The following is a 47,196-nucleotide window of genomic DNA, read 5'->3' on the forward strand; positions in this document are numbered from 1 at the left end:
GGGTTACGGTGTTCTGGAACGTGCCGGTCGGGGTCCACTGGATGGTGCAGGCCGCGCCTACGACACAGGTCACCCCGCCATCCGGCGCATTCAGCACCAGCTTGCCGGTGATCTCAAAGGGATTCGCGGAGTTATCACCCACCGCCGGGTTATTGGCATCCTCCACCCGCACCTTGATGATGTTGCCCAAGATCTTGTTAGGAACCGTCCATGGGTAACTCCCATTGGGATTGCCAGCACTCACCGTGCCGGAATCATCGATGATGTTCGGGTAGCTGGTGCCGCTATCCGTGGAGTAGTAGAGCTTGACGTTCGTGATGTTGCCGGTCTTGGTCCAGGTGATGGAGTACGGATCGCCCACGAACAGCTCGATGCCGCTGGCATCCGGCGCACTGAGGATCAACTGGCCCTTGACCGTGAAGACGGCGTTGGACTTATCGTTGACCACCGTGTAGCTGACCCCCTCGACCTTGATCTTCATGTTGGGGCTGGTCGGCACGGTGTTGTCGATGAACCAGGCGTAGGGGCTCGCGGTGGCCGCAATCCCGGACGTGGTAATCTCGTTCCAGGTCGGGGTCGTGCTGTTGCCATCGGCGGCATAGTAGAGTTTGACCGTCTTGCCGGCGGTGGCCCAATCCCCCCTCTTGGTCCAGGTGATGTTGTAGGTCGAGCCCACATCCCAGGACTGGCCGCCGTCCGGGGCGGTCAAGTCGAGGAAGCCGCGGATCTCGGCATTGTTCAAGCCCACGTTGATGGTGTCGGCATTGTTCGGATCGCTGACGCGGACCTTCAGGCTGGTGGTGAGGGTTGCGGGGACGTTCCAATCGCACGTCCCGGCCCCGGAGGGGGCCAACCCATCATTGGTCCCGCCGCAATACGGCGTCGTCTCATCAATCACCGTCCAGTCGCTCCCGCCGTTGAGCGAGTACTCAATCTTCACGTTCGGGAAGTTCGTCGGGTTCCCCCCGACGGTCCAGGTGACCGCCGTGGGGGTCTCCGCCGTCACCGGCACCCCGTTCTCCGGCGCGGTCAACTCCAGCACCGCCTTGATCGCGAAGGTGTTGGATTCATGCTGAACCACGTAGGGATAGGCCTCGCTGTTGCTGTCGGTGGCCTTGATCTTGTACTGCAGGCCGAGGGCATCCGGAATGTCCGCTTCCAGCCAGGTGTAGGTCTCCAGCGCCCCCACGGCATTGACCGGCGTGTGGGTCGTAATGAGGGTGTAGGTGGAGCCGTTGTTGCTGGAGTAGTAGAGCTTCACACTCGCCACCGAGCCGGTGCGCGTATAGCTAATCGCCTGCGAGGCGGCGTTGACCGCGACGTTGGCCGGCATCGGCTCTAAGACGAGCTTGCCCGCGATATGGAAGACCGGCGAGTCGTCGATCACATTGGCATTGCCATTGTCCGTCACCCGGATCACCACGTTCTCGGAGATCGCATCCGGGATATTGTCCCAGGTGTAGCTGCCGGCCCCGGCGGTGAGGGTCACGGCACTCGCCCCGGCCCCCAAGGTGGTCCACGTCCCCCCGCTCTTGGAGTATTCGAGCTTGACCGAGCTGACCGTATTCGCCACGGTGCTGGTGCTGGTGATATTGACCACATGGCCGTTCGTGCCAACCACCAAGTCAGTCAATCCCTGACTGTCGATGTCCCCGGTGGGAACCGCCACGGTCAAGACCGGCCGAATCGAGAAGGTGTTCGTGGAAGTATCCGTGACGCTGGTGTAGCTGGGGTTATCATGCGTGATGCGCACCTTGGCCGCCTCGGTCTTGACATCCGGGATCGGGTTCCAGACGTAGGTTTGGTTGCCATTGCCGTTGGTCGCCAACTGCCCGGCGGTCAGCGTGGCAATCGGCTGCCAGGCCAGACCGTCATAGTATTCGAGCTTGATCGGGTTGACCTGGCCGGTACCAGTCCACTTGATCTCTTGGCTCGTCCCTTTATTCCAGACAAGGCCAGCGTCCTCAGGCTGGGTCAAGGTCAGCACCCCATAGATGTTGTTGACGGAGGCGGAGGTCTTGACCACGCCGGTAAAGTTCGGATCGCGCACGCGCACCTTCAAGGCAGTGGTAATTTCGCTGGCGGTGGGGGTCCAACTGCCATAGGATGTCGGCGACCCATCGGTGCCTGGGGCGGCCGCGCTGGTAATCAACTGCCAAGTCGGCGAGGTCGAGTCCCCATCCAGCGCATACTCCAACGTCAAGTTATTCGGGAAGCTGCCGGTGGGCGTCCATTGGATATTGCACGCCGTGCCCACCGAACAGGTCACCCCGCCGTTGGGCGCGTTCAAGGTCAGGGTGCCGCCGATCTTGAAGGCATTGGTGGAGATGTCAAAGACATCGGTGTTGCCGGCATCGACGATCTTGACCTTCCGATTGGCCCCGATGCTATTGGGCACCGTCCAGGAGTAGCTGCCGTTGGGGTTGCCAGCGCTCACCGTGCCGGAATCATCGATGACATTCGGGAACGTCGAACCGTTGTCCGTGGAGTAGTAGAGCTTGACGTTGGTGATGTTGCCGGTCTTGGTCCAGGTGATGGAGTAGGGATCGCCCCCGCGGTACATTTCAATCCCGGCCGCATCCGGCGCACTGAGGATCAACTGGCCCTTGACGGTGAAGACGGCGTTGGACTTATCGTTGACCACCGTGTAGCTGACCCCCTCGATCTTGATCTTCATGTTCGGGCTGGTGGGCACGGTGTTGTCGATGTACCACAGATACGGGCTGCTAGCCGCCGCCACGCCCGTGGCAATCTGCGCCCAGGTCGGGCTCGTGCTATTGCCATCCGGGGCGTACCAGAGCGAAACCGTCTTGCCGGCCGTGGCCCAATCGCCCTTCTTGGTCCAGATGATGTTGAAGGTGGAGCCCACATCCCAGGACTGGCCGCCATCCGGGGCGGTCAAGTCGAGGAAGCCGCGGATCTCCACGTTGGTGCCATCACCCACGTTGATCGTATCGGTGTTGTTGGGATCGCTGACGCGCAGCTTCACGGTCGTGGTCAACGTATTCGGCACGTTCCAGCTGCAGGAGCCCGCTCCGGCCGGAGCAAGACCATCATCGACCGTGCCGCAGGCTTCCTGGATCGGATTCCAGGGGCCGGCGATGCCGTTAACCGAGTATTCGAGCTTGACGTCCGTCAAGCCGGTCGGGCTGCCGCCGATGCTCCAGGTGACACTCGCTGGGGTCTCCGCCGTGACCACCGCGCCATTCTCCGGGGCGGTCAGGTCCAGCACGGCCTTGATGGCGAACTGGTTGGAGACATCTTGGACGATGTAGGGATTCGCCTCGCTGTTGCCATCGGTGGCCTTGACTTTGTACTGTAAGCCCAACGCATCCGGCATCGTGGTCCAAGCCGGAGCGTACGTGCCCGGAGAAGAGTGGGGATTCGTGCTGATCAACGTGTAGTTGCTGCCGTTATCCGAGGAGTAGTACAACTTTACTGAGGTAATCGTGCCGGTCGTGGTATACGTAATCGCCTGGGTCTTGGGCGTTACCGGGACATTTGCTGGCATCGCCCCTAACTGGATCTTTCCGGCAATATGGAACACGGGCGAGTCATCCAGCACATTCGCATTACCGTTGTCGGTCACGCGGATGACCACGTTCTCGCTGATCGCATCCGGGATGTTATCCCACGTGTAGCTGCCCACACCATTCGTGAGGGTCACGGCATTTGCCCCAGCGCCCAGCGTGGTCCACGTCCCGCCGTCCTTGGAGTATTCCAGCTTGACGGAGCTGACCGTGTTCGCCACAGTGCTGGTGCTGGTCACATTGACGACATGGCCGTCCGTGCCAACGACCAAGTCGGTATCCCCTTGGCTGTCGATATCGCCGGTCGGCACCGCCACCGTCAGCACCGGGCGGATGGAGAAGGTGTTGTCGGACTCATCCGTGACCACCGAGGAGAAGTTCGTGTCATCATGCGTCACGCGGACCTTGGCCAGCTCGGTCTTGATGTCCGGGATCGGGTTCCAGGTGTAGGTCTGCACGCCATCGCCGTTGGTCGTCAACTGCCCCGCGGTTAAGGTGGCCATCGGCTGCCAGGCGGTGCCGTCGTAGTACTCCAGCTTGATCGGATTCACATTACCGGTGCCGGTCCACTTGACCTCCTGGCTGGTCCCCTTGTTCCAGACGATGCCGGTCAGATTCGGCTGGGTCACCACCACATTGCCGCGGATCTTGTTGTTCGAAGACGATTGCACCGTCACATCGCCGGCATTGGCAGGGTCCAGCGCCCGGACCTTCATCTGTGCGCTGATTTTATCCGCCGCCGGGCTCCAGCTTGAGTACGTCTGTAGCTGCGTTGTGGTGCCGGCCGCCACGGTGGCGATGGTGGTCCAGGTAGGGGTCGTCGTGTCCGCGTCAAGCGTGTAGTCCAGCCGGACATTGGTCCACGTGCCGGTCGGCGTCCACTGAATCGTGCAGGTTGAGCCCACCACACAGGTGACACCGCCTGTCGGCGCTCCTAACGTAAGCTTGCCCACGATCGTAAACGGATTAGTCGAGGTGTCAACCACATCCGAGTTGCCGGCATCAACGATCCTGACCTTCATGACGTTGCCGAGGATCTTATCCGGCACCGTCCACGGGTAGGTTTGATCGGAGGCGTTCACGGTTGCGCTATTATCAATGACGTTCGGGTAGTCCGTGCCGCCATTCTGCGAATAAAAGAGATTGACCTTGAACGTGCCGGTGGCGGTCCAGGTGATCGACTTTGGATCGCCGACTTTCAAGGGCTGGGCTTCGTTATCCGGCGCGGTCAAGTTCAGCACGCCCTTGACCGTGAAGTCCGCCTGCGAGGCGTCGTTGACGTAGGCGGCATCGGCAATGCTCTCAATCTTGATGCGGTACAGCTTGGAGGTCTGGCTCGGGATCGTCCAGTCGTACTTCGGCCCGCCTGAGCCTTCGAGGTTGTTGTAGGCGATCGGGTTTTGCACCGTCACCGGCCAGGTCGAGCCGCTGTTCAGGCTGGCTAAGATTTGCAGGTTGCCGAGGTTCCCTCGATAGGTCCAGGTGATGGGGATGTTGCCTGCCCCCACCGTGTAGGTCTGACTCTCCGCCAAGGTCAAATCCACAACGCCCTTCACATGGAACGCCGCGGTCTCATACGCCACCGTGTTGTCAGTCGCATCCTCGATGCGCAGCTTGACGTTCGTGCTGATCAGATCCGGCACTTCCCAGGAGCAGTTGAGGTTCGAGGCGGTGACCTGGTTGCAGGGCGCTGCCAACTGGACGAATGCCGCGCCATCCTTGGAGTAGAACAGCTTCACGTTGGCGATGTTGCCGCTCTTGGTCCATTGGATCGTGTGGTTGGTGGTCGCGTCACCGGCCTTGCTGACCTTCACCGCGCTGGCGTTGATGTTGGAGCCGCTGGGATTGCTGATTTGCAGCTTGCCCTTGATGGTCAGATTGCCGCCAGTCACCAGCACGTCGTTCGGGAACGCGTTGCTGCGCACACGAAACTGCACCTGATTGCCGATCGCATCAGGAATATGTCCAAACAGCGACCAATCCAGCCCGTTGCCATTGCTGATATTGCTGGCAATCGTGCCACCCCCTGATGGGGGCCAGGTCGTGCCGCCATCCGTGCTATACAGCACATCCACGGTGTTGACGGTGCCGTCAGTCGCCCACGTCATCGCCGGCGTGTCCTCGCCGACGTAGAGCGTTTGGCCTCCGCTCAAGTTCAACGTGCGCAATTTGGCTTTGATGACAAAGGCCGGAGAAATCGAGTTGATCGACCCATCGCTGCGGGCTTGGATCTTGACCATAAACTGCGCATTCTTCGCGTCGGCGATCGCGTTGGTCGGAATCGGATCCCAGTTGTACGCCTGGGCCGACGCATCCAGCACGGTGGGTGTTCCCACAATCGTGCCGGTGAAGCTTTGGCCGTTATCAATGGAGTACAACAGATCCACGTTCCCCAGCGCCCCGCCCAGCGGAGTCCACGTAATCGCCCCGATGCCGCCAAGCTCCCAGACGCTGGAGCCATTCGGCGTGTTCAGCGTCAGATTGCCCTTGATCTGAAAGAGCGCAGAATCCGCCTTGGTGTTGGTCTCATCACCCACCAGCTCGACGCGAATCCGCATGGTGTTGTAGATCACATCGGCGTCAGGAACCACCCAGGTGCAGGATTGCGTGCTCGCCGGCAGCACCGCGGAATCAGGGTTAGGGTTGGTGCACATGGCGTCATTCCAGGCCGTGCCATCCTTCGAATACCGAACGCGCACATCGCTGGCCCAGCTTGATGGCGAGGACGCCCAGGTGATCGTCGCCGTGTTGCCGATCAGGTACAGCGACTGGTTAGTCTGAACGTTCGTGATATTACCCTTCAAGGCAAACGCCTGGGTGACCCCTGCGGTTCCGGTCACCGGGTCAGGCTCGGTGGTTTTGTAGACTTTGATTTTGCATGTGCTGCATTGCTGATCCGGAATATTGGTCCAGTTGTAGGCTCCTGCTGACGCATTGAGCGTAAAGCCCGGGGTCGGATAGTCCAGGGCCACGATGTTCACGGTGCAGTCCACATCGTTGCCGGTGGGTGTGAGGCAGATGTACACATTACCGATGCTGCCTGAGGGGGTCCAGGTGATGGAGAAGTTGCTTCCGACGCGCAGCGTATCGCTGGAGGTCGGAGCGGTCATCAAAATCTTGCCCTTGACCGTGTACGGCCCGAATTGGTCATACACCAGATCAACATTCGCCTCTTCTGCCACGCGAATGCCGACGTTGGTCCCAATGATGTCCGGCGGATTCCAGGTATAGAGGGTGGTGGGATCGGCCACAGGACTTAAGCCCGTCGCGGTCGTTGGTGTGGTCATGGTGACCCAGCAGGCATTCGCCCACGCATTGTCCTTGCACGTGCTGTAGCTCGTGGTGTATTTGATGGCCACGTTGGTCAAGCCGCTGCCACCGCCGATGTCGATCGTGATAGGTTGCGCCTGGCCCACGCGTAACGTGGTCGTGGTCACAGGACTATGCATGGCGACCGAGGCGATGATGCTCAAGAAGCCATCGCCGGCATCAGGACCCGTGTCAAATATAGTCGAGCTGCCGCTCTGCATGACTTTGATCTTGACGGCCGCGCTCTGGGGAGTATTGGAAGGAATCGGATTCCAGTCGTAGCAGAGCTTGCCGCTCGCGCACCGATTGCTGGTTTCACAGCCATTGGCGCCTGTGCCCGCATAAAAATGCGTGGCATCATTGGCCCCAAGGGTCAGATTGGTCGCAATGGCCGTATAGGCCCCACCGCTGACGTTGTACAGCACATCGACGTTGTTCACATCGCCGGTCGTGGTCCATTGAATCGTCCGGCATCGTCCCACCGGCCATTGGTCGGTGTCAATCGGCTTCTCGACCGTAATCTGCGGCCGGATTTCAAAATTCGGGCTTGAGACGCCAAAGATGCCATTGTTCGCATCGGTCGCCGCCGTCGCCAGCTCTGTCCGAATCGTGAATGTCGTCGCGGGATTATTCGGAATAGACGGCCACGCATATCCCGTACCCCCAGCGCTGGGCGTAAACCCGCGCTGCATGGTGCCGCCGGTTCCGGCTCCAGGATTGGTGGACCCATTCAAGGTATAGTGGGTGGCATCTACATTGGTAATCGTCCAAAAGCTATTGTTGGCCGAAACGCTGTTTCCCGTGATCCAGACTTTATCGTTCGTTGCCAATCCATGGGCCGAAGCTGTCGTCACCTGGACAGGCGTTGCCGCTGAGGTTGAGCTAATCGTCACCGCGGCAGGCAGGTTGCTGTCAAATGCGGCATTTTTGTAGAGTTTCAGCAACACAACCCCATTGTCATCTAAGTTGCCGACCTTGCTCCACGTGATCGTGCGCGTGGTCTCGCCGACATAACACAAGTTGCTGGGACAATCTGGATTGGTCGCACTCACACTCCCTCGAATCGTAAAGTCCGCATTAGACGCATCGCAGTTTCGCTTAGTGCAGTCGCTCGCAGACAACGTCGTGTCCATGAGGCGTATGCGCGCGGTGGTCACATCGGTATCCGCAGCATCAATGGCGGCTTGAATGGTGCTCCAGGTGGCGTCGTTCCAGGCATACGCATCAGCCCCAGCCGACACGCCGGTCGCAATCTTCGTCGTCTTGTAGGCCCCGCCGCTATTGAGTGACAACTCAATCGTGAGCGCGTGGGCCGCGGCATCCGCGCTATGCTTCCAGGTAATCGGCGCGGTTTGGCCGACCTGCCAGACCTCTCCACCGTTGGGTTGGAGCAGAGTGATCGGCGGGAACTGCGCCACGAAGTACTGCAAGTCGGCGACGAGGGGGGCGGCGATGACCGCCTGCACTGAAGCCGACCGGAACGAGTAGAATGTGGACGTGTCGGAGACATCCGCCACAACAGCCATGTCATCCGCAAGGGCTCTGGCGGCGTTTGCAGCACCAATGTTGGTTGGCGCCGTCGACGCAACCAACACGATCATTCGATCGAGGTGCTCCAGTGGTGCCGTGCTGAGCGTTGTTGTCTTCGCTTTAATGTAGGTGCCGTTCGTCGTGCAGTCATCGGCCCCGCCGTTGCCGGTTGATCCGTTCAGCGTGAAGGTATTCGCGCCCGTGTTCGTGATCACCCAGAGTCCATTGGCGGTTGGATTACCTGCCGTACCCACGGTCGAACCGCTGATATGCACCATGTCCCCGGTGCTTAGTCCATGAGACGTTGAGGTAATGATGATCGGTCCGGCGTTGCTGTTGTCACAATTGGTCCATGAAGTGGTTCCGCCGCCGGACGTCCATTGCTGCGTGCCGCCTTGGACCAAAGTGGTTGTGGTTGAGGTGTCACCGCCAGTCAGATCAACCACGTAATACCTCGTCACGGCTTCGGTGCCGGCAGTGCTTTCCGTCCCGCCTCGCGTGAAGGTCAGTGTTGTGGCATTGGTGATCGCCCCACGGGCAATGTACAGTTGGTCATGCCCTGCGGCCGCCGTGCTAAACGCCGTGGAATACGGAAAGAGCAGCGCACTGGCGCCGCTGTTGGTCAGGGCTGGACTCAGCGCGCCGGAGTTGGTTGGCAATGGCCCGCCGCTATCAGGATCAGCGCCGCTGTTCGTCATGGTTTGATTCGCTGAGTCAGTCGCTACTGGGAAACCTATCTGTCCGGTTTGCACCGTAGCATCGTAATTGAACTCAATCACCTGCCACACAATCTGGATCGCTTTTGTTCCCGAAGCGCGATAGCGCGTCAGCAGCATATTGCTGGAATCAGTGAAGGTGGGCAGCAACATGAGCTGGTTCGTCTGCGTCGAGGTGGTAAACGATGCGCGCGTATTGATGATTGGCACGGCCCGGCAGGGATAGGTCGATGGGCTGCAGTTGCTGCCATCCGGCTTGGTCACGCTGAGGCTCGTCGGCATCGTAATCGTTTTTGTCAGTTGATTCGACTGCATACTGGAAATGCCTCGCTGCACGCTCACCCCATCCTCAAACTCCACCACCTGCCAGCCGACTGAGGAAAACACCGTGCCTCCGGCGCGGTCAATAGCAATCGTGTCATTATCCTCAAACTGCCCGGTGAAAAACTGATTCTGATCCGCAGCGACTGATTCAACGAGGGAGGACAGCAAGATGATCGATTTGGCCTGATTGATTGTTCCGCCAATGCTGGTCGTCTGCACGGTATCGTCCGCGTCAAACACCACTTTGCCGCGGTAGACTTTCTTGATCTGCGAGGCTTCAAGGTCCGTCAGACCAAGAGCCTCCTTAATGGTCTGGAATGGTTGCGGGGCCCATGTCGGAATCGGCAGCGGCACGCCGTTGAAGGTGAGCGCAAATGCCAGCGCGCCGCGAACCACTTTCATCCACGGCCTGTGGAAGAACGACCACGATGCGGGATAGGCTCCGCCGTCGTTCATTGCGCCTCACCTCCTTCTGAAAGGTTGGGAGCGTCTGGCACAACCAGTGCGGCTTTCATCAGCGTGATTTTGGTGGCCACCCGTTTCGACTTGGTCTGGTCGTAATCCGTCTTGTCCTTAAAAATCGTCTCGCGATACTCCACGTCTACATAATCCCCAAGATGAAGATCTTTGAGCGATTTGATCGCGACAAGCTGCGCTTTATCATCCAGCGGAAAGGCCATCTCGATGCCATCTGTGGATTTCGCGCTCTGCGGGCTTTCCACGGCGATGAATTTCGCGCCGACACCGCTGACCAATCCGGTCACATGCTTATACGCCACCTGCTCTTCTTTGACGGCAGCCTCAGGCGCGGCTGACGCGGCCGCCATGCCCACTCCGAAGGCCACCACGAGTGCGGCCACCATGCGGTATCTGTTCACCTTAAATCTCCTTGCGGTGCGTCTGGTCCTTGAGGACCCCGACGAAGGTGTATTCTTCAGGCGATTTGCCGGTGTCTTGATGCGTCAGCACGCCTCGCATGACTTGGTCGCGCCATTCGCCCCGCCAGCGCACCACGGCCCCGGAGGGTTTGCTCTGCATCGTCTCCCAGACCATCTCTCCGTTGGCATTGCGGGTCGCGGTATAGTTGGACGAGGGGAAGCCTTGCGCGCTAAACAGGCTGGACGCAATCTCATGATCGGTGAACGCCAGATGATCGTGTTTCGCCGCTGTTCCGCTTGCCGGCGAAAGAGAGCTCAGCGTTAAATCCCAGGCCGTACCCTCAAGGCTGGCCCGCTGGTTGAACATGGCCAGTTGCGCCGAGGTGGCCTCAGCCCGCCGCAGGCTGCCGATCGATTTCAAGAAAACCGCCGCCGCGTGCTCTTCTTGCCCGATGACGTTGACATTCGCGCGGAACGTTGAGACGGTCTTTACTGAAAGGATGACCGACACAACGGCTACTGCGGTAACCGCCAGAGCGGCTGTCACCATTGGAGACTTGGTGGCAAAGCGACCCAGTGACCCAGTGGTCGTGTCATGGCCACCTGGCCACCTGGCCACCTGGCCACCACCTGTCGTTTCTTGTCTCTGGCGTCGTTGCTCTTCAACCCGCCGCAGAAATTCCTCGGACCCGACCACCGGCCGCTCCATCGCCTGCTGCCACTGCCGCAACTCTTGCGCCGTCAATGACGCCATCGCCTGCTCGTATGTCTGCCCTGGATGCGTTCGGCTCAGCATATCTTGGACCTCCCGTACCTCGCCGCTCGTGATCGGCCCGATTGACGATCCGTTTACGGCGAGGTAGCTGGGATAGCTGCTCCACGCATAGGCGCCGAAATCCTGTGCAACACCCGCCGCGTTCGGCAGTTGGTGCAGCACAGCCGTTGCATACAGCACTGAGGGCGCTTTTTCCATCAAGGTCATGGCAAACCGCGAGCGAAAGATGTGTCCCGTGTGGTCATGCCGCTTCCCCACATATTTGGTGTAGCGCGAATTGAGCGCATGCATGATGGCCGACACCGTGGCCCCGTTGGTCGGCTCCAGCAGCAGGCGAACCTCACTGGGCAGCAGGACAAAGGCATAGAGCCGGAAGCTAAACCGCTGCTTGGCTTCTTGGAGGAATTGGAGGTAGGTCTCGTAATCTTGTGTCTCGCGGAACAGAGGGACCCCCTCCATCGCTTGGGATGTCACCGCATAGAGGGCTCCTTCGATATGGACTCTCACCGGCCTCGGCATCTCAGAGTGCTCCCAACTCCCAGCTCTTAGCTCCTAGCTTGCGAAGTGCCAGGCACCGCATCTGGTCCCAGCCTAGAACCGCCCCATAAAGAAGAAGGAAGATGCCGACAGTGCCAGGCACCGCCATGACGCGCGCCTGACACTGAAGCTGTTGTGCCTGGCACCCGGAGCCGGGCACAAAAAAACTACGGCTGGGAAAGCCGTAGCTCCGCTTCCGCCACACTACGTGGCGGACCCGCCAAAGTTCTGTGGCGGGGGGACTCATTTGATTCGCGTACCACTTCCAAGAACTCATTCAGCACCCCATCAACAAAAAACGTCCTCCGCAAAGCGAAGGACGTTTCTCAACGTCTGGCAACCCGGCTATCCCACCCCCTGCTGGTGCGCCGAAGGCGCACGCTGCAATGCAGCGGTCGCTTTTAGCGACGCCAGCAGGGGGTGGGACCCGTGGCTTTGCGTCCCCCGCTTACGCGGGGTTTGCCCTGAACAGTGGTTTCGCTTGTCAAATAGACTCTGGCTCTAACTCTGCCTAGACCATACCTGAACCGGTGTTTGGCTGTCAAGGCTCGGCCAGACTTTTTTCCCAGATTTTTGAAAGTGGAATCGCTCCGAAGCAAAGCTCTACTCGTCTTGCCTGGACACAGCTTACGGTTGCCGCCTGCCTGTCAGCGACGGCGCGTGTCAGCGACGGCGCGTTGACAATTGCTCTGCCTCATGCTAAGCTCCCTAATGAGGAGATAAATGTCATGTCAAAACTCGCGAACGGAAAACATCGCCTCCCTCGATCATCTCGAGCTGACCAGACCTGGATTCGCCAGCATTTGGAGGAGTTGGTCGACAAATACGCCGGCCAATACGCCGTGGTGGCACAGGGTGATCTCTTCGTGGGATATGACCCTGTCGATCTTGAAGCGAAAGCGCGTCGAAAACATCCCAGGACGATCCCATCGGTCCTCCGCGTTCCTCGACCCGAAGACTTCACGTGCGCGCTATAACCTTCCCGTATGGCCTCTATCGCGGGCTTCCAAGTCCGCTTATCCCTGTGCAATTCCGCGGTCCTCGCGACTGGAAAGAAGTCTGGGTCTATGTCGATTCCGGCGCGTTTCTGTCGATCCTGGCTGAGGCAGAAGCCAGACTGCTTGGGCTGACGCTGGAAGAAGGGAAACTGACGTACTCGATTGTCGGCGATGGCAGTTTGATCCCCGTGTACATCCATGAATTGTCCATCCGAATCGGCCCGTCTGAAGTGAGAGCACGTATTGGCTTTTCGCCACGCCTGGGAGTGGGATTCAACCTCCTGGGACGACAGGATATCTTCACCGCGTTTGACGTCACTTTCAGCGATTTCCGACGGCAGGTGATCTTTGCGCCCGTTGGGAAGAAGTCCCATTCGTCCGGCGCCTAGCGCCGTTCCAACGATCTCCGCCGAAAGCCTCCCGTATCGTCCAGCAGGAACGGCACTCGCTGCGGAGGATGGGTATAATGAGGTCATGTACTCCCTCCTGCTCATCGGTGCTATCCTTTGCGCCTACGCCAACAGCCTGACTGGCCCCTTCCTGTTTGATACCCTGCTCGGGACGACGCAAAATCCCCTCATCCTCTTCCCTCATTGGCCAAGCTGGTCTGAACTGATCACGCCACCCGTCACCGCCGGGCGCCCTATCATTGTGTTGAGTCTGCTCGCGAATGCCGCCATCGGTGGGCTCTCACCCATCGGCTATCATGTCGTCAACCTCGCCATCCACATCACGGCTGCGTTGGTGCTCTACGGACTGGTACGTCACACCCTTGCTCTCCAAAAAGTGACAGGCACTTTTTCAAAAAAAGCGCCTGTCACTTTTGCGGACGCTAATCGCATCGCGTTCGTCGCTGCCTTGCTCTGGGGTCTCCACCCACTGCAGACCCAAAGTGTCACCTATATTATTCAACGCGCCGAGTCGCTCATGGGGCTGTGCTATCTGTTCACTCTCTACTGTGTCTGTCGCAGCGCGACCGCAGCAACGCCACACCGCTGGTGGTGGATGGCTTTTATCAGTTGTGTCCTAGGCATGAGCACGAAAGCCGTGATGGTCACCGCGCCTCTTCTCACCTTGCTCTATGATCGCGTGTTCTTGGCCGGCTCCTGGGGGGAGGCCGTGCGGCGACGAGGCCTGTTGTATCTGGGACTGGCAGCCACGTGGGGGTGGTTGGCGTATTTAGCCATAGCGAGCGGGTCCGCCACGCAAGGCAACGCGGGTCCAGCGATTTCGATCACGCCACTGGAGTACCTCCGAAGCCAGCCAGGCGTGATCCTGCACTACCTGAAGCTGATCGTCTGGCCCGATCCGCTCGTGTTCGACTATGTCTGGCCGGTCGCGACCACGGCACGCGCCATCTGGCCACCAACGATCGTGCTCGGTCTCTTGATAGCTCTCATCATCGTGGCGTGGCGATTCGCACCCGCAATCAGTTTTTTTGGCATTGCGTTCTTTCTGCTGCTGGCTCCGACGTCGACCATCTTCCCCATCGCTGATCTGGCCGCCGAACACCGTCTGTACCTGCCGCTAGCTCCCGCCGTGCTGCTTGGCATCCTCGCGGCAGATCGCGTGCTTCCTCGACGAATCGGCATGTGGCTCGCCGTCTTCTTCGTCGTAACCTGGGGAGGACTCACCCTGCGGAGGAATATGGACTATCGCAGCGAAGAGGGCATGTGGCGCGACGTCGTGGCCAAGCGTCCCCTTAATGCCAGAGCGCAGATCAATCTTGGGATGGTGCTGATCAAGCAAAAGCGCATCGACGAGGGGAATCGGTATCTGCAGAAAGGGCTGCAGCTCAGGCAGGAATGAAAATCCCTAAGATGCTGTTGCTCTGTCTTGCAATCCTCGTGGTCTACGCTAACAGTTTGACCGGCCCCTTCCTCTTTGACAGCGTCCTTGGCATCACAGAGAGCGCTGTCTTGCGAGCATCATGGCCAGGGTGGCACCAACTGCTCACCGCCCCGGCGGCTGGAGGACGGCCGCTCCTCACCTTGAGCTTGTGGCTGAATTATGCTTTGCACGGGCTCTCGCCATTCGGGTATCACCTGGTCAACCTGCTGACCCATCTCAGCGCCACGCTGCTGCTCTATGGCGTGGTCCGCCGCACCCTTCAACTTCAAAAAGTGTCAGGCACTTCTGGAAGGCCAAAAGTATCTGACACTTCTACTTCTACGGATGCTGAGCGCATCGCCTTCGCTACCGCCCTGCTCTGGAGCCTGCATCCGCTACAGACCCAGAGTGTCACGTACGTGATTCAGCGCGCAGAATCGTTGATGGGGTTGTGTTACCTGGCCACGTTGTACTGCGTCTGTCGAAGCGCATCATCGATGAAGCCACGGCCGTGGTGGGTCCTGGCGATGATCAGCTGCGCAGCCGGCATGAGCAGCAAGGCTGTCATGATCACCGCTCCGCTGCTCACCCTCATGTACGATCGCGTCTTCCTGGCTGGCTCATGGAGATCTGCGCTTCGACAACGAGCGCCGCTGTACGTTGGCTTGGCAGCCACCTGGGGATGGCTGGCATATCTCATTCAGGCCAGCGGCGCAGCGTCCGAAGGCAGCGTCGGAGCGTCGGTCATGGCCCCCCTCGCGTACTTGCGTAGCCAGCCTGGCGTGATGCTGTATTATCTGAAGCTGATCGTCTGGCCTCATCCGCTGATCTTTGATTATGCCTGGCCTGCCGCGTCAACCATCCCCGCCGTCCTGTGGCCTGCGCTGGCTGTAGCACTCCTGCTGCTGCTCATCGCACGAGCGTGGAAGCGATCCCCTGCTTTGGGTTTTCTGGGTATTTCGTTCTTCCTCTTATTGGCACCCACCTCAACGCTGTTTCCGATCGCTGACGTGGCCGCGGAGCATCGGCTGTACTTGCCGCTCGCACCGGCGATTACGCTCCTCGTGCTCATTGGCCGACGGCTCCTGCCACAGCGAGTCGCACCCTGGGTCGCTATCATGCTCGCCGTATCCTGGAGCGGGCTCACCATCCTCCGGAATCTTGACTATCGCGATGAAACACGGATCTGGCAGGAGACCATCGCAAAACGCCCCCTGAACGCCCGCGCCTACAATAACCTGGGATTAGCGCTTCTGAAACAGGCCAGGACCGATGAAGCGATGGTGGCGCTGCGCGAATCGATACGCCTGAATCCGAATCGGCCTGAGGCGTATCAAAACCTTGGCAACGCATTCGTGGGAAGCGGCAACCTCGATGAGGCGATGCGCGCCTACGATGACGCGCTGCGGATCAAGCCGGATTTTGCCGAAGCGCACATGAGTGCTGCGAACATCTTGGTCCTGCAGGGCAAGTTGGATGAGGCGATCCGTCGCTACAAAGAAGCGGTCCAGATGAAGCCTGGGGACGCCGCCATCCACATCAATCTCGGCACCGCGCTCGCACTCCAAGGCCAAGTCGATCAGGCCATCACGCAATTCCGAGAGGTCCTCCGTATTGATCCCTCCGCGGCGCTGGCGCATTACAAGCTCGCCAATCTCCTGGCCAAACAGGGGCAACGAGCAGAGGCGATCATGCATTACCAGCGCGTGCTGCGACTCAGCCCTCGCCATGCCGACGCCCACAATAATCTGGCCGCGCTCTTGGCCGAGGATGGCAAGTTCAACGAGGCTGAGGATCACTACCGGCAAGCCCTGGCCATCAAGCCAGAATACGCAGAAGCGCACAACAACTTCGGCGTGCTCTTAGCGCAGATCGGGCGAGCAGAAGACGCGAAGGCGCACTTCGAGGACGCGTTACGATTGAAGCCGAACTATCCTTCCGCCCACAACAATCTGGGCCTCCTCCTCCAGAGCCAAGGCAAGATGGAAGAAGCTCAGCAACATTTTGAGCTCGCTCCCCTTGCCCAGTAACCTGGCGGTCGACGTTAGCTATAGGCTTTCGTGTTATTCGACCTATCGCTTGCGGTAGGCATCGCGCCGATGCCGCACATGCGCGATGGTAATCAGCTTGGCGTTGTCGTCAATCACGTACAGGACCCGGTAGTCTCCAACTCGCACGCGGTACTCGTGCGCTGAGCCTTCGAGCTTGGTGCATCCATGTGGACGCGGCGTCCCCTCCAACTCCAAAATCGCTGCGTCCACCTTCCTGACAACCTCAGGAGGCAGGCGCTTGACATCCCGCTGGGCGGCGGAAGCGATCTCAACTTGGTAGGACACGGCTTATAGTCCAAGCGTCTTGCGAAACGCCCGATAGGAAAGCCGCTTGCCAGGCTCAGCCAGCGCCCTCTGGATGGTTTCGTGGTCGAGTTTGTCCTCAAGTCGCTGCAGCGTTTCCAGGTCTTCCATCGGCACAACCGCGGCCATGTCCTTGCCGCCACGCCGGAAGACCACAATCCGTTCCCCTCGATAGGACACGCGGTTGAGCGTATCGGCGAAATGCTCACGCGCCTCAGTTGCCGTCAAGCGCACCATCTTCCCCCTCCCTCTCTATGCCTCTAAACGTACAAAATAGCTTGATGTACATCCAGTACTAATATACCCGCTTCGCCTGGTTACGTCAAGGGTCACTTGCGCAGCATGGCATGGGGGTCGTCGAGCAACCGCAGATTTTCACGCGTGGAAGTCGCTGAAGGATCCAGAGCGAGGACGCGCTCCCAGCAGCGGCGGGCCTCCTCGACGCGGCCCACCGAGTAGTAGGCCACCCCTAGATTATTGAGCGCGACGTTAGTTATAGACTTTCGTGTTATTCGACCTATCGCTTGCGGTAGGCATCGCGCCGATGCCGCACATGCGCGATGGTGATCAGCTTACGAAACGCGCGGTAGGAAAGCCGCTTGCCAGGCTCAGCCAGCGCCTTGAAGCATCTCCGGTTCTTCTATTGTCATCGCTCATTTCAGAAAGTGTCCGAGACCCACCAGAAGGCTTAAGAATTTTGTCAGTTCCTCAGGGCTGAGGTGGGTTTGTCGCAAGATCGCCCGTAAGGTCCCAATCGCCAATTCCTTATGTTGTGGGACGACAGTGGTGAGAACTCGATCGGTGGTACGTTTCTGAAGGACAGCGTGGCTTCCCCGTTGGCGAACAAGTAGGAAGCCAGCTTTCTCAAGTGCGCGGACCAAGTCAGAGCCGGAGAGCGCCGGCAGCTTTGCCATTACGTGGCGATGTCGAGGGTGGTCAACAGCGGGGGCTCGGTCGGCAGATGAACTTCCGAGGCTTCGGCCGTCTCCAGGTACAACTGGACGGCTTCTCGCAGGTTCGCCAGCGCCACATCCACTGTCTCTCCTTGACTGGCAACGCCCAACTCGGGACACAGCGCAACGTACCAGCGGCCTTCGTGTTCGATGATTGCAGAGAGTTTATAGGTCATGAGCATCTCCTTCAGCGCAACTATAACACATCAGTGGGTGCTATTCAACAGTCGCAGATTTTCACGCGTGGAAGTCGCTGAAGGATCCAGAGCGAGGACGTGCTGCCAGCAGCGGCGGGCCTCCTCGACGCGGCCCACCGAGTAGTAGGCGGCCCCCAGATTATTGAGCGCGGCGGCATACGAACCATTCAACGACAACGCCTTCTGAAACGCCTCAATCGCCTGCTCGGAGCGCCCTGACTTCAGGTAGGCTCCCCCGAGGTTGTTGTACACCTTCGGGTTGTTCGGATTGATCGACAGCGCTTGCTGATGCGCCGCGATGGCCTCCTCGAATCGCTCCAGATGATCGTAGGCCGTTCCGAGATTATCGTACGCCTGATCAAATGACGGGTTGACGCGAACCGCCTCCTGAAATTCCTTCACGGCCGCCTCGAGTTTGCCCTGATCCAGATACAGGCTTCCGAGCTCGTTATGAGCCCGGAAGCTTTTTTCCGGCGCGCTTTCGATGGTGAGTCGAAAGAATCGCTCCGGATCGCCCCAGATGGCATTCTGCTGCATCGTCACCCATCCATAGCCGCACAGCACCAGCGCATACAGGCCCAGGGCGAGCCGCCGCATCACCTGCTGTATCGATGGGCGAAGCGAATTGATCCAATCGGCGGCTCCCCCGACGACGGCCAGAAACAGACCGATGCTCGGCAGAAACATCCAGTGGATGGCCATGGTGGCATTGATCGGAATCAGATTCGCTGAAGGTAGCAGGCTGACGAAAAACCAGGCAAGACCAAACGCAACCAGGCGCGACCGCCGCCTGGCCCACCAGCCAATGGCTGCCACGGCAGCCAGGGCGACCACTGACAAGAACGTGCGCGGCTCAAACAGGCTGACCGCAAATGGCACGTGCTTTTCCACCAGCACCTGCTGCGGGACCATCAGCAATCCGATCAGCCTCACGAACGCTTCGCCGCTGGTGAGCAAGCGGATCCACAACGGAGGCGCTTGGACGATGGCAGCACTCGGAAAGTGCAGCACCGACAGGCGCAGCGCGCCATAGATGGCGAGGGCCACCCAAAACGGCGCGGTCATGCGCTGAGAGCCGATTCGCGTCACCGCCAGCACGGTCATCAAGAACAAAGGGAAAATGACCGCGAGTTCTTTTGACAGCAAGGCCAACACATACGAACTCACGGAGGCCGCCATGAGCCGCCAGCGAAGCCATGATGCCTGCGGCGTTCGCGACGCCAACATGACCAGGATGAGCGAGAGCAGCATCAGCGCCGTCGCTTGGATATCGGCCCGTCCGGCAATGTAGGCGACCTGTGCCCCCATCACCGGATGGATCAAAAACAACGCGCTGATGAGGAAGGCGATCCCGCGGCGCTGAAAGACCACGGTGATCATCACGAACACCAGGAAGGCGCAGATCACGTGGAAGGCGATGCTCGTGAGATGATAGCCGAGCGGATTGGTCTTCCAGATGGCGTACTCCGCCATCAGCACGAGGGATTGCAGCGGCCGGTAGAAATTGCTCACCCCGCCAGTGCTGTAATACAGATGATGGGTGAACAGGTCCGGCAGGAAGTGGAAACCCTTGATGAAGTAATTATTGACGATCAGGTAGGGATCATCCCACAGGAAAGGATTGCGCAGGATGTTGCGATAGACGATCGCGCCGAGGATGAGGAGGAGGCACGCGACGCCAAGCCATGCGCGCGAGGAAGCGTCGGGTAACACCCCTGAGGGATGCGTCGCTGGAACTGGGTGCGGCTGGTGAGCGAGGTGCTCGCGGCGTTTCGCTTCACCCATCCGCGTTGCTAGAACCAGCCGCGCTTTTTCTTTTTTTCCTGTGCTGCGTGGGGGGATGTCGCCGCCGGTGCCGAGGGGGGCGCGGGCGGTACAACCACGGCCGAAGGTGGCGGCGGGGTTGCTGGCGGTGGCGTGACCGCTTCAGGATTCACAGGAACCGGTGGTGCCGCCGGCGGAGCTGGCGGTGTGGGAGTTTGACTCGGATCAATCACCTTGCCGCTCGTTTCAGTGCCGGAAAACTCGTAATCCATCGGCTTGCCTTTGGCCGGGGCCTCGCTGATCACCCCCTGAAGGCTGCCGCCGCGGAACTCCCCGTGCAACCGCACGATGCCAAGCTTCTCATCCGAGAGGGTCGTGTCCCACACCGGGGTCTGGGCATTCGGAAACGTCAGCGAATAATTAGAATTGGCATAGCCGGCTTTTGTCAATCGCTCGGAGACCACGCCCCATTTCGTAAACGTCAGCGTGTCCTTCTGGGATCTGCCTTTCGACTCCGACGGGGACTGCATGTCGACCGTCCAGACGGTCCCATCGAGCTGGGCTCGCACATTCTTTTCCATCTGCTGCGCATCGGCTGCCATCGCCGCTGATGCCCTCGCCATCCCGACCACTATTGCAAGCGCCATCCATCGACCCGCGACGTTCCGCCCCATTGCGTTTCCTCCTGATAGATTCAGGTTGCGGTCCATGTACATGTTGTTGCCAGTATACCACAAGGCCAAAGCCGACAACAGATCACTCCGGCGGGGTCCCGGCGAAATCAACGTCGGTCTCATCGCGGTCTTTCACCGTCACCTTCGCCCCGGTCGGGTTGAAGCTCACCGCCCGCAGCTTGACGGCAGCCCCGAGCGTGGTCTCGCGCTTGAGCTCGTAGGTCGGCGTGACTTGGTAGGTGCCAGGGCTGACACCCTTGAGCAAGTAATACCCCTTCGCATCCGTCTTAGCGTGTTGCAGGGTCGTGCCGAAGGCCGAGAGGGTGACGGTGGCGTCCCGAAGTGGTAGGCCGGTGGAATAATCCTGGATGTATCCTGAGATCGAGACGCTCATTTCGCGGACCGTGACCTCAAGCGTTTCCGTGGTGATCAGAGCCCCGTCGGTCGCCTTCAGACTGATGGTGTAATGGCCTGATTGGTCAAACCGCGGCGACCAGGTGAGGAGCCCGGTCCGATCGGATCGGTCTTCGAAGGCCGCGCCATCCGGCAGAGGTTTCGCGGAGAGATACACCGCGTCTTCATCAGCATCAACGGCGCGCACCGCCAGTTTCAGGCTGCGCCCTTCATCCACGGTCTGGGGCTTGATGGGATCGAACACCGGGGCCCGGTTTTGCGTGTCGTTGACCGTGATGGTGATTTTGGCCGTGGCGCACAGCGGCTCGGGGTCGCAGACCTCCACGCGCACCCGGTCATACACCGTCTTCGGCTCGGCCAGGGTGGCAATCTTGGGGCCGGGGCTGCCGCTGATCGTGCAGGTGGCGCTGTCGAACTTCGTCCACGGCGGAAGCCCTGAGACTTTGCAGATCAAGGGGTCGTCTTCGGGATCGCTGGTCACAAACCTCGCCGTCAGCGGCTCGGCTTCATCGACCGTCTGATCGCCGGGCGAGTCGATCTGCGGCGGGCTGTTATGATCGGTGACCGTCACCGCCCACGGACTTTTCGTGCAGAGGGGTTCGGGATCGCAGATGCTGAAGACCACGTCATAATCTTTCCTGGGGGATTTCTTCGAGCATTCCTGCGGGCCGGGAATGCCGTGCAGCTCGCCGGTCTTCTCATCAAGATGCAGCCACTCGGGCAGCCTCAGCGCGGTGTAGCGCAAGGGATCGCGCGCCCCGTCCGGATCCTTGGCGCGGATCGCCAGGGAGACCGGCTGCAGCTCCTTCAGCGTCAAGGGAGCGAGCGGTTCAACGACGGGCGGGCGGCTCGGGTTGGACAGTTTCACGATCACCGGATGGGAGCTGGCCATGTTCTTGGCGCGGTCAAAGGCGCGGGCCACGAGCGAGCAGCGGACGTTCGGCAGCGTCGTCGAATCCCATGACACCACATAGGGAGCCGTGGTGGCCTCTCCCACCGCTTCCCCATTCACCAGAAATCTGACAGCGGCGATGCCGATGATGTCGCCGGCCTGCGCCTCCAAGGCGACCACGCCGCCGATCGCCGAGCCCTCCGCCGGGCTGCTCCACGCAACGCTCGGCGGCGTGTTATCGACGGTCACGGAGCATCGCGACGACAGCGCGGTCCCCGAGGCTCTGTTGCGAGCCCGGGCCGTCAAGACGTAGGGCCCGTCGGCTGCTCGGCGCGTGTCCCACTCCACGCGGTACGGCGGCAGCGCGTCAGCCCCGAGCACCTCGCCGTCAGCTAGGACGGTGACATGATCAATGGCCTCCGCGGTGTTGACGCGCACGGCGATGGTGACGACGCCTTTGAGCGCGTCGCCTTGGCGCGGTTCGGTGATCGTGAGGGAGGGCTCTTCGGCCTCGGCGGGGACGGTCAGGCACGCCCCGGTCGCCGTCAACAGCAGCACCATGGGGAGAACGCGATGAGGAGGCACGGACTATTGCAGCGGCCGGGCGATGAGCAAATCGCCCTTATGGATGGGCTGCGCGGGGGTGGGCCGGTTCATGATCTGGGCGACGGCAAATCCCTGGCCATCGAGCTCGGTCAACTGCGCCGTCGCCACCGGGTGCTGGTCCTGCGATTCGAGCGCAATCGTCGCCCCCTGCTTCGCCCAATTCGCCCCGGGGAGTGCGAGCACGAGAAAATCGTCTTCCTCATTCACCTGGAACACCTTAACCTCGGTCCGGCCGCCGGAGGGCTCGGCGATCGGCGGCGTATCGCCCGATGACGGCTGCCCCACCACCACCTGGGGCGGCTCACCGCTTAGCACCTCGCCGGGGCTCGTGCCCTGCTGCAAAAGCGACACGACTGATTCCGCCTGCTTCAACTGATTTTCGCGCTGCTCAAGCTGCTTCGCCAGCTGCTCGCGGAAATTCCGATTCTGCTCCTGATCCTTCACCCGATCGCCGAGCTCGGCGCTGATCTTCGTGAGCATCTCATGCGCTTCGGAGAGCTCCCGTTGCAGCCGCTCGACCCGCTGCTCCATGCCCTGCTTCTCAATGGTCGCTTGCCGCTGATCCTCCTGCGTCTTGGTATCGAATTGCTTCAGCTGCGCGCTCACGCGCTCCAAGTCGCGCGAGATCGTGTCTTTGTCCGTCTGCAGCTGCATGATCTGCCGCTGTTGGGACGACGTGGTGTCCTGCAGCTTCGTGTAGTCGGCCTTGATGTAGCGGAGGCCTTTAAGCTCTTCCGACATCTCATCGGCCGCCTGCTTGGCGATGCGCAGCCGCTCGGTCAGATTCGCCTGATCTTCCTGCCGTTCGCTGACGACCTTTTTCAGATCCGCCAACTCCGTTTCCCGGGCTTTCAGCGTCTGCTCAAGCACTTGCGCCTTCACCGCGCTACTCGACTGCGCGCCATCCAGCTCCGCCAAGCGCCGCTGCGCTTCCACGAGCTGGGTATCGCGCTCCTTCAAGCGCTCCTCCACCATCTCGCGGAATTTCTGGGCCTCGTCCCGGCCGGCTTCATAGGCGTGGAGTTTTTCCGCCGCGCCCGCCATCGCCACCTCGAGCCTCGCCTTCGCCTTTTGCAATTCAGCCGTCTGGGACGAGAGGAGCTGCTCCCGGTCCCGCAATCTGGCCAGCTCATCCTCGCTCTGATGGAGCAGCCCCTCGCGCTTGGCAAAGCTCTCGCGCGTGGTGGCCAGCTCGAAATCGCGCTCTTTCAGCAGGGAGGTTTTCTCCTCAAGCTCCTTGGTGAGCTGCTCCTGGTTCTTGCTCCCCGTCAAGAGCGCTTCCTGCAGCTTGGCGATCGACTGCTGATTCTGCGCATCGAGCTGCGCCGACGCATCTTTCAGCGCGGCCAACTGCTGCGTGAGATCCGCGTTGGCGGCCCGCGTTTTGGCCAGTTGCTGCGTGAGCTGCTCGACCTGGGTTTGGAGTGCCGACGTGGTTTGCGCGGCGCGCTGATCCGCTGTTTGCTGCTCCTGTTGGGCGGCCGCATACTGCTGCTGCAGCGCCGTGTACGCCTCATCAAGCTTCTTCAGCTGCCCTTCGCGATCCGTCAAGCGCTGCGTCGTTGTTGCCAGCTGATCCTGAAGGCCTTTGACGGCCTTCCCGGCTTCGACCAGCTGCTGCTGCGCCGCCTGCTGAGTCGTGGTGACTGCCGCCAAGCGCTGGGCCAGGTCATCCTTCTGCTGCCGCACGGCGGCCGCCTGATCCTGGAGGGCGGCTCTGGCCTTCTGCTCCGTCGCCAGTTCCTTGTTGGCGCGTTCGATCTGTCCCTGCGCGCCCTCGAGCTGCTGCGAGAGCGTCTTGCCGTGGTCCTGCAGCGCATCCCGGTCCTTCGCCAACTGCTGTGTGAGCTCCTGCGCCTTGCTCAGCGAGCGTTTCACCGCCTCGAAATCATTGCGTTTCACCGTCGCCTGAGCCAATTCCGCTTTCGTGTTGTTCAGCGTGTTCGTCAGCTGGAGCGCCTGATCGTTGAGGGCCCGGTTGCGGGCATCCGCCTCGCTCAACTGCGCGTGGAGCTTCCGCTGCTCGCCCTGCAGATCGGTATACTGCCCATCGAGGGTGGCGTGCAAATCCCGCAGTTGCTGCATCTGCTCATCGCGCTGCCCCATGCGCTCTTTGAGCGCGGCGAGGTCGTCTTGGAGCACCACATTGGCTTTGCCGCGCACCTCCAGCTCATCGAGCAACGCCCGCTGCTGCTGCTGCAGCTCGCTCATGCGATCGACGAGGCCCTCGTAGGTCTTCTTCGCATCGGCGAGCTGCTGCGACATCCCCTCGCGGGCTGTCCGCTCGCTCGCCAACTGCGTTTGCAGCCCGGCGGTGTCTTTGGCCGAGGCCGCCAGCTGCTGTTTCACCGCTGACAGCTCGGTGGCCGTCTGGGCTTTCTCCTCGGCGAGCGACTTCAGGTTGCGCTCCGCCGTCGTGATCACCCGCTGCAGCCGCTCGATCTCATTGCGATCCACCTTCAACCGACCGATGTCCGCCTTGGCTTTCTCCAACTGGTCCTGCGCCTGGGCCACCTGCTGCGAGAGCGACGCGTTCTCATCCTGAAGCTGCTGCGCGCGCGAAGAGGTGCGGGCGAGCTTCTCATTCGTCGCCTGAAGATCGGCGCGGAGGCGCTCGAGATCTTTGCCCAGCCGCGCTTGGGTGTCTTCGGCGAGCTGCTTGGCCGATGTCAATGCTGAGGTCGTTTTCGCCAGCGCGTCTTCGCGCCCCGCCAATTGGTCGCGGGCTGTTTTCAGCGCGCCGGCTGTCTCCTGAGACGTGGCGCGGACCGCGGCCAACGCCTCCGTCGCCGCGGTGAGCTGCCGCTCAAGATCCTCGGCGCTCGCGCGCGACTGGACCAGATGGGCCGCCGCTTGCTCGAGCTCCTGGGTCTTGCCGTCAAGCGACTTCTGCAGCAGCTGCTGCTGGGACTGCAGCGATTGGAGTTGCTCTTGCTGTTGATCCCGCTGAGCGGCGATGGCCGCCAGCTGCTCCTCGGCGGTCCCCACGGCGCGCTTGAGGCGATCGACCTCGCGGCCGCGCTCTTCCAGGGTCGTCGTCAACTGGCGCAGAGCATCATAGACGGATCCTTCCACTGCGCCATCCGGAGCCGCTGATGCGGCGGCCGCCGTGTCATTCGACCGCTCGGCTTGCCCTGCCGGAGGGAACCACGCCGCGAAGAGCGCGCCGGCAAGCAGGCATCCAAGCACAACCATGACCATCGATCGGTGACGCGTGAGCATGAGGGGACCTTTGTTAGTGATGACCCTGCGGTGTCGTTGGAGCCTCTGTGGCGATCCCAAGCGGCATCGCCGCCGTGGCCGTTGCCGGCAGGCGCACTGTCTTGCCGCTGGTCTCCGCCCCTGAGAAGGAAAAATCTTGGTGGGCTTCTCCGCCGGCGCGCTTGCTGAACACCCCGCGGATGGCATTGCGCTGCAGCTCAGCGTGCCAAAACACGATCCCAGCGGCCTCGCTGCGCATCATGGATTCCCACACCAGCGCCTCGCCTTCCCCAAAGCTCAACGTATACTTGCTCGCCGCAAACCCCTCTGCGGCGAGCCGCTCCGAGGCCACCTTGCCGTCGTCGAACATGAGGATGTCTTTCTGGGAGGGCGCTGGCGATGCCGGCCTAAGCGGGGTGACGTCGATCCGCCATCGCGTGCCGCCAAGCTGCGCGTTCAGGTGATCCAGCGGAGAATCCGGCGCAGCCATCGGCGTCGGTGAAATCACAGGCTGCGCCGCCACTGGAACCGTCGGCTCGTCCGCGGCGTAAACTGGCAGCGCACTAGAGAACCACAGAAGGGCCGCAGCAACACCGCTTACCCTAGCAGAGATCGTGGATCGTGGATCGTGGATCGTGGAAGAACCAGCACCTTCAAATCCACCATCCACCATCCACCATCCATGATCCATTACTCCAGCCGCTCTTTCGCTTCCCACGCTCTCCATGACGCAATGTACTGCTGCGCCCAGTTGGCTTGCGCCCCCTCGGGGCTGAGGACGAGATACTGCCGCAGCAGCGTGGTGGCCCGCCCGCGATCCGGCAGGAGCTCGTCATAAATCACCCCCAGATAGTAATCGGAGTCGGCGTCATCGGGCTTCAGCTCGATCGCCTTCTGAAACTCGGCGGCCGCGCGGGGGAAATCCCGGCGCTTCGAAAACATGACCCCCATATTATAGTGGGTGTCGCCCAAGTCTTTGATCAGGCGCTCATGCTCGCGCGTCAAATCCGCCAGGTCGCCGGGCAGGCGCTCCACCTTCCTCTTGAGCGTCTTATTGTCGGATAAAAGCTGCGCATAGCGCTCCTGCAGCGGCTCGTAGCGCTGTTTCAGCTTGGCGAAATCCTGCTGGATGCTCGCGCGCTCCTTCGCCACCTGATCCAGCGTGCGGGAATTTTTCGCCAGCGACGCCTCAAGCTGCTTGCGCTTTTTTTCCGCGTCGGCCAGCTGCTGCTTGAGGCGTTTTTCTTCGGTGCGCTTTTGGACCCGATCCTGCAGCGCTACCACCGACTGCTGCAGGGCGGCCCGCTCGTTGATGAGAAACTCCCGGTCCTTCACCAGCTCCTGCTGCTGCGTTTCCAGCGGGCCCAACCGATGCAGGAGGGCCAGCCGCTCGGCTTCTGATCCGCGGAACATGTCTTCGAAGAGCTGCCGCTGCGTGTCGGCATCCTGCTGAGCCTGCGCCATGTGCTTGACCTGGGCCACGAGATTATCCCGATCGGTCGCCACGAGCTGCAAATTCTTCGTCAGCTGGGCCTGCTCCGCCTGGAACTGATTCAATTGCTCCTGCGTGAGCACCTCATGTTTTTTCAAGTCGAGCTGTTCGGAGCGCAGGCGGCGCAATTCGCCCATCAGGCGCCAGGCGGTATGGCCGGCCGCCACGATGGCCAGCCCGATCACGATGACGACGCCCACCTCTCGCCATGTGGTGTTCCCGCGGCGTTCGGTCATCGGCGGCGCGGCTCCGCGCGCGAGGGCTGCTTGGACAGCACCGGAGCGTAGTCGCGGTACTCCAGCACGCGCCCCGACTCATCGCCGGTCACCAGCTTCTCGCCTCCCAGGATGTGCGGGGTGATGAAGACCACGAGCTCGGTCAGCGTTTTGCTGTGATTGGCCTGCTTGAAGAGGATGTCGCCGATGATGGGGATGTGGCCCAGCCAGGGGATCTGCTCATCCGTGTTCTTTATTTCCTCTTTCCGCAGGCCGCCGAGGACCACCGTCGTGCCGTCCGCCACCATCACATTCGTTTCGGCGGTAGAGGTATCCACGATGGGGATTTTGTTGTTGCTCGGCGTGGTGAGCGTGCGGACGACGCTGGAGACCTCCGGCTTGATTTTCATCGTCACAAACCCGTCTTGATTGATGGTCGGGGTGACCGCCAGCTGGATCCCCACATCGATAAACTGCACGTCCTCCGCCGTCGTCGACGTGGTCTGGCCGGTCGTGGTCGTGCTCGTGATATACGCTTCGCGAGTGCCCACGTGGATCTTGGCTTCCTGGTTCTCCGTCACCATCAGGCGCGGATTGGAAATAATCTGCGTTTTGCCGAGGGTTTGCAGATAGCGGAACAATTCATAGCCTGTGGTGTTGATGGTGGTAAAGGCGAGCTTGCCCAGATTCGCTCGGGTCGGAGCCTTGGTGCCCGTCGGACCGGTTCCGGTGCTGCTGCTTAACCCCAACAGCGCGTTCAGGTCCATCCGAGTCACGGAGGGAACTTCGCTCGGCGGGGTGCCGCTCACCGCTGAGCGAAAATCTCCTTTCTTATCCACGCCGTGAAATTTAATATTGGTGAAGACCTGGTCCCAATCGACACCGGTGATATGGTCGTCATTGTACTGCACTTTCACGATTTTCGAGTCGATGAGCACCTCGCGGGTCTTGCGATCGATCATGCGGATGAGCGCTTCCAGCTCATCCATGCGATCCGGCAGGGTCTTCAGGATGACCTGATTGCTGCGCTCATCGGCCTTCACGAAGCCCAGCTTATTGGCCTCGAGCTGGTCCTTGAGCCGCTCCTCGACGTCCTTCGCCTTCGCGTACTTCAAATCGATCACCCGGGTCATGCCGCCCTTCTCCAGTGTGGCGAGGGCCAGCTCCATCTTCTGCAGCGTCTGCGGCGTGTCCATGACCATGACGGTCCCGGTGTCTTCATCGACGAGCAGGCGGCCGACTTCGCTCTTTAAGGTATCCAGGAGGTTGAAGGCCTGCTGGGGGATGGCATATTGCAATCGGAAGGTCCGCACCTGGCGCAGGTCGGCGAATTTCTTGCCGTACAGCGCGCGATATTCCTCCTCGGTCATGATGTTGTACACATCGCCCTGCCGGTCATACGCGAGGCTATTGCTGCGCAGGATCAGCTCGAAGACATCGCGGATCGGCACATCGGTCAAAAACAGATTCACGCGTCCGGAGACGTTTTTGCTGATGGCGATGTTCAGGCCGCCTTTGGACGCCAGGTATTTCAGCGCATCGGTGGCGTCGGTGGAGCGCAAGTCCAGGGAGACGCGCTCATTCATGCCCAAGAGGGACGTCTGGGCGGGGGCTGGCTCCGCCGGCAAGGCGGCCACTTCCACCGGCTGGTCATCCGCCGCGCCCGCGCGCACCCACGTCAGCCATAAGAACGTGGCGCTGATCAGCGACGCAGCGCCCACAATCCTCCACGGGGAAATCTGTCGCTTACTGGCCATTATTTGAGGACGATTTCTTCGCCTTCATAGGAGACCACCACGCCGCGCTGGTCGATGGCACGCACGGTCAGGCCGTTGATTTGATCGCCGACTTTCACGAAATAGGTGCGCTTCTCTTCGCTGTGCTCGATGAGCGCTTCTGGCGAGGCCCCGCGGTTGATGCCGACGACGGACAGCACCCCGGTCAGCTGGGTGAGCTTATTTTTCACTTCCTCATCGGAGCGCCCCCCGCTTGAGCGAGCGCTCAGCGCAAACGGGTTGCGCAGGGCGAGCGCTTCCCGGTACTCCGAAAGCTCCTTGAGGCGGTCCCCCTCGGGGTTCGGCGATTGCGCCGCGGAGGATTCCGGCCCCACCGCGGGAGAATGCGAGGCGATCACCGGCGGATGCCGCTCGGTCAGCCATACGCTCCAGACCACGTACGCGCCCAACAGGATCAAGGCGACCCAGAGGAGCCGCTCGATAAGCCGAAGCCGAGCGAGCAGCGCATCGCTGGTCGCGCGCTGCGGCAACGGCCAGGCCCAGCGGCGCGCCTGGGCCAGTTGCGCCTTCAGCTGCTCCGTCATCCGCTCAACATACCGGCCGCCGCGCTGAGGCGGCTGAGGCGTAGCGGGGGCTGTTGAGCCTTCAATCATACGGAGGAGCTGCTCTTCTGCAGTCTCCTTACTGGGAACCATCCCGCCTCCAATTCCTGCTGCACCAAATCATCCACCAGCTCGCCATCCACGACGCGCCGTTTCTGCATGACGAGCGTCCGCAGCGCCTTGTGCGCCATCATCGCAATGCGCCGCGGGTAGCCGTCCGAATACTCGAAAATCGCCTCAACTGCCTCGTCAGTAAACAGGGTCAGCGGCGAGCGGTAGCCGGCCTCTTGCAGCCGAAAATGAATCATCTCGCGCGTCTGCTCAAGCGACAGCGGCGAGAGCTCGCACCGAAAGCTGATCCGGTCCATGAGATTGCGCATCCCCGTCACCAGGGGCAGCAGCTCCATCTGCCCCATGAGGACCAGCTGCAGCAATTTCACCTCATTGGTTTCATAGTTGAGCAGGATGCGCAAGGCTTCCAATGACAGCGCATTGAGCTTGTGCGCCTCGTCGATGATGAGCACGACGGTCTGCCGCTCGCCGACGCTTTTGTGCAAGAGAAACCGTTCTAGCACTTCGCGGTAGTCCACCAGCGTGGGTGCGGCCGCCGTCATGCTGACCCCCAGCGTGCGGATGAGGGCGCTGAAAAACAGATCCTCCGACGGATAGGTGGGATCGAGCACCATGTGAAAGATGAAGCCCTCGCGATCCCGCAGCATTTGGATCAGCTTGCGGCCCAAGGTGGTCTTGCCGGTCCCCACATCGCCTAGCACGATGCTCAGGCCCCGTTTGAGCCGAAACTCGATGAGGAGATTGGCCAGGGCGGCGCGATGCTTATCGGATTGGTAGAAGAAGGCAGGATCAGGACTTGTGGAAAACGGTTCTTTCTCGAGCCCAATGACGCGGTAGTAGCTCATAAGTGCTTGATCTTACGTTTACTTGTAACAAAATTATGCACCCTTGTCAACCTTTGCTCATCGGCAGCCCCACCCCCAAGATGATCAACCACGCCGCGATCCCGGCCATGATGAGCCGATAGGTCCGGTCGGTGCAATACGCCTTGCCTTTTTCAACCGACAACGCGATGCCCCACGACCACGACACATCCGCCGCGGCATGACCGAGCAAGACGGCCGCAAGGCCCCGCCATCCGGCGAGCATCCCCTGGACGAGCACCGCCGCCCCGATCGTCGCCCACCACACGATAAACCCCGGGCTGACGATGCTAAACACCGCCCCCCCGAGCCACGGTCCGCCGTGAAAGGCGACGGCCGCCTGATGCCGCAGCGAAAAATGCGGCAGCTGCGTGAGGATCATAGCGCCCATGACGATCAACCCGATCGCCCCCACCCACACCATGATGGCGCGGAACGTGGATGAGACCAGCAGCTGCCGGCACCCGAGGAGAATCAGCGCGACGAAGCACAGCTCGAGCAGCAAATGGCCGACGGCCACCTTCACCCCGGTCCACCGCCCCGCATGCAGCGCTTCAGAGACGGTGTGGAGAAACAGCGGTCCAGGCAGCATGGCGCCTGAGAGGCCCGTGGTGAACCCGACACCAAAGAGAATGAGTAAACCCATCACTCAGTCGAAAATGCCTCGATCCGCTTTGGCCCAGGTGGAGGGCGCGAAGTGTTCGTTGTAGGCCAACTCCGCCGTCCGGCCTTTGGAGAGCGCTTCAAGAAACGCGAGCCACCGCCCTCGGCCGTAGCGCTTCACCAGCTCCTCAACGACGACGCTCGCCTCCACATACGCATGCGCGATATCCTCGGTGCTCGAGGGCTGCTGAAAATGCCGATCCAGCCATTTCAACGGAATCCACTGGGCGCGTTCCCTGATCCGCCGCTCGATCCGGTCGCGCTCCGGGCTGCTCAACAAGCCCCGCTCCATCGCCTGGGCAAACCCTTCATGGACCCAGGTCGGCAGCCGGCGGCCGTACAATTCTTGAAGGAACGCATGCGTCAGCTCGTGCATGATGAGGTCGGGAACGTAGGGGGCATCCAAGTCTTCGGCGCTGAGCCGAATCCGGCCGTCATAAAATCCGACGGCCCAGTCGCGCTGGTAATAGGTGCGGTGCAAATCTCCCCGGCTATACACCAGGACGGTCAGGTGCGGGGGGGCGTCCCCGAAGACCTCGCTGAGCCGAAGATGCGCCTTCTCCAGCGTCGCCACGAGGGCCTCGCGATCGAACGATTCGTTGGGGGCCGCGCGAATCACGAAATGCGGCGATTCGCTATTGGCGAATGTGCGTTCGATGAGCTGATCGCGCTGGGCTTGGGCGATCCGCTCCACGACGCTGCGCCAGGCGGCCTCGGGGATCTTCCCTTGCGCCTGCTGCCAGGCGGCGATCGCCTCGGAGAATCGGCTCATGCGGAAATACAAGATGTCCCCCAGGCGGACCCAGGCTTTCCCGTTCTTGGCCTGCAGCTCGACGGCCTCCTCGAGCAGATCGACCGCCTCCTGCGGCTTGCCCTGCTGGTCCACCCCCAGCGACCAATCGGTCAAGATGCTGGACAGGTTCTCCTTGACGTGGGCGTCGCGGGGAGCCATCGCCAGCGCTTGGCGAAGATAGTCCGCGGCAATTTCGAAATCCCCGCTTTGCGCCGCCGTGACCCCAAGGTTGTTCAACCGGGAGACTTTCGCAGGCAGCGAGGATGGAGAGGAGTCTTCGAGGGCCCACGCCGCGGCGGCAACGCCGCCCAGGACGACCATCGTCCATAGGCTAAGGCGTCGCACGGTGCGGCCTCTACGACGCCGTTGGAAAGGCAGGATTGAGCGGAATCGCGAAGAGAAAACGGGAGCCCTGCTTGCCGTCGCTTTCAGCCCAAATGCGGCCTTGATGCAGCTCGACGATTTCCTTGGCAATGACCAGCCCCAGGCCCGTGCCGCTCATGTCGCTGCCGGCGCGCTCGCCGCCGACTTGCTGGAATTTGCTGAAGAGCTTCGGCAGATCCTCAGGGGTAATGCCGATGCCGGTGTCAGCGACGCTGACTTCCAGCATCCGCTCCTCAGGAATGAGCTTCACTTCGATCGTCACCCGCCCCTGGTTCGGCGTGAACTTAATCGCGTTGCCCACGAGATTCGTGAGCACCTGGGTCATGCGGTTGGGGTCGCACACCACATTCGGCAAGCCCTCCGGCACGCGGCGCACCAGGCTGATGGCCTTCGTGCCCGCCCACGGCTCGAGCGACTCGGCCACCTGTGCGACGATCGCGCTTATCGACGCCGTCTCGGGGCGCAGCGCCATTTTCCTGGCTTCCAGCTTCGAAAGATCCAGCAGATCGTTGATCAGGGTATTGAGGCGATCCAGGTTGCGCTGGATGATGCCGGCGAAGTTCTGCTGCTCGCCATTGAGCGGGCCGGCCACCTGATCCGTCAGGATGGAGAGGGCGTGGCGCATGGCCACGAGCGGCGTGCGCAGCTCATGGCTGACCGTGGAGACGAAATCAGATTTGAGCTGCTCGATCTCCCGCTGCTTCGTCACGTCGCTGAGCATCGCCAGCATCCCCACCGTCTTGCCGTTTTCATCGGTGATCATGGCATGGCTCGCGCGCAGGACCCGCTTGGTGCTCTCCTGCTTGGCGTCGAGCACGATCTCCTGCGCGCCGTCGTTGCGGTTGCCCTGCACGAGCGAGAGCAGCTGCTCATCGCCGAGGCCCTCTTGCAGCGGCCGGCCGATCCGGTCTTTCTGCCGCACCGACAGCAGCCGCTCGGCCGCCGAGTTCATCATCACCACATCGCCCTTATTGTTGATGACGACGAGCCCCTCCGCGATGCTCTCCAGCACGGCGCTGGTTTGCTTCTTCTCCTGCAGCGTCTCCTGATACTTGCGCTGGAGGGCCGAGGCGGTCCGCTTGGTTTCCTCCAGCTGACGGCCGTAGTGGTGGGTCAGGTCGCGCTTAACGGTTCCCACATGATCGTCCATCGCCCGCTGCACGATGTCGGTCACAGTCCGGGCCACGCGCTGGCGCTGTTGGGATGAGCCGGGCAATTGCTTCAGCTGCTCGAGAATCACCGGGGCGAGCTGGGTGGGAGGCAGCGTGGCCGAGGAGGCGGCTCCTCCCCCGGAGCGCTCCCCCTCGCCCTCAAACTGCTCTCGGCTGCTCCGCTGGGAATAGCGGTAGAGGAGCACGCCGATCACCAAGGCGATGGCGGCCACACCGGCAACGATGAAGGTCAGCGACACTTCACTCGTGGGCACTGGCATCCGACTGTGTGCTATCTGCTATTGGCTATCTGCTGCTTTTGTGAGCGGCGCCGCTGGCGAACAATCTGCTCCGCGCGAAACCAGTCTTCTTGGTCATGCCCGTGCTCGCAGCCCCGCTGCGCAAACAATTCGTAGGCCACGCGGGCGATCTCCTCGCTCTTCGGCGTGGTTGACGCTTCGCTCTCCGAGAACGCTTTTAACACTCCCTGACGGGCCATGCGCACCTCCCTCTGTTGATTATTGCACCACGCGATGATGGAGCCAAAAAAACACGCCTACCAGAATGCCGATCGACACCGCGTTGAGCACGAGCAGCCGGACCCAGAAGTGCTGCCGCGCGCGCCGATGCCGTTTCCAAAGGAACGCTGTCCCGCCCCATGTCGCCGCGCGCGCAAAGCACCAGAGCGCTAATTTCAACGGCGAGGTGATCCACAACCATGCAGGGATGGCCATGACGCGATGCTCCCTCACACCGCCTCAGGCTCCCGCTCCGCCCAGCGCTTGATCTTGGCTGAGAGCTCCTCAATGGAGAGCCCGAGCGCATCGGTGGTGTGCTTGATGACTTCAGCTCGCCACGCCGGCAGATCATCCTGGAGCTGTTTCAGCACGGCATCGCCACCCGTCCCCAGGCTCTGGTTCAGGCGGTGAGACAGCTCCTGGATTTGCTCCGGCACGGTAAACAGCTGCGCATACCGCAACCCGCTGCCATCCTTCGGCAAGCGGAGCCCCTCGAAGAACAGCCGCAGGAGCGCGAGATTGATGTTGGTGGCATCGGCTTCGCAGCGCTCCAGCGCCTTCCAAATATGCTGCGTGGCCCAATAGCGGAAGAGCAATCCCAGCTCCCTTCTGAGTGTTTTCTGAAACAACAGCCGGCCGGTCTCCGGCGCTTCGGGAACCGCTCGGCCTGCCTGTGCTTGAGAGGTGTCGATCACTTGGCTGCAGGCGAGAAACAAATAGAGCGCTCGGACCTGAATTTCTTGTGGTGTCATAGTGGTAGAGACTCTTATAGCCTACAGAATGCGTTCTACCCCGTCAAGCCTTTCTCATGTAACGGACAGTCCATTGACGCATCAAGATGCCCGTGTTATGGTGGAGTTTCTATGCTTGCATCCCTGATTGGCCTGCTCTACCCCAACGCGTGCCTGCTGTGCCGGGCTCCGCTGCCCTCCCGGAGGACCGATCGCCATCTGCTCTGCGGCGCATGCCAGCAGCGGCTCCCGCGCACGAGGGCCCCCTACTGCGTGCGCTGCGGCGCGCCGCTTGCCGCAGCCTTCGATGCTATCGTGCGATGCCGCGCATGCCGCGACCGCCCTCCGGCGTTTGAGATGGCGCGCGCCCCATTGCAGTACGCCGGAACCGGCCAAACCCTCCTCCGCCAGATCAAATACCACCATCGCTGGCGGCTCTCCCGATGGCTGGCTAACGATATGGCCGCATTGGCCGCGTCGGCCTTTCCGCTCGAGGCGATCACGCTCCTCGCCCCGGTTCCTGCGCATTGGCTCAAGCGCAGGATGCGCGGGGCCCATCCGACGGACGAATTAGGCCGCGACATCGCTCGCCTGCTCCAGAAACCGTACGCGGCCTCGGCCCTTCGCTGCGTGCGATGGACCCGGGCGCAACATCACTTGCCGTCGCCCGGCGCGCGGTGGCGAAATGTCCGCCATGCCTTCGTGGCGCAACCGCGGCTGGTCAACGATCGCGCCGTCCTCCTCATTGATGATGTCATGACAAGCCGGGCCACCGCCCATGCGTGCGCTGCCGCGCTCAAAGAGGCCGGAGCCCGAGCCGTCTACGTGCTCACCGGGGCCAGAACTCCATTACATGAGTAGAGCTTTCTGCTTCCTCGGATGAAGACGCTGCGCACGTACGTCTTGCTCGAGCATGTGGGGCCGTTCTTCGTCACGCTGGGGGGCTTGACGGCGGTACTGCTGGTCGGCAACATCGTCAAGTTCGCCGATCTCGTCATCTCCAAGGGTGTGAGCCTCTTCGATATCCTCCGGTTGATGATCTACCTGGTCCCCTTTTTGCTCAGTTTCACGGTCCCGATGGCCTGCCTGGTCGCGATGATCCTGGCTTTCGGGCGCCTGAGCAGCGACTATGAGCTGATTGCGATGCGCGCCTCCGGCGTGGCCCCCTTTCGGCTGGTGCTGCCGATGGTCATGGTGGGGTTGGTCCTCAGCGGCTTCATGCTGGTCGTCAACGATCGGCTCGTCCCCATGTCGCACCTGGCGTTCCGCCGGCAGCTCAAGGCGATCGGGATGAAGCAACCCACCGCGTATCTGGAAGCCGGCACCTTCATCAAGGATTTCCCGCCGTATGTGATCTACGTCTATCATGTGGAGGGACGGCGATTGGACAACGTCCGGATCTACCAACCGCAAGCCAACGGCCCCACCCGGACGATCATCGCCGATCGGGGACGCTTCGAGCAGCTGCCGGATAAACGCGGCGTCCAGTTGAAGCTCTCCGACGGGACGATGGATGAGTGGGATCAATTCCATCCCGGCGCGTTCTATAAAACGGTCTTCAAGGAGTACGCCATGAACTTGCGCTCGGGACAGGAAGACCCCTCGCAGCTGCGCAAGAAACTGCGGGAGATGACGTTCAAGGAATTGATGGCCGAGCGCACGCGCCTGGGCGCCGAAGGCATCGACGGGCTCCCGATCAGCCTGGAGCTGCATCAAAAAATCGCCGGCGCATTCGCCGTGCTGATCTTCGCGATCTTCGGGCTGGCCCTCGGCCTGCGCTTGCATCATCATGAGCGGCTGATCGCCTACGTGTGGGTGCTGGGGATCTTCATGGCCTACTACCTGCTGAATATCGGAATGAATGCCATTGCGCTGAAAGGCTGGCTCTCGCCGATGGCGGCCATGTGGGCGCCCAACCTCCTCGGCGGGCTCATCAGCGCGCCCCTGCTCGCGCGCGCCGTCCGCCACTGACATGCGAATTCTCGATCGGTACGCCGTCAAGCAGCTCATCCCGGTGTGGATCTGGTGTCTCATCGTCTTCATTTTCTTGAGCTGCCTGATTGACATTTTTGAGCGCCTGGACGACATTCTCCGGTACCGCATTCCGCTGCGCACCCTGGCCCAGTATTATCTGAACTTTATTCCCTTCATCTTCGTGAAGGCCTCGCCCATTGCGTTGCTGCTCTCCGGCTCGTTTGTGGCCTCGCGGCTCTCGCGGTATCAGGAGCTGCTGGCCATGAGCGCCTCCGGGACGAGCTTGCTGCGGGCTAGCATCCCGTTTCTGTTTTTGGGATGGCTCGTCAGCCTGGCCGTGTTTCTGGTGAATGACCGGGTGATCCCGAAGACGGCGGTGGCGTACGAGCAGATCAAGGAGGCGCATTTCCGCGGCAAAAAAACGGATGCCCCGATCCACAATGTCGCCGTCACCGACGCATTTAATCGCCTCTATCACGCGCGGATGCTGGAGGTGGAGCAGAAGGAGCTGACGGAGCTGACGATTCTTGAGCACGATCTCAAGAACCGTCCGCTGAAAAATTTGCACGCGGAGCGCGCCATCGAAACGCCGCACGGATGGCTGCTATTGAACGGCACGATTTACCGCCTCAACGCGAAGGGCCTGCTGCAGGGAGAACCGGAGTTCTTCGTCGAGCGGCTGTTGAGTTACCCGGTGACGATCGACACCTTCAGGAATCCCCAGGCGCGGCCGGAGACGATGCGGTTCGGCCATCTGCGCCTCTTGATCGCGCGGCTGAAATCGATCAACATCACGAACGTGCGGGAGTTTCAGGTCGCCCTCTGGTCGAAGCTGACGATGCCGCTGATGAACGTGATCGTCTGCCTGCTGGCGTTTGCCGGCTCCACCCAGCCCCAATTGCGCGGCAATCTCCGAGGGCTGGGAATGAGCTTAGGATGGGGGCTGCTCTATTACGTCGGTGTGGGATTCGGCGAGGGGCTGGCCAAATCGTTTTACCTTGCGGGCGTTCCCTGGCGCGGGCTGCAATTTCCTCCCGTCATCGTCGGCGCGCTGCTGCCTCATGCCCTGGCGGTGTGGTGGGCCCTCCGCCTGCTGAGGCGAAACCCCTAACGCAGTTAGGTGCCCAGTTCCCAGCTCGAGAGATACTCCTCTTGCTCGGGGGTGAGCGTGTCGACCGAGACCCCCATCGCCTTGAGCTTCAGCCGCGCGATCTCCTGGTCGATTGCCTTCGGCACGGGATACACGTGCGGGGCGATCCGCCGCGCTTCCCGTTTCAGGTACTCGGCCGCCAGGGCTTGATTGGCAAAGGACATATCCATCACGCCGGGCGGGTGCCCTTCGGCGCATGCCAGGTTGACCAGCCGGCCTTCGGCAAGCACATTGATCGTCCGGCCGTTTTTCAGCAGGAACTGATCGATCCCGTTGCGCGCCGTGTGATGCCGCTTGGAGAGCCGCCGCAGCTCCTCGAGATTGATTTCGACATCAAAGTGGCCGGAGTTGGACACGATCGCCCCGTCTTTCATGCGCAGGAAATGCGGCTGCCGCAAGACATCGCTGCAGCCGGTCACCGTCACAAAGATATCGCCGAGGGCCGCCGCCGAGGCCATCGGCATCACCTCAAACCCATCCATCACCGCTTCCAGGCCTTTCACCGGATGAATCTCCGTCACGATCACGCGGCCCCCCATCCCCTTCGCCCGCTGGGCCAGGCCCTTGCCGCACCAGCCGTAGCCGGCCACCACGAAGACCGAGCCGGCGATCAACCGGTTGGTCGCGCGCAAGATTCCATCGATGGTCGATTGGCCAGTGCCATAGCGGTTATCAAACAGGTGCTTCGTGTCCGCGTCATTCACCGCAATCACCGGATACCGCAGCTTGCCTTGCGCATCAAGGCTTTTCAGGCGGATCACCCCCGTCGTCGTCTCTTCGGTGCCTCCGATGACGGAGCCCCCGAAGCGCTCCGGCTGCTTGTGGATCGTGGAGACGAGATCCGCGCCGTCATCCATCGTGATGTGCGGCTGCCCTCCCAGCACGCGCTCGATATGCTGGTAATACGTGCGGCGATTCTCGCCGCGGATGGCGTAGACCGAGATGCCGAAATCGCTCACCAAGCTGGCCGCCACATCATCCTGGGTGGAGAGCGGGTTCGAGGCGCATAACGCGATCTGCGCCCCGGCCGCCTTGAGGGTGAGCATGAGATGCGCAGTTTCCGTCGTCACATGCAGGCAGCACGCCACCCGCAGGCCGGAGAGCGGCTTCGTCTTGGCCGCCCGCTGCCGAATCGACAGCAGCACCGGCATCTGCCCTTCGGCCCACTCGATTTTTGACCGCCCGGAGGCGGCGAGCCGCGGATCTCGGATATGGGACAGCGCTCCGTGGCGGGATGGCCCTCGCGCGCGGCTCATGGATCGTGGCTCAAGCACCATTGCTTCGTTGGGCATCGAGGCTCCTGAGATTCATTCGCGGCGACGTATGGTGAGTATGCGGCTTGTGACCTGCCGGGTGATGGTGCCGCGCCGCCCGCTTCATCTCTGCCACGCGGTCCAATTCCTCCCAGGTGAACCCCTCTTCGGTGCGGCCGAAATGGCCGTAGGCCGCCGTCTTCAAATAGATCGGCCGGCGCAATTTCAACGTCTTGATGATGCCGACGGGGGTCAGATCAAACAATTCTCGAACGATGGCGACCAGGCTCTGATCGGAGAGCTTGCCGGTGCCGTGCGTGTCGATCATCAAGGACACCGGCTCCGCCACGCCAATGGCATAGGCCAGCTGAATCTCGCATTGATCCGCCAGCCCGGCGGCGACCAAGTTCTTGGCCACATAGCGGGCCATGTAGGCGGCCGAGCGGTCCACCTTGGTCGGGTCCTTGCCGGAAAACGCCCCGCCGCCGTGGCCGATGACGCCGCCGTAGGTATCCATGATGATTTTCCGTCCGGTCAGGCCCGTATCGCCCATCGGCCCGCCCACCTCGAATCGCCCGGTGGGATTGACGAAAATCTTCGTCTTCCGATCGAGCCACTGCTTGGGCACGATCGGCTCAACCACCAGCCGTTTCATGTCCGCGCGGATGCGCGAAAGCGAAACGCCCCCCTGATGGTGGGCGCTGACCACGACGGCTTCCACACGGCCGACGCGCCCGTCGTGATACTCGATCGTCACCTGGGTCTTGCCATCCGGCAGCAGGTAGTCCACGAGCTGTTGCTTGCGGACCTCGGAGAGGCGCCGGGAGAGGCGATGGGCGAGCATGATCGGCAGCGGCATGTACTCCGGCGTCTCATTCGTGGCATAGCCGAACATCATGCCTTGATCGCCGGCCCCCCCGGTGTCAACGCCGAGCGCGATATCCGGCGATTGCGACTGGATCGATGTCGCCACACCGCAGGTTTCATAGGCGAAGCCGTGCTCCGGCTCGACGTAGCCGATCTTATGGATCGTCTCGCGCACGATCTGGGGAATTTCGATGTAGCACGAGGTGGTGATCTCCCCGGCCACAAAGGCCAGGCCGGTCGTCACCAGCGTTTCGCACGCCACCCGGCCATTGGGGTCCTTTTCATAAATCGCGTCCAGCACGGCATCGGAGATCTGATCCGCAATCTTATCCGGATGCCCCTCCGTGACCGACTCCGACGTGAACAGATGACGTTTCATCAGACTTCCTCCTTTTCTCCCCAGCTCCTAGCTCCCAGCTCCTCGCTTCCTGGTTGAAGTCGTCGTCCAGGTCTTCACGATAGCCTCATACGCCTTGATGGTACCGATGTCATGCCACTCACCGGGCATCTCAACACCATACACCGGGCTCCGCCGTGCTAGCCACTGAATGAAAAAGCCTGGCGCATCGGCGTTGCCCTCCTTCAAAAACGCCCCGATCATCGCCCTGATGGCCGCTGGAAGATAATACACGCAGACGGCGACTTCGGCCGATGGCGGCTGCGGCGATTTTTCCGCAAATTGCGTGATGCGATGCTCCGCATCGCGCACGACCACCCCGCATTGGGTGGCGACGTCCCTCGAGGGCGCATGCCACAAGGCCACACTGGCATGCGGGAGCATCCGCTGAGCCTGGGCGGCGAAACAGCTCATCGACCATCGAAACAGGTTATCCGTCCCCACCACGAGCAGATCATCCTGCGCTTCGACGTCGCGGTGCGCCAACGCCAGATCGCGAATGGCTCCGAGGCGCGTTTCGGCGGTCATCGTTCCATCGTTGATGATCTCCACGTCGGTCTGCCGGGCCGATCGCCGCCACGCCTCGAATTGCGCCGCAAATCGCCCGTTGCTCACGAGCAGGATGCGCCGAACATCCGGCACCTCTCGGACCGCGCGCACGACCTCATCTAAGATCACGCCGCGGCCTAAGCGCAGCAGCGTTTTGGGCCGATCCGTCGTGAGGGGATACAGCCGTGTGGCGTATCCCGCCGCCAGCAACACCGCAGTGATCATGCCCCACTCACTTACTCACTCAATCACTCAACCAGGGCGGGAGCCACTTGCTTCAAGCTCGCGAGCAAGAAGGCTTCCACTTCTTTTGCCGTCTTCAGCGTCAACGCCTCAGCCACCACCGATTGGGCGTATGAATATTCCACCGAGCGGATCACCTGTTTGACGATCGGCAGCTGGACCGGCGAGGTGGAAAACTCATCCAGCCCCATGCCCAACAGGAGCAGGGCGAGCGACGGCTCGCCGGCCATTTCCCCGCACATGCCCACCCAGATCTTCGCCGCATGGCCGACCTCGATGATCTGCTTGATCAAGCGCAGAATCGCCGGGTGCGTCGGCTCGTAGAGGTAGGCGATTTTTTCATTGACCCGGTCCACGGCCAGCGAATACTGAATCAGGTCATTGGTGCCGATCGAGAAAAAGTCCACCTCGCTGGCGAGCAGGTCGCACGTCAGGGCCGCTGAGGGCACTTCAATCATGGCCCCCACCTCCATGGTCTTGGCCATGGGCACGCCCTCGCGGGCGAGCTCCTGCTTGACCTCGCGCAGAATTTCGTTGGCGCGGCGCAGCTCCTCAATGCCCGAAATCATCGGATACATCATCTTCAGATTGCCGGCGACACTCGCCCGCAGGATCGCCCGTAACTGCATGCGGAAGATGTCGGGCCGAGCAAGGCTGAACCGGATCGCGCGCCATCCCATGAACGGATTGATTTCCGAGGGCAGCTGCAGCGGGGAGAAAAATTTATCGCCGCCTAAGTCCATCGTCCGGATGATCACCGGATGGGGTGCCACCTGCTCCACGACCTGGCGGTACGCCTCGTACTGCTCCGCTTCCGTGGGAAAGTCATTCCGGTTGAGGTACAAAAACTCCGTGCGGAACAACCCGATGCCTTGCGCGCCATGCGCGATGACCGAGGGGACCTCATCCGGCAGCTCGATATTCGCCGACAGCATGATCGCGCGGCGATCCAAGGTTTCCGCCGGAAGATCTTTCACATGCAGCAGCTGGCGATTGATTTCCTGATGGCGCCGCTGCTCCACCTCATAGCGCGCAATGGTCTCGGCATCCGGATCGATGAGCACTTCGCCGCGCGTGCCGTCCACGATGACGAACTCGCCCTTCGCAATTCGCTTGGTCGCTCCTTCGACTCCGACCACGGCAGGGATCTCCAGCGATTTCGCCATGATCGCCGTGTGGCTCGTGCGGCCGCCGACATCGGTGACGAAGGCGATCACATGCTGCCGATGCATCTGCGCGGTCTCGGACGGCGAGAGATCATGGGCCACGACCACCATCGGCTCTTCGAGGTGGGCGAGCGTGCCGTGCGGGCGCCCGAGCAAGTTGCGCAGCACCCGCCGCCGGACATCATCGATATCCGCGGTGCGCTCGCGCAGATACTCGTCTTCCGTTCGGGAAAACGCCTTCAGATGCCTGCGGATCACCTCGTCAAAAATGGCTTCGACATTCACATGCTGGCGCTTCAGGCCGTTGATGATCTCCTCGCGCAGGGCCTGATCCTCCAGCACCAGCAGATGGGCGTTGAGGATTTCCGCGTGCTCCTGGCCGAGATCCTCGGAGAGCTTCTTCTGGATCGTCAGGATCTGGTGGCGCGTCTTGATGAACGCCTCTTCAAGCCGCAGCACCTCATACGGCACTTGATCCTCGGCGATCGCCCGGCGCGGCACCGACACATCCTCGCTATCGAAGAACAGGGTCTTGCCGATGGCAATACCGGGCGCGGCAGGAATGCCTTTAAGGTGGATCATTTTCGTCGCTTCGGAATCGGGAGCTCCGGCAATGGCGTCGTCACTAACTCGACGAGCTGGGCTAAGGCCTCCTCGGCATCAACGCCCTCGGTCACAATCGCAATCCGCGACGCCGGCCCGGCCGCCAGGGTGAGCAGCCCCATGATAGACTTGCCATCAACGATTCTGCGGCCTTTTTTCACCGTGACGGAGCTCTGAAACGCTTTGGCCAGCTGCACGAAGAGGGCGGCCGGCCGCGCGTGGAGCCCTTGCGGATGAATCACGCTCACCGTCTGCTTCGCGATCGCCATCAGCCGGTCCCAATGCTCCACCGAAGGCGGCACTGCCAATCCACCAAGCCCTTCGGCGCGCGCGCATGCTCCAAGGTCCAAAAACAGATCACACATAACCCCTGATAGGTCCGCTCCAATCCCTCTTCGGATTCCGAGATCGTGTCAATGGGGAAATGGTACAGGAGCGCCGGCGGATCAATCGTGAGGTGGACGGACACGCGGCTAAAACCCTCCCGAAGCTCAAAGGTATGCGTCTGCTGCTGCCCCGCGGCTTCCAGGTAGCGATCATCGCGAAGCCCTAGAGTGAATTCGATCCCGATCGCCGCAACATTCAGCCGCTCCACCGCGTACCCGCAGTCAACGCCGCGGTCAGAGAGCGCAATCGTCTTGCGGATGCTCCCCCCCTCGTGCGACCGGACGAGGGCCAGGGCCGGAGAGCGCTTGGCCCGCGCCGGCGCGCGCTGAAACGCCCCGCCCGCCCACAACTGCTGCTCCGCCCAGGCAGAGCGCTGCACCTCGGCCAGCGAGGGCACGCGCTGCAGCCCATAATCAACAAACCCGCTGCGCCGGTGATCATCATAGGTGATGCGCGCCTCAAGATCGGCGTCTTTGGCGCGCAAGAGATCGTGAATGCTCGCCGGGCTCGCGGCGGCCGCGACGGCTTGCGGATGCTTCGCCGTGAGTTGCCGGTGATACAGCTCCGGACGCCGGGTCAGCGTGTCGAGCAGATTGATCCGCGGGCCGAACACGCTCCATTCGGTGATCGTCCCGCCATCGGCCGGATCCACGACGGCCGACATGGTCTTCGCCGTCAGGATGGTCTCCTCCTGGCCGTCGCCATCCGCATCCTCGTCAGACGAGGAGGGTCTGGCCCCGTCGCTGCGGCGCAGCAAATCCTCCGCGGCAATGAGATGGCGATACACGGCCCGGCGAAGATGCGACAGATACAAGCCCCCGAAGACCCCGTGCCAATAGGCGCAGTTGCACTGGCCGGCGTACAACTCCTCACGTGCCTGATTGAGTAATTTCGAATTTCGAATTGCGAATTGCGAATTGCTCTTTTTCTTCGACTTATTCGACATTCGACATTCGTCATTCGACGTTGTCTGGAGTTGGCGGCTCACCCGCAGCATCTTCTGCTGCATCGCATTGGCTTCGGGATATTTCGTGAAAAAATTCCGAAAATTGCCGCCGGACCACTCCAGCATTTCCTCATAGCTGCCGCACGGCAAATAGACGCGCCCGCTCGGCGGTGTGTGCGCGAGATAGTCCTGGAACGTCGCCGTCTTGAGCCACGCCTGTTCCTGCTCTAAGACGCTGAAGAAGCGCTCGAGCCATCCTTCCTCATACACCCACTGGTGCGTCTTCGGCCACAAACCGAACTTTTCCCCGTCATCCGCAAACGTGATCGCCGCTGGCCGCTCGCGCGGAAGACCCCGCAGAAAATCCACCGTGGTCTCCACGGGCTTAAACGGCAGCCAATACCGCAACCGCTTCGAGGCGGGAAAGACCGTGACGACCGCTCCGCCGTATTCGGTGGCATACGCGCCCAGCACATCCCATCCGCCCTCATCGTGGATCTGCAGCGCGCGCGGCAGAAACGGCTGTGCCGGCAGAAATTGATTCGTGTCGACCATCGTATAGCGAACACCTGCCGCTGCGAGTGTTGCCGGCAGCTCCGGCTCCCAGACGCGCTCGGTCAGCCACAACCCTGCGGCGTCTGGCTGACCTAAACCGGCAAGCGCGGCGCGCATCTTGGCCAGCTGTCCTTGCCGGTCGGCCTCGGGAATCAGCGGGAGGATCGGCTCGTAGTAGCCGGAGACCAGCAATTCCACCTGGCCGCGGCGGACCAGCGAGGACACCCGGGTCAAAAATTCCGGGTGGTGCTCCCGCAGCCAGTCCAGCAGGCAGCCGCTGTAGTGGAGGGCCAAGCGCACGCGGGGATGTCGAGCCAGCACGCGAAGGAACGGGTCATACGATTTCTGGTAGGCCTCTTCAAAGACGAACCCAAAGTTGCCGACCGGCTGATGGCAATGAATCGCCATCAGCAGCGTGACAGGCGTTTGGCTCATGGCAGCGGCATGGGGGCTGCCGTCGCCTCATCAACCGGCTGGCCGGGCGGCGGCTCAGGCGACGCCATCGGAGCGCCGATCGACAGGGCAGGCCTCGGCGGCGCCGGCGGCCGATGGCGAGCGCCAGTGACCAGCTGTATCACGACCTTCGCCACTTTGTCGGGATCGTGCCGCACGTAGTTTTCGGTGTTGATGATATTGCCGGAGACCACCTGATAGCCCATTTCGCGAATTCGCCTGATATCCGCCTCCACCGGAAACGCGTCTTCCTCGCGGTATTTCTCCAGCAGCAGCGGCGGCACCGGCTCGGTGTTCACGAGACACACGTGGAGCAGGCCGGGGTTGGTATGCGTGATGAGGGCGCGCACATGATCGCTGGCCTTAAAGCCCGAGGTCTCGCGCGATTGCGTCATCACATTGCAGATATACGCCTTCAGCGCCTTGGATTGCACGATCGCATCCACCATGTGCTCAACGAGCAGGTTCGGAATGATGCTCGTAAACAAGGAGCCGGGCCCCAAGATGATCACCTGCGCGTCATGGATGGCCTGCAGCGCTTCGGTGGAGGGGCGGCACCCGGCCGGCTCAAGGTAGATGCGGCGAATCGGCACGGTCGCGTGCGAAATATTCGTTTCCCCCTGTGTGACGGTGCCGTCCTCATGTTCGGCGACCAAGCGCACTTTGGCGTTGGTCGATGGGACCACTCGCCCGCGGATCGCCAGCACCTTGCTGGACGCCTGAATGGCGCGCTCAAAATCTCCCGTGATCTTGGTCATCGCCGTCAAAAACAGATTGCCGAAATTGTGGCCCTTCAGCGCCGAGTCTTCGGCAAAGCGATACTGAAACAGCTGCTGCATCAGCGGCTCGGTATCGGCGAGTGCCACGAGGCAGTTGCGGATATCCCCGGGCGGGATCATGTCAAACTCCTTCCGCAAGCGCCCGGAGCTGCCGCCGTCATCCGCCACCGTCACGATCGCGGTGATATTGGTCGTGTAGTGCTTCAAGCCATGCAGCAAGGTGGACAGGCCGGTGCCGCCTCCGATCACGACGACTTTCGGCCCTTTCGTCAGATGCCGGCGCTGGAAGACGACATCCACGAGATCCTGGGTGTGCTCCGGAGCGACCACTTCCAGCAGCGAGCGCACCAACAGGCCCACGCCGAACACCAATGACAACAGGCCGGTCAGCAGAATGCTGAGGCTCGTCAGCCGAAGCCAAATGCTGCCTTCGACCGTCAAGAGCCCCGTCCCCATGCCGAAGAGAAAGAGCCCGGCGATGGCGAGAAACAGCCAGCGCTTGACCTGCATGCCGGGGTAGAACCATTTCAGGAATCTGAGCGGATTGATCATGAACGTCACGGGCGACGAGCGTCCTCGTCCTGGATGATCTTCGCGACCGTCTTTTCATCTTTCGCGTTGCGGAGGCTGTCGCGGAAATGCTTATCTTTGAGCAGCCGGGAGATCCGCGCTAAGGCTTTGAGGTGTGGCCCGGCGGAATCTTCCGGGGCGACGAGGAGGAAGAACAGATGCACCGGCTCGCCGTCGAGCGAGTCGAAATCAACACCTTGCCGGGAAATGCCAAACGCGGCCACGAGCTTGCCCACGCAATCGGATTTGCCGTGCGGGATGGCCACCCCCTGCCCAATCCCCGTGGAGCCGAGCGACTCGCGTTTCAGCAGGGTCTGCACCAGTTTCGCGACGTCTTTGTCTTTGATCGCGCCAGCGCTGACGAGCAGTTGCGTCAGCTCCCGGATGACCGCTTCTTTATTTTGGTGCGCTTGGAGATTCACGCTAACGGCCCGATCGTCCAAAAATCCCATCATGTGCATGGCAACCCTCTCAGCTAAAGAATGTGGAGCGGGAGATCCCGCCGATATCTTCTACGATTGAAAATTGGAGCGGGTGATGGGATTTGAACCCACGACTTTCACGTTGGCAACGTGACGCTCTACCACTGAGCTACACCCGCA

Annotated in this window: 37 protein-coding genes, 1 tRNA gene and 1 riboswitch; of the genes, 6 read left to right on the forward strand and 32 right to left on the reverse strand. The window is 61.3% G+C overall.

Annotation, left to right across the window (positions count from 1 at the left end; genetic code table 11):
* From HY737_05840 to HY737_05850, 3 genes are all read right to left on the reverse strand, one after another.
* A partial coding sequence (locus HY737_05840) for a hypothetical protein (GenBank protein ID MBI4597904.1) occupies positions 1 to 9,865 on the reverse strand: 9,865 nt, incomplete at its 3' end.
* On the reverse strand, positions 9,862 to 10,287 hold the full coding sequence (locus tag HY737_05845) for a hypothetical protein (protein MBI4597905.1): 426 nt from the start codon (positions 10,285 to 10,287) through the stop codon (positions 9,862 to 9,864). The genes HY737_05845 and HY737_05840, both read right to left, overlap by 4 nt.
* Position 10,288: 1 nt before the next feature.
* Entirely contained in the window at positions 10,289 to 11,581 is a 1,293-nt protein-coding gene (locus HY737_05850; protein ID MBI4597906.1) for a transposase, read from the reverse strand.
* Positions 11,582 to 11,931: 350 nt separating this feature from the next.
* A riboswitch (cyclic di-GMP riboswitch) is annotated at positions 11,932 to 12,073 on the reverse strand.
* Positions 12,074 to 12,563: 490 nt separating this feature from the next.
* Between HY737_05850 and HY737_05855 the strand changes: the two genes are divergently transcribed.
* The 3 genes from HY737_05855 (at position 12,564) to HY737_05865 (ending at position 16,457) form a co-directional block, all read left to right on the forward strand.
* Positions 12,564 to 12,986, forward strand: coding sequence for a hypothetical protein (locus tag HY737_05855; GenBank protein MBI4597907.1), 423 nt, complete (start codon positions 12,564 to 12,566; stop codon positions 12,984 to 12,986).
* 85 nt (positions 12,987 to 13,071) lie between these two features.
* Complete coding sequence (locus tag HY737_05860) at positions 13,072 to 14,406, forward strand: hypothetical protein (protein MBI4597908.1); 1,335 nt, start codon at positions 13,072 to 13,074, stop codon at positions 14,404 to 14,406.
* A gap of 11 nt (positions 14,407 to 14,417) precedes the next feature.
* A complete protein-coding gene (locus tag HY737_05865) occupies positions 14,418 to 16,457 on the forward strand; it encodes a tetratricopeptide repeat protein (GenBank protein MBI4597909.1) in 2,040 nt (679 codons plus the stop codon).
* Positions 16,458 to 16,499: 42 nt separating this feature from the next.
* On the opposite strand, the gene HY737_05870 is transcribed toward HY737_05865, so the two are convergent.
* The 20 genes from HY737_05870 to HY737_05965 all read right to left on the reverse strand — a co-directional run bounded on the left by HY737_05870 (position 16,500) and on the right by HY737_05965 (position 34,723).
* Complete coding sequence (locus HY737_05870; GenBank protein MBI4597910.1) at positions 16,500 to 16,763, reverse strand: type II toxin-antitoxin system RelE/ParE family toxin; 264 nt, start codon at positions 16,761 to 16,763, stop codon at positions 16,500 to 16,502.
* A 3-nt stretch (positions 16,764 to 16,766) separates the two neighbouring features.
* The gene (locus HY737_05875; GenBank protein MBI4597911.1) at positions 16,767 to 17,018 is read right to left on the reverse strand and encodes a type II toxin-antitoxin system Phd/YefM family antitoxin; all 252 of its coding nucleotides are present in this window, start codon (positions 17,016 to 17,018) and stop codon (positions 16,767 to 16,769) included.
* A gap of 92 nt (positions 17,019 to 17,110) precedes the next feature.
* Positions 17,111 to 17,248, reverse strand: coding sequence for a hypothetical protein (locus HY737_05880; protein ID MBI4597912.1), 138 nt, complete (start codon positions 17,246 to 17,248; stop codon positions 17,111 to 17,113).
* A gap of 186 nt (positions 17,249 to 17,434) precedes the next feature.
* On the reverse strand, positions 17,435 to 17,695 hold the full coding sequence (locus HY737_05885) for a type II toxin-antitoxin system HicA family toxin (protein ID MBI4597913.1): 261 nt from the start codon (positions 17,693 to 17,695) through the stop codon (positions 17,435 to 17,437).
* Positions 17,695 to 17,916 (reverse strand): type II toxin-antitoxin system HicB family antitoxin, encoded by a 222-nt coding sequence (locus HY737_05890; GenBank protein MBI4597914.1) that lies wholly within the window; start codon positions 17,914 to 17,916, stop codon positions 17,695 to 17,697. Before HY737_05890 ends, HY737_05885 begins: the two co-directional genes overlap by 1 nt.
* Before the next feature lie 24 nt (positions 17,917 to 17,940).
* Positions 17,941 to 19,716, reverse strand: coding sequence for a tetratricopeptide repeat protein (locus tag HY737_05895; GenBank protein MBI4597915.1), 1,776 nt, complete (start codon positions 19,714 to 19,716; stop codon positions 17,941 to 17,943).
* 8 nt (positions 19,717 to 19,724) lie between these two features.
* Positions 19,725 to 20,369 (reverse strand): hypothetical protein, encoded by a 645-nt coding sequence (locus HY737_05900; protein MBI4597916.1) that lies wholly within the window; start codon positions 20,367 to 20,369, stop codon positions 19,725 to 19,727.
* An 82-nt stretch (positions 20,370 to 20,451) separates the two neighbouring features.
* Positions 20,452 to 22,260 (reverse strand): carboxypeptidase regulatory-like domain-containing protein, encoded by a 1,809-nt coding sequence (locus HY737_05905; protein ID MBI4597917.1) that lies wholly within the window; start codon positions 22,258 to 22,260, stop codon positions 20,452 to 20,454.
* Positions 22,261 to 22,263: 3 nt separating this feature from the next.
* On the reverse strand, positions 22,264 to 25,482 hold the full coding sequence (locus tag HY737_05910) for a hypothetical protein (GenBank protein MBI4597918.1): 3,219 nt from the start codon (positions 25,480 to 25,482) through the stop codon (positions 22,264 to 22,266).
* A 34-nt stretch (positions 25,483 to 25,516) separates the two neighbouring features.
* Entirely contained in the window at positions 25,517 to 25,990 is a 474-nt protein-coding gene (locus HY737_05915) for a hypothetical protein (GenBank protein MBI4597919.1), read from the reverse strand.
* A gap of 182 nt (positions 25,991 to 26,172) precedes the next feature.
* A complete protein-coding gene (locus HY737_05920; GenBank protein ID MBI4597920.1) occupies positions 26,173 to 27,210 on the reverse strand; it encodes a hypothetical protein in 1,038 nt (345 codons plus the stop codon).
* On the reverse strand, positions 27,207 to 28,946 hold the full coding sequence (locus HY737_05925; protein MBI4597921.1) for a hypothetical protein: 1,740 nt from the start codon (positions 28,944 to 28,946) through the stop codon (positions 27,207 to 27,209). Before HY737_05925 ends, HY737_05920 begins: the two co-directional genes overlap by 4 nt.
* Positions 28,946 to 29,578 carry a hypothetical protein gene (locus tag HY737_05930; GenBank protein ID MBI4597922.1) on the reverse strand — a complete coding sequence of 211 codons (633 nt, stop codon included), beginning with the start codon at positions 29,576 to 29,578 and terminating at the stop codon, positions 28,946 to 28,948. Before HY737_05930 ends, HY737_05925 begins: the two co-directional genes overlap by 1 nt.
* Positions 29,575 to 30,444 carry an AAA family ATPase gene (locus HY737_05935; protein MBI4597923.1) on the reverse strand — a complete coding sequence of 290 codons (870 nt, stop codon included), beginning with the start codon at positions 30,442 to 30,444 and terminating at the stop codon, positions 29,575 to 29,577. Before HY737_05935 ends, HY737_05930 begins: the two co-directional genes overlap by 4 nt.
* Before the next feature lie 46 nt (positions 30,445 to 30,490).
* Complete coding sequence (locus tag HY737_05940) at positions 30,491 to 31,108, reverse strand: LysE family transporter (GenBank protein ID MBI4597924.1); 618 nt, start codon at positions 31,106 to 31,108, stop codon at positions 30,491 to 30,493.
* A gap of 3 nt (positions 31,109 to 31,111) precedes the next feature.
* A complete protein-coding gene (locus HY737_05945; GenBank protein MBI4597925.1) occupies positions 31,112 to 32,263 on the reverse strand; it encodes a tetratricopeptide repeat protein in 1,152 nt (383 codons plus the stop codon).
* 10 nt (positions 32,264 to 32,273) lie between these two features.
* Positions 32,274 to 33,728, reverse strand: coding sequence for a PAS domain-containing protein (locus tag HY737_05950; GenBank protein MBI4597926.1), 1,455 nt, complete (start codon positions 33,726 to 33,728; stop codon positions 32,274 to 32,276).
* A 17-nt stretch (positions 33,729 to 33,745) separates the two neighbouring features.
* Positions 33,746 to 33,952, reverse strand: coding sequence for a DUF2934 domain-containing protein (locus HY737_05955; GenBank protein MBI4597927.1), 207 nt, complete (start codon positions 33,950 to 33,952; stop codon positions 33,746 to 33,748).
* 19 nt (positions 33,953 to 33,971) lie between these two features.
* Positions 33,972 to 34,187, reverse strand: a complete 216-nt coding sequence (locus tag HY737_05960; GenBank protein ID MBI4597928.1) for a hypothetical protein — start codon at positions 34,185 to 34,187, stop codon at positions 33,972 to 33,974.
* Positions 34,188 to 34,201: 14 nt separating this feature from the next.
* The gene (locus HY737_05965) at positions 34,202 to 34,723 is read right to left on the reverse strand and encodes a hypothetical protein (protein ID MBI4597929.1); all 522 of its coding nucleotides are present in this window, start codon (positions 34,721 to 34,723) and stop codon (positions 34,202 to 34,204) included.
* A gap of 111 nt (positions 34,724 to 34,834) precedes the next feature.
* Here HY737_05965 and HY737_05970 point away from each other — a divergent pair, with 111 nt between their 5' ends.
* Genes HY737_05970 through HY737_05980 form a run of 3 tightly spaced genes read left to right on the forward strand, consistent with a single transcriptional unit; the run spans position 34,835 to position 37,787 of the window.
* On the forward strand, positions 34,835 to 35,563 hold the full coding sequence (locus HY737_05970) for a ComF family protein (protein MBI4597930.1): 729 nt from the start codon (positions 34,835 to 34,837) through the stop codon (positions 35,561 to 35,563).
* Between the two features lie 18 nt (positions 35,564 to 35,581).
* Positions 35,582 to 36,673: an LptF/LptG family permease gene (locus tag HY737_05975; protein ID MBI4597931.1), complete on the forward strand. Its 1,092-nt coding sequence runs from the start codon at positions 35,582 to 35,584 to the stop codon at positions 36,671 to 36,673.
* 1 nt (position 36,674) lies between these two features.
* Entirely contained in the window at positions 36,675 to 37,787 is a 1,113-nt protein-coding gene (locus HY737_05980) for an LptF/LptG family permease (protein MBI4597932.1), read from the forward strand.
* 5 nt (positions 37,788 to 37,792) lie between these two features.
* On the opposite strand, the gene HY737_05985 is transcribed toward HY737_05980, so the two are convergent.
* The 9 genes from HY737_05985 to HY737_06025 all read right to left on the reverse strand — a co-directional run bounded on the left by HY737_05985 (position 37,793) and on the right by HY737_06025 (position 47,195).
* Positions 37,793 to 39,082 carry an adenosylhomocysteinase gene (locus tag HY737_05985; protein MBI4597933.1) on the reverse strand — a complete coding sequence of 430 codons (1,290 nt, stop codon included), beginning with the start codon at positions 39,080 to 39,082 and terminating at the stop codon, positions 37,793 to 37,795.
* A gap of 10 nt (positions 39,083 to 39,092) precedes the next feature.
* Entirely contained in the window at positions 39,093 to 40,325 is a 1,233-nt protein-coding gene (locus tag HY737_05990) for a methionine adenosyltransferase (GenBank protein MBI4597934.1), read from the reverse strand.
* A 27-nt stretch (positions 40,326 to 40,352) separates the two neighbouring features.
* The gene (locus tag HY737_05995; GenBank protein MBI4597935.1) at positions 40,353 to 41,117 is read right to left on the reverse strand and encodes an NTP transferase domain-containing protein; all 765 of its coding nucleotides are present in this window, start codon (positions 41,115 to 41,117) and stop codon (positions 40,353 to 40,355) included.
* Positions 41,118 to 41,140: 23 nt separating this feature from the next.
* Positions 41,141 to 42,883, reverse strand: coding sequence for a phosphoenolpyruvate--protein phosphotransferase (ptsP, locus tag HY737_06000; GenBank protein MBI4597936.1), 1,743 nt, complete (start codon positions 42,881 to 42,883; stop codon positions 41,141 to 41,143).
* Complete coding sequence (locus HY737_06005; protein MBI4597937.1) at positions 42,880 to 43,167, reverse strand: HPr family phosphocarrier protein; 288 nt, start codon at positions 43,165 to 43,167, stop codon at positions 42,880 to 42,882. Before HY737_06005 ends, ptsP begins: the two co-directional genes overlap by 4 nt.
* A 5-nt stretch (positions 43,168 to 43,172) precedes the next feature.
* Positions 43,173 to 45,227 (reverse strand): DUF1926 domain-containing protein, encoded by a 2,055-nt coding sequence (locus tag HY737_06010; protein ID MBI4597938.1) that lies wholly within the window; start codon positions 45,225 to 45,227, stop codon positions 43,173 to 43,175.
* Complete coding sequence (locus tag HY737_06015; GenBank protein MBI4597939.1) at positions 45,224 to 46,297, reverse strand: YvcK family protein; 1,074 nt, start codon at positions 46,295 to 46,297, stop codon at positions 45,224 to 45,226. Before HY737_06015 ends, HY737_06010 begins: the two co-directional genes overlap by 4 nt.
* A gap of 284 nt (positions 46,298 to 46,581) precedes the next feature.
* Entirely contained in the window at positions 46,582 to 47,055 is a 474-nt protein-coding gene (locus HY737_06020; GenBank protein ID MBI4597940.1) for a PTS sugar transporter subunit IIA, read from the reverse strand.
* A 65-nt stretch (positions 47,056 to 47,120) separates the two neighbouring features.
* Positions 47,121 to 47,195: transfer RNA gene (locus HY737_06025), tRNA-Gly, on the reverse strand.
* Between the last annotated feature and the right edge of the window lies 1 nt (position 47,196).

This window comes from Candidatus Omnitrophota bacterium (assembly GCA_016209275.1).
Classification (GTDB): Bacteria; Omnitrophota; Gorgyraeia; order Aquiviventales; family Aquiviventaceae; genus JACQWM01.

Coding starts and splice junctions, on each gene's coding strand:
- HY737_05965 (MBI4597929.1), bottom strand. CDS start 34,723: ATGACACCACAAGAAATTCAGGTCCGAGCGCTCTATTTGTTTCTCGCC.
- HY737_05890 (MBI4597914.1), bottom strand. CDS start 17,916: ATGCTCATGACCTATAAACTCTCTGCAATCATCGAACACGAAGGCCGC.
- HY737_05960 (MBI4597928.1), bottom strand. CDS start 34,187: ATGGCCATCCCTGCATGGTTGTGGATCACCTCGCCGTTGAAATTAGCG.
- ptsP (MBI4597936.1), bottom strand. CDS start 42,883: ATGATCCACCTTAAAGGCATTCCTGCCGCGCCCGGTATTGCCATCGGC.
- HY737_05875 (MBI4597911.1), bottom strand. CDS start 17,018: ATGGTGCGCTTGACGGCAACTGAGGCGCGTGAGCATTTCGCCGATACG.
- HY737_05970 (MBI4597930.1), top strand. CDS start 34,835: ATGCTTGCATCCCTGATTGGCCTGCTCTACCCCAACGCGTGCCTGCTG.
- HY737_06020 (MBI4597940.1), bottom strand. CDS start 47,055: ATGCACATGATGGGATTTTTGGACGATCGGGCCGTTAGCGTGAATCTC.
- HY737_05925 (MBI4597921.1), bottom strand. CDS start 28,946: ATGGCCAGTAAGCGACAGATTTCCCCGTGGAGGATTGTGGGCGCTGCG.
- HY737_05895 (MBI4597915.1), bottom strand. CDS start 19,716: ATGGGTGAAGCGAAACGCCGCGAGCACCTCGCTCACCAGCCGCACCCA.
- HY737_05885 (MBI4597913.1), bottom strand. CDS start 17,695: ATGGCAAAGCTGCCGGCGCTCTCCGGCTCTGACTTGGTCCGCGCACTT.
- HY737_05980 (MBI4597932.1), top strand. CDS start 36,675: ATGCGAATTCTCGATCGGTACGCCGTCAAGCAGCTCATCCCGGTGTGG.
- HY737_05860 (MBI4597908.1), top strand. CDS start 13,072: ATGTACTCCCTCCTGCTCATCGGTGCTATCCTTTGCGCCTACGCCAAC.
- HY737_05995 (MBI4597935.1), bottom strand. CDS start 41,117: ATGATCACTGCGGTGTTGCTGGCGGCGGGATACGCCACACGGCTGTAT.
- HY737_05975 (MBI4597931.1), top strand. CDS start 35,582: ATGAAGACGCTGCGCACGTACGTCTTGCTCGAGCATGTGGGGCCGTTC.
- HY737_05935 (MBI4597923.1), bottom strand. CDS start 30,444: ATGAGCTACTACCGCGTCATTGGGCTCGAGAAAGAACCGTTTTCCACA.
- HY737_05990 (MBI4597934.1), bottom strand. CDS start 40,325: ATGAAACGTCATCTGTTCACGTCGGAGTCGGTCACGGAGGGGCATCCG.
- HY737_05900 (MBI4597916.1), bottom strand. CDS start 20,369: ATGGGGCGGAACGTCGCGGGTCGATGGATGGCGCTTGCAATAGTGGTC.
- HY737_05910 (MBI4597918.1), bottom strand. CDS start 25,482: ATGGTCATGGTTGTGCTTGGATGCCTGCTTGCCGGCGCGCTCTTCGCG.
- HY737_05865 (MBI4597909.1), top strand. CDS start 14,418: ATGCTGTTGCTCTGTCTTGCAATCCTCGTGGTCTACGCTAACAGTTTG.
- HY737_05920 (MBI4597920.1), bottom strand. CDS start 27,210: ATGACCGAACGCCGCGGGAACACCACATGGCGAGAGGTGGGCGTCGTC.
- HY737_05955 (MBI4597927.1), bottom strand. CDS start 33,952: ATGGCCCGTCAGGGAGTGTTAAAAGCGTTCTCGGAGAGCGAAGCGTCA.
- HY737_05985 (MBI4597933.1), bottom strand. CDS start 39,082: ATGAGCCGCGCGCGAGGGCCATCCCGCCACGGAGCGCTGTCCCATATC.
- HY737_05930 (MBI4597922.1), bottom strand. CDS start 29,578: ATGATTGAAGGCTCAACAGCCCCCGCTACGCCTCAGCCGCCTCAGCGC.
- HY737_06010 (MBI4597938.1), bottom strand. CDS start 45,227: ATGAGCCAAACGCCTGTCACGCTGCTGATGGCGATTCATTGCCATCAG.
- HY737_05940 (MBI4597924.1), bottom strand. CDS start 31,108: ATGGGTTTACTCATTCTCTTTGGTGTCGGGTTCACCACGGGCCTCTCA.
- HY737_05850 (MBI4597906.1), bottom strand. CDS start 11,581: ATGCCGAGGCCGGTGAGAGTCCATATCGAAGGAGCCCTCTATGCGGTG.